The following is a 57671-nucleotide window of genomic DNA, read 5'->3' as shown; positions in this document are numbered from 1 at the left end:
TGGCCAATTCCAGAAAAGGTATTCAACGCTTTCCCTGGATTGCATGGAGTAGACGCTCCTTTGATGTTTGTAGGTTTAATGACATTCATCCTTATCCTATCTTCAGTGACTATGGTATTAGCCGTTGAAGCAGGAGAAAGAAAATCTAAAGCTGAAGTTGAAAAGTGGATGCTTTGGACTATCGTAGGAGGTGTGACTTTCCTTTCTTGTCAAGCTTGGGAATGGTCTCACTTTATTCACGGTACTGCAGAAGGTGTAATTAGAGATGGTGTTCAGATTTTCGGTGCAAACTTACACCAAAATCAATACGGTCCTCAATTATTCGCAAACTTCTTCTTCTTTATTACAGGTTTCCACGGTCTTCACGTAACAAGTGGTGTAATCCTAAATATTGTAATTTTCTACAATGTTGTAATGGGAACTTATGAAGAAAGAGGTACTTACGAAATGATCGAAAAAGGTGGTTTATACTGGCACTTTGTCGATTTAGTATGGGTATTCGTATTCACATTCTTCTACTTAGTGTAAGGAAATTTTTTTAGATTAATTCAAACTATTAAAGAAATAGAAATGGCACATTTTGATTCTTCAATGACACCAGAGCAGATCAAAGCGGCTAAAATGAAAACAGTTATTAAAGTAACTGCTATCTTAGCTATCGTGACGATCATTGAATTTATTTTTGCATTTGCATGGCCTGATGGTGCAAGTAGAACAGGGTTAAATATAATCTTTGTTGCTTTGACACTAGTAAAAGCAGGTTATATCATTTGGGAATTCATGCACTTAGGACATGAAACAAAACTTTTAAAGTTTGTGATTTTATTCCCATTGCTTTTCTTAGTTTGGTTACTTGTAGCCTTATTTGATGAAGCATCTGCAATAATAACATCAATCATTAACTGGTAATCAGTAAATTTGAATGTAATTATTGAAATATGGTTTGATTTCTAGTTTTTGTGAAATCAAACCATATTTAGTTTAAATAAACTTCGTAATGAGTAAACCTAATAATACAAAAAAGTGGGTATTCCTTTTTTTACTGATTGGAATTCCATTATTCATTTATTTCTTCCTTAAGGGATTTGGAACAAACGAGTATAAGCTAGAAACACCTCAAGAACTTCAAGTTTATAATTTGAAGTCTTTAAACTGTGAACCCAACTTAGTAGATGGTGTTCATAGAATTCCAAATTTTGAATTCTACAACCAAGACAGTGTACTTATCTCAAACAAAGATTTAAAAGGTAAAATCTATATTGCAGATTTCTTCTTTACTTCTTGTCCTGATATCTGTAAAGCTATGACTTCTGGATTATTAAGAGTACAAGAAAGATTCAAGAATAACGATCAAATTGAAATCTTATCATTCTCGATCGATCCAACTTATGACACTCCAAAGGTATTAAAGGAGTATGCTGATCGATATAAGATTAATACAAATAAATGGAATTTATTAACAGGAGATAAAAAAACAATCATGGACTTAGGTCAATGTGGTTTCTTTATTACAGCAACAGAACAAGCTTTAGGTCAAAAGACCTCTCTATCACATTCAGATAAATTAATCTTGGTTGATAAAGAAGGTAGAATCAGAGGATTTTACAGCGGAACAGACCAAGATGATGTAAAAAGGTTATTAACCGAAATTTCAATCTTATTGGAAGAAAAATAATGGAAACACTAACTAAAAAGAACGACAGATTACCATTTATCATTATTGGAATAGTATCAGTACTAATTCCAATCGTTGTCGCATTGCTACTGTTCATCCCTCAGACAGGTAAATTAGGTGATTTAGATGTATCTTTTTTACCACACTTAAATGCAGTAATTAATTTTACATGTGCAGTTGTATTGCTATTGGGAGCAATTTTCGCAAAACAAAGAAAAATTGAATTGCATAAATTAATGATGTACATTGCTTTTACATTAGGAGCAATATTCTTAGTTTCTTATGTAATATATCATTTTCAAGGTGGCCATACAGTATTTGGTGACTTGAATGGTGATGGTAACCTTTCCGATGCTGAGAAAGTAGAAGTGGGAAGTATGAGAATCGTTTACTTAGTAGTCTTATTATCTCATATTGTATTATCAGCTGTCGTCGTACCATTTGTTTTACTTGCTGTCTACTTTGGCATGACAAACAAATTAGAAAAACATAGAAAAATTGTAAAATGGACTTTCCCTATTTGGGAATACGTTGCAATTACTGGAGTTATCGTATACTTATTAATTAGTCCTTATTATGTATAAAAAAATCGTATTATTTATTCTAATTAATATTGTTGCTTTTCATGATTTATTTGCACAATGTGCAATGTGTAGAGCAACAGTAGGGAATAATATAAGTGATGGCGCAAGTGCTATCGGTGCCGGTCTTAATAATGGGATCTTATATTTAATGTCGATGCCTTATATAATAATCGCATCAATTGTTTACCTATGGTATAGGAATACAAAGAAACAGAAAAATTTAGCTGTTTAATACATTTTATTTTCCATTAAAAAACTTCAATAAGTTCGTCTTATTGAAGTTTTTTTTTGTAGTATTGAATAAACAATTTTTTAATTATATGTCCAACAAGCATTTTTTTAATAATCTATTTAGTGTAAGAAATAAATTAATCACTGGTATTGCATTCATGTGTATTTCAGTGTTGATTTTTTTATTAAATATTGAGTTTTATAGTGATGAAAAATATGATTCATTTGTACAGAATAGGTTGATTGATTTATCAAGAAATGCAGATGATGTAATTTATGAAGTGAAGCAAACTTTGAAGGTAGAAAATGAGGAAACAATCCATTTTAAATCTTTACTTTCAATTGGAAATGAACCAACATATATATTTAAAAAAGGAGAACTTGTTTATTGGTCAGATAATAATTTAAAATTACAATATATTGAAGATAAGCTATTTAATTATTTTGTTGAAGATGTAATTAAAAAAAGAGATTCTTATTTCTATGTTAGAAAATCAAATATTCTATTATATAATCAGGATTATGAGATTTTTGTAATTGTACCTTTAGTGATTAATTCAAATTATGAATCAGTAATCTTATCAGATTATGTAAATCAATCAATTTTTGGATCAAAAAAACACCCTAAGCTCGCTAAGTTTAAAGTCAATAAAGATTATAGAGATATAAAAACAAGATTGGATAAATATCTATTTTCAATTGATATCTCTACCAAAACGATTGTTGAATTTATTCCTTGGACTTACTTTTTAGTAACATCTATAATCGCAGTTTTCTTTCTTTTATCATCACTGAGTACTTTTATTACAAAACGAATTAAAGAAGGTAATTCTGTATTTGTAATGTTATCCGTATTCTTAATTGGAGTAGTCACATTGCATCAGATTGTATTAGATGTATTTAATAATCCAATGATTCGTGATGAGTATAAAATCTTAGAACCTATAAGTACCTCATTTCTTGCTTCATGGGATTCAATGGGTGTTATTCTTTTAGATTTTATATTTTGCTTGTTGATATTTAGATGGATATCTAAAAACTTTAGCCGACTATTTTCAATAAAATCAATTTTACTTTTAAATACTAAAATCAAAATAATTATAAGCATATTCATGATAATAGGATTCTTCTTTATCATGAATAGCTTTAAAAATGTATTTGTAAATATCTTAGAAGTAACACTCAATTATGAATTAGAATTAAGTTTATTCGAGATGAATACTTTAACACTCATCTCGCAGTTAGTGACACTTTTAGGATTTTTGATGATGGGTTTAATCGCTCACTTTTTCATGAGATTAATTTGTTGGTGGTTAGATTTTTATAGTAAATCAACCGCTTTATTAATTTCCATATTAGGTGTATTTACATTACAATTTTTTATACATCCTTTTGATCTAATAGTCATCAATATAGTGTCTATTTTTATTGGGGTGTCGTTAATGATTCAATCTCCTAATTATTTTTCTGGAGGAAAATTTCCGGCTATTATGTATTTAATTTCACATATTGTCATCTTTTCCATTATCGGTGCAATTGTAGTAGAAAGGGTACAAACAAAAAAGGATGAAAACTTCAAACAACGCTTTGCTTTAAAACTTATTGATAATGACGATTTTGTAAAAACTCTTCTGGAGAAGACTATTGTTCAAGTAAAAGAGGATAATAGTGTCATAGATGCGATGGCTTTTTTAAATAAACCCAATGGGATAGAGGCCTCTAAAAATATTAAAACTGAGTTGATTGAATGGCTAGGGAATAGGTTTGAGATTAGAGTGAATATGATCTATGACAATGGAGTCAATATTAGTAACGAAACACCTGCAAAGCAAATCATTACAGAATTTAGTGATGGATCTACTTCTCCAGTAAAAATAGGCCTAAATACAAAAATGGACCTTCAAAAGGGTACGTATAATTATCTTTGTAATATCCCAATTGTAGATCGTTTTGAGTATACTGATACTTTAGGATATTGCTTAATAGAATTATATCAAAAGTCGATCGGTGGAAAATATTTCAGATCTACTTTATTGGATGAAGATTATATTGTTGGAAATTCTCAGGAAGATTATTCTTATGCTATTTTCTTTAAAGATGAATTAATATTTAGTTCAGGTGATTATGACTATACAAATGACTTCTTGAAAAATTCATATAAAGAAGGTGAAATTGATTTACTTTCTAACATTGAATTTAATGGTTATGAGCACCTTTTGTTATCTAATGATAATAATCGAATTGTAGTTATTTCTTCTAAGGAGTTTACGTTTTTAAATTATTTCAAGGCTTTTTCTACTTATTTTACAATTTTGGTTTTTATAGTATTTATTATTTTTAATGTTACAAATTACCTTAAAAACCCATCTGAATACACAAGAAGTTTTTCAACAAAAGTACAAATCTATCTAAATCTCTCAATCTTCTTTCCCATATTTTTATTGGCAATTGTGATGGGTTCTGTAATGGTGACAACAACAAGAGTAGAAGTAGAAAGACAGTATCTTGAAAAAGCTCAAATTGTTGCCACCAATTTATTCCAAAATTATGATTTGAAACAAGGTCAATCAGAGACTGATAAAAAGAACCTAGATACTTTTATTGAAGAACTGTCTAACATTATGCAGGCAGATATTCGTTTTTATGATAAAGAGGGAAAATTAGAAACAGCTTCTGATAATGAAATTTTTAATGAAAATATTCTTTCGGATGAAATAAATCCCTTAGCGTATGTTGGCATTGTTGAGGATAAAAAGACTAGAATGGTTTTAAAAGAACAAATTGGTACTTTAGAATACAATACATCATACATTGGGGTAAAAGCATTTAATACAGGACAAGTGATGGGTATTGTAAGTATCCCATTTTTTAAATCATTGACAAGGTTGGATAACAGATCAATAGAAGTTATTACAACTATTATGATGATTTTTACAATCTTATTCTTGACCCTTTTACCGATTGTTCATTATGCTGCTCAAGGGTTATTATCTCCAATTAAACTTATTATACCAGAGTTAAATAGAATCACTTTAAGTAAGAAAAATGAACCCATTCAATATAATGCTCATGATGAATTTGGTCAACTTGTAGGTGAGTATAATAAGATGCTTGGTAAACTGGAAGAATCCAAGAAAGAATTAGAACAAAGTCAAAGAGAAAGTGCTTGGAGAGATGTAGCCAAACAAGTGGCACATGAGATAAAAAATCCATTGACTCCAATGAAATTATACTTGCAACAGTTAGAAAGGGTAGCGCAGACAAATAGTAACCCTAAGTTATTAAAAGCAACTAAGATGCTTATCAATCAGGTAGATACGTTGAGTGGAATTGTAACGTCATTTTCTTCTTTTGCTACAATGCCAGTGCCTAAGCGAGAAGTGTTTAATTTATCGAAAGTAATTCAACAAACAATTTTGTTACATTCAAGTAAATCTGACATTCAATTTTCAAATACAGATCATGGTTATGATGTGAATGTTGAAGGAGATGAAAAACTAACGGCAAGAATATTAAGTAATCTGATTTTAAATGGAATTCAAGCTGTTTCTACTGATAGAGAACCAAAAATAATTATTGACTTGTATGAAAATGGGGAAAAAGCCATCATTACTGTAATAGATAATGGAAAAGGTGTTCCTGAAGAAGTTCAGAATAAGATTTTTGTTCCTAATTTCACAACAAAAGAAACTGGTTCAGGAATTGGATTAGCTGTAGCAAAAAGAGGAATTGAACAAATGGGAGGTAGCATTTGGTTCGAAACTAAAGAAGGGGAAGGAACGTCTTTCTTTGTTGAATTTTTAATGGTCTAATTAAAAACTGACACTAATACCAGGACCAATCATCCAGAAAAAGGTATCTGCTTTTAGAAAATAACCAAATCCTATATAGAGTGGAAGAGACAATTTTCGACCTGGTTTTTGCAATGGGTGTACACTACCTAACGCAACAATACCTAAGTCTCTGTCTACATCTTCATTGTCACTCAAATTAAAGGCGTTTAAGGCAATAGAACCTACACCTATACGATATGGGCGTACTTTACCAATTGTCCCAGGCTTAAAAAATTTGAATTGTGCAATTGCTGAAATACTAATACCGCTGATTCCTGAAGAAATATCATCCTCATTAGACTTTTTTACAAGTAAACCAGCAGGGAATGATAATTCAACATCAAATTGAGATTTCCTTGCAGCATAAATTTCTATCTTTTTACTATAACCTTGTTCACTATACTTATCTTTTTGATGCGTAATATAGATCTCAAGTTTAGTCCAATCTGCAAATCGATGTGTTTTAATTCCTAAATATTTGTTCAACGTAATCAATGGGTCAGAACAATTATTTTTTTGATAATTATGGTATCTAGGAGAGGAACTTCCTGGACAAATGACAATATTTTCATCTTTTGCAATTTCAATTAATTGACCTGCAGGACCTATCACCCTCACATCAAGCGTAATATATTGTTTACCATATAATAGTCCATCATCAATCCAATCAGGATTAAATCGTAGAATAACATCCGTCATTGCCTTGTAATAGAAAATAGGCTTCTCTATTTCTGAAACAACTTTCGGAGAGTCTCCATAGTCTAAGGTAACAAAATCAAAATTTCTAGGTGTTTGTTTTTCTTTTACAGATAATGAATAACCTGTAAATTCATCACCATTAAAGATTTTAAGTTGTTTACGATTGATGTTAATAGGAATAGAAATCTGCATCGTTTGCATATCCTTTGTAATATTTACTGAGTCAATACTTAAATTCCTTAACCCATCAAACATGAACCTTGCATGCTGCATCTCTTTACCTTCAATCTTTATTGCTACAGTTTCACCTGGGTACACATCTAAACTATTTGACCAGTTTTTACCAGTGTGTAAGACCTGTACATTAGTAATCGTTGTCTTAGAAATGATATTGAAATTGGTAATGAAAACAGGTGTGTCTCCATCTTTAATATATAAATATCCATCTTGGAAATTATGGAAATCATATACTCTTAAGGCACACATTGTTCTGTTGTTACTAAGATTGTTTTTTGTATAAAGTTCAGCAACAAGTTTTCCTCCTTTTTCCTCTTGAGCTTCAATTCGATAGGTTTTATTCAATAAGAGTTTTCTATTTTGTTGGATTTGAATCTCAAGTCCGTCTTGTTTATGTTCCTCTTCATCATAAATGACTTCACTTTTATCTGTTGAAAGATACGTTAATCGTGGTTCTTTTACAGTGAATCTAAGATTTAAAGGAAGTGTCTCATATTGAGGTTGACCAAATAGAAAATTTGGTGCATAAGTTTCAAAGGCAATTTCAGTTGAAAAAGTTGTAATAGACTTTGGTAGAATACCCAAGAAAATTCTATTCTCTCTTTTAGAAACTCTCCAAGACATGTATTCTTGCTCATGCCATATATTATCTACTCTAATATTTTGGGGATGATTCGTTAAAATTTCATATTCCTTTTCTTCACCGATATATAATTCTCTTACTTCATTTCCTTTTTTATCAACTAACTCAATTTCAGTATTTGTGAATGGCATAAGTTGTTGTTCATAAGGAAGTTCTTTTCCATCAGCTGTCCATAAAGCAATAATTATTGAAGGCCTTAAAGTTGTCGTTGCTTTATTAAATTGGACTCTAAATTTATAGACGTTATCGTCAATAGGAAGTGGATAATCAATAACTTTTATTTCAGAAGTTGGAATAAGTTTTAGATCAACAATATTATCGTTGTTTTTTAGATAAACACGAACCTCAAAAACTTGGTCAATAGTATTAAAATGAAAAGGTAAAGTCTTCTCTGTTCTTCTTTTTTTATTTAAAAAAATGCCATGTGAACTCAAAGAAGTAATAGTAGTATCACTAATGATTTCGATATCTTTTAAATAAGAAGATACCTTTTGAGCATGCGAATTATGGCCAAAAAATAGAACAAATAGATAGAATAAAAGTAAATAAGTCTTTTGTGAGTTATTCATGCTTAATATTAATAAGCTTCAAATTTAAGAGATTGAAACATTAAATTCTAATATACAAAAAAGATTAACGGAGTATTTTAATAATTATGTAGAATGAAAAAATTAGATTAAATTTATTTAAATAATATAATAACTAACAACTATTCATCCCATATGGTAAAATCTTCAATTGATGAAATTAGAGAACGATTTGACAATGATGTTGAACGTTTTTCCAATATTGATACAGGTCAGGTATCTACTATAGATGCTCCTTTGAGTCTAGAATTAATAACTTCTGCTGCAAGATCGATTCGTCCAAAAGCTACAGAACTTCTTGATATTGGATGTGGAGCAGGAAACTTTACTATAAAGATGCTCAGTAAAATTCAGGATTTAAATTGTACTTTATCTGACTTGAGTGAACCTATGTTATCAAAAGCAGAAGAAAGAGTACGTCCTTTAACACTTGGTAATGTACAAACAATTAAGGGTGATATTAGAAATATCGAATTACCAGATAATCATTATGATATTATTTTGGCGGGAGCTGTATTACATCATTTAAGAGATGACTCAGATTGGGAAACAACTTTTAAAAAACTATTTTCTAAACTAAAAAATGGAGGTTGTTTGATGATTTCAGATCTTGTAACAGAAGAAAATAAGACTGTAAAAGAAATGATTTGGGAAAAATATGCAGATTATTTAATTGGTGTAGGTGGAAAAGAATATCAAGAAAATGTTTTTGCTTATATCGAAAAAGAAGACTCACCAAGATCTATACCTTATCAGTTAGAATTAATGAAGAAAGTTGGTTTCCAGCAAGTTGAAATCCTTCATAAAAACTTATGTTTTGGGGCTTTTTGTGGAATAAAATAGTAACATAGAATCAGAAGTCATTTTCATCAATTGATTCTTATCAGTTAAATAAAATAATCTAGTAATCAATTGATATTAGTGTTCAGATATAAATTATTTTTAGAAAAAGATAATAAACTAAACAATTGAAATGATAACAATTCATACATTAGACTTAAATTTTTTAGGGAATTCTGAAGCAATTGCTTCTTATTTAATTGAAACGAGTGAAGGACCCATTATTATCGAAACAGGTCCATATTCAACGTTTCATGTTATGGAATTACAATTGAAAAAACATGGCTACGTTCCTAGTGATATTAAACATGTTTTTATCACACATATACATTTAGATCATGCAGGAGCTGCTTGGAAATTTGCAGAATATGGAGCAATGATTTATCTTCACCCTTTCGGGGAGAGGCATATGGCTGATCCAAGTAAATTAATGGCTTCCGCAAAAATGATCTACAAGGAAGATATGGATCGTTTATGGGGAGATATGAAGTCTATTCCAACTAAACTTTTACATTCTACTGAACACGAAGAAGTAATAAAGATTGGTGATATTGAAGTGAAAGCTTGGCATACACCAGGGCATGCTAATCACCATATCGCTTGGCAAATCCAAGATAATCTATTTACAGGAGACGTGGCTGGAGTGAAAATTGAAAATGGTCCTGTAGTGGCACCATGTCCACCTCCAGATATTAATTTAGAGAAATGGCAAACTTCAATCGACCTAATTCGAAAAATATCTCCAACTAAATTATACTTAACTCACTTTGGAGTCGTTAATGATATAGAAAGTCAACTTATTGCACTTGAAAAAGATCTTTATCTAACTGCTGATTTAATAAAAAGTTACCTGGAAAAAGAATTATCCCAACCAGAAATGGAAGAACTTTTTATCAAACATGTTGATAAATCATTAAGGGCATTAAATTTGACAGAAACAATGTTGAAACAATACGATGCTGCTAACCCTCCATTCATGAGTGTAGCAGGTTTGATTCGATATTGGCAGAAGAAAAAATTGAACTAGAAACTTTTTTATTAGGATAAACATATAATGGAGATAATTTCGGGTCTTATTATTATTTTTTTAGCATGTATTGTTATTTGGAGAGCATGCGATGGTTTTGAAGATGCTTCTGGCTATTTAGGACGAAATTTGAAGGGAGGTGTAAAAGGTGCTACTATTGATGCAATAGGAAGTTCAATGCCAGAATTATTTACTACTTTTTTCTTCTTGGTACTTACTGGCGATGCAGCAGGCTTTGCTAGTGGTATTGGTACTACATCTGGTAGTGCAGTTTTTAATATTATGATTATTCCTGCTGCAGTTATTATTAGTGTAATTGTAGTAAATAGGAAAGTAGACTTTATTAATGTTAATCCTAAAGTGATTTTAAGAGATGGTATAGCTTTAATGTTGGCTATTCTTTGTTTAATCATTTTTGTCTCTGAAAAAACATTAGAATGGTATCACGGAGCCTTTCTTATGTCTTTATATTTGGTTTATGTGCTCTCATTATTCTTTATTAAAATGGATTCAGAAGGTGATGAACATGAAGATTATGAATATGAGGCAGGAGAAGGTGGAAGACTTCAAGCTCTTTTTAAGCTAGATTTATCTCACGCGATTCTAGGAAATAATGAAATGAACTCAACGAGAGCATGGATACTTTTAATTTTATCTACTTCAATAGTTGGTGCTTCATGTCATTTCTTAGTAACAGGATGTGAGCTTTTAGGTGAGGGATTAAATTGGAATACTTATGTTGTTGCATTAATATTTGCAGCTGCAGCTACTTCAGTTCCTGATACAATTATTTCTGTAAAGAGTGCAAATAATGGTGCTTATAATGATGCGATTTCGAATGCATTAGGTAGTAACATCTTCGATATCTGTTTTGCCTTAGGTATGCCTCTAACGATTTATACATTAGTTTATGACAAATCTATTGTAATGAGTGGAGGAGCCGATGAAATGAATTTTGTTGGCCAATTTAGAGTATTATTATTAGTCATGACTTTCTTAGCTACAATGATTTTTTATATTGGAGCGAAGAGAAAAAGACTTGGAGCAAAGAGTGGATATCTTTTAATGCTTTTATATGTCAGTTTCATTGTATATACATTAGGTTATACATATGATGCTGATTTTATAAAGGGTTTAAGTGAATGGTTAATTTCAGTAAATGATGTTTTAGTGAATTTGAGTCCATTCCATCAATAAGATTATAAAAAATTAATATATTTAAGGTCAGTTCCTCTTTAGGGCTGACCTTTTGTGTTTTTTAGAGAAAAGTCAACAATGAATCAAAATAGATTAGATCAATTATTTAATTTCTACAAAGAAGACCCTAATGACCCTTTTATCATTTATGGAATAGCAACGGAATATGCTTCAGTAGAGAATTGGGAAGAAGCCTTGAAATATTACACTATTTTGTTAAATGACCATGAAAAGTATACGGGTACTTACTATCATGCAGCATATGCTTTTGCAGAAAATGGTCAAGCAGAAAAAGCTGAAGAAACATATAAGAAAGGTTTAATAATCTGTCAGCAAGAAAAAGATTTTCATGCTTTTAAAGAACTGCAATCTGCATATACTAATTTTCAACTAGAAGATGACGATGAGTGGTAAAAATATTTTTTCACTAGCACAATTAAATAAAAGTATCAACAATTTAATTGTAGGTATTAATCGTTCTTTTTGGATAAAAGCTGAAATTGCCCAATTACAGATTAATGGAGGACATGCTTATTTAGAGTTAATCGAAAAAAAAGAGGATGTAATTATTGCTAAAAATAGAGCAACAATTTGGGCTTCTGAACTACAGATTTTTCAACATCGTTTAAAAAGTATTTTTTCTGATGTAATAAAAGTAGGAATCAACATTTTAGTAGAAGTCTCTATCCAATATCACCCTGTCTATGGTTTGTCTCTACAAATTGAAGATCTAGATGAAAGTTATAGTATTGGAGAATTTGAAAAAATCAGAAAAGAGAATATTGAAAAATTGAAAAATAATGGTGCTTTTGATCTTCAAAGTAAACTTCAATTGTCACTTGTCCCTCAAAAGATTGCAGTAATATCGTCAAAAAAAGCTGCAGGGTTTGAGGACTTTTTAGATCAATTAACTTCTAATGCACAAAGCTTTAAATTTAATGTAACTTTATTTTCAACTACCGTACAAGGAGAGAAAGCAAAAGCGAATTTGGTTAAAGCTATAGATCAGATTGATGAAAATGAATTTGACTGTATAGTAATAATTAGAGGTGGAGGAGCAAAATCTGATCTATTTGTATTTGATGATTATGACTTTTCATTAAAATTAGCACAAAAGAAATGCCCTGTTTTAACAGGTATTGGACATGAACGTGATGAGACCATTACAGATTTAGTTGCCTATTCTAAATTTAAAACACCAACAGCAGTAGCAAATTTCCTAATTGATCAATTGAATTATTTTAATGAAGATATTATCGATTTATTTGATAATATTAGAGATGATATTTACAGTGCTGTTAGAAATTATAAAAATGAATTAAGGTATTTTACTATAAAGACATTACCAACTTTCTCTAAAAAAGTAGAAGCAGAAAAATATAAATTGGATCGTCGCTTTTTCAAAATTGAGAACACCATAGTATCTAAGATTAAAAATGAAAAAAATAAGCTTAAACAATTAGATTTATCTGTAAAAAGAGTTTCCATGAAATCAAATCATAATCAAATCGATTATTTATGGAAATCCATTAAGAATTCTGTTAAGAACATCCAGAAAAAGGAAGAATTAAAAATTTCACTTTTTGAATCGAAAATTGTCACAAAAGACCCAGAAGAATTACTCTTAAAAGGATTTTCTATGACCTTAAAAGAAGGGAAACTAGTTGATCCAAATACATTAAATTCTGGAGATAGAATCCAAACCTATACTAAATCTGCAATTATTGAAAGTGTAGTTGATAAAGTTGAGGAAAAATTATAAAAATCCTTTTAACACGATTAACTTGCAATACAAAATTTTATCAAATGTCAGAAGAGAAAGAGAATATCACTTACGAATCAGCTTTAATGGAATTAGAAGCTATTCAAGAAAAGTTGAATGGTGAAGATTTACCAATAGATCAACTTTCTGTTTTAGCTAAAAGAGCAAAATTTTTAGTGAACTGGTGTAAAGGAAAACTCCATGATATTGATCAAGAGTTATCTGAAATCTTTATAGAAGAGCAATAATTTTAATGAAAGAAACATCAAATATACCTTATTTCATCTCTAAACGGCTTAGTCAGCATCGAAATAACTCTTTTACTAAGTTAATTTCTAAAATTGCTATTGGTAGCGTGGCTTTAGGAGTAGGTGCATTGATTTTGGCTTTTTCAATTTTTTATGGATTTAAAGAAGGTATTGAAGAAAAATTATTTCTTCATGTAGGACATTTAAATGTCGAAAAATTCACAATGAATAGGAGTAAGGAAGAACCTCCTGTGAACGTAAATAAATCTGTCCTTTATAATAAAAAAGATAGTTTACCTGGAGTGAAGAACGTATATACTTACGCACATAAATGGGGACTCTTAAAATCAAATGATGAAGTATCTGGTATCCTAATTAAGGGGCTATCAAAAGAATTCGATGTAAAGAGATGGGATTCTCAAATGGAGGAAGGAAAATTTCCTGAATTTGAAGTTAAACCTAGAGGAGCTAAAGAACTTGTAGTAAGCAAGGCTTTAGCCAATAAAATGCATCTAAAAGTAGGAGATGAGATTATTATTTATTTCATCCAACAACCTCCAAAAGCACGAAAAATGAAAGTCTCAGGTATTTATAATACTGGTTTAGAAGATTTTGATGAATTAGTAGCCTACGGAGATATTAATTTAGTACGTAGACTTAACAATTGGGGAGATTCTCTAGTTGGAGGTATGGAATTGATGCTTCAGAACTTTGATACAGTAGAACAAACAGCTGAATATTTAGATGATAATTATGTTGATGTACATCTGATAAGTAGAAGTGTAAAAGATAAATATGCTCATTTCTTTGATTGGTTTCAGATGTTATATAATAATGTTTGGATCTTTTTAATTGTAATAACTAGTGTAGCAATTTTCAATGTTATTTCAATCATGTTGATACTGATTATGGAGAGGACTTCAATGATTGGTACGTTTAAAGCACTTGGAGCTACTAATAATTTATTACAAAAAATATTTATCTATGATGGAATTAGAATGGCAGGAAAAGGGATGATTATCGGTAATGTAATTGCTATTGGATTTGGAGTAATTCAAAATTACTTTCAACTTATTCCTTTAGAAGCTTCGACCTATTATCTTGACTATGTGCCATTTAGTTTTCATTGGGATACAATATTTATTATTAATATTACTATAATTTTATTGACATCTTTAAGTCTTTTAATTCCTACTTCAATAGTATTAGGTATTTCACCAATTAAGTCTATAAAATTTAATTGATACATTATGTTTTTTTAAAGATCTATTTTTTTCAAAGAATAGAAATTTACTATAACTTTGTAGAGCAGATGATTATGAGGTAAAACTACCTCGAAATGCAACTCAATCATTTGCTACTAAAACCACTTTCGCCCGAGAGTGGTTTTTTTGCAGAAAAAAAGCTTGTATTTCTAAATTGAAATACAAGCTTTTTATTTATTAACTCTGCTTAAGATCAATAAAGTTGAGGGTAATTTGTTGGATCAACCTCAGACATAATTTCATAAGCAGCTTCAAATATATCCTCTGTATTTGGCTTAGAGAAATAATCTCCATCAGAAGCATAAGCAGGTCTATGTGCCATAGCTGAAATACAAACAGGGTTTGAATCTAAAAACTCGTAAGCTTTTTGTCCATCGATTACTTGTTGCATCATATATCCTGTGCCACCTCCTGGCATATCCTCATCAGCAAAAATAACACGATTTGTTTTCTTAATAGACTCTTTGATCATGCCAGTAGTATCGAAAGGAAGTAAACTTTGAACGTCGATAACTTCTACCTCAATGCCTAGTTTCGAAAGTTGTTCAGAAGCTTCCATTACTATTCTACACATTGAACCATAAGTGACAATGGTAAGATCTTGACCTTCTCTGATTACCTCTGGAATACCTAATGGAGTACATACCTCAGCAATATTTTCAGGCATTTTCTCTTTTAATCTATACCCATTCAAGCATTCTACGATTAAAGCAGGCTCATCAGATTTTAACATTGTATTGTAAAAGCCAGCTGCTCTTGTCATATTTCTTGGAACCAAAATATTGACACCTCTCATACTATGAATTAAAGCGGCCATAGGAGAACCAGAGTGCCATATTCCTTCAAGTCGGTGACCACGTGTACGAATAATTAAAGGAGCTTTTTGTCCACCTTTCGTTCTGTATTGTAAACAAGCTAAATCATCAGTCAAACCAGTGATTGCATAATAGATATAATCAAGGTATTGAATTTCGACAATTGGTCTTAGACCTCTTAAAGCAGCTCCTATACCTTGCCCTAAAATTGTAGTTTCACGAATACCTGTATCCGTAATTCTAATTTCACCGTATTTTTCTTGCAAACCGGCAAATGCTTGGTTAACATCACCAATTTTTCCTACATCTTCGCCTATAGCAAAAACATTAGGATTTGTTTCGAAAATTTTATCAAAACACGCTTGCATAATTTCACGGCCATCGACCATTGGAGAGTCAGCATTATATATTGGCTGAACTTCTTCCACATTAGGTGCAGCGAATTGAGATTCACTATAAAGGTGACTACTATATCTTTCATAGTTTTCACGTCTTTCTTTCTTTACCCATTCTTGCATATCTGTTTTGATAGGCAAGTTTGTATTTCTTAGTTCACGTAATGCTTTACGAACAATAGAAATAGCATCTTTTCGGATAGGATTGATTGTTTTTTTCAATTCCTTCGCAAGACGTAAAATTTCATTATTCTGAGGTAATGAACTTGTTGCTCTATTCATTAAGTCCATCGCTTCGTCATATTCTTTAGTCATACTAGACTTAAAGCTATCCCAAGCTGCTTTACGTTCCTTTTTTACTTTCTCTAAAGCTTCTTTTTCAAGAATCTCAATTTCACCTTCAGTAATAAAGTTATTTTCGATTGCCCATTCTTTCATCTTCTTAATGCAATCGTACTCTTGTTCCCACTTTAAACGGTCTTCCGATTTATATCTCTCGTGAGAACCGGAAGTAGAGTGACCTTGTGGTTGAGTAACATTTACAACATGAATCAAAGAAGGTACATGTTCTTTTCTCGCAATCTCAACAGCAGTTTTATAGGCTTGAACCAAAGCAGGGTAGTCCCATCCATCTACTGTGAATATTTCATAACCATTTGTTCCTTTTTTTCTTTGGAAACCTTTTAATGCCTCACTAACACTATTCTTGGTCATTTGGTATTCATTTGGAACTGAAATACCATAACCATCATCCCAAACAGCACAAACCATTGGTACTTGTAAAACACCTGCAGCATTGATTGACTCGAAGAAAGCACCCTCTGCACATGAAGCATTACCAATACTACCAAAAGTTACCTCGTTTCCATTTTTTGTGAATTTCTTAGCAAATTCATCATTTAATAATTCAGGATTATTTCTATATAATTTTGATGCATATGCCAAACCAACCATCCTTGGCATTTGTCCAGATGTTGTAGAAACATCTGCACTAGAATTTTTTTGATTGATTAAATCTTTCCAAGTACCATCATCATTGATACTTCTAGTAGAAAAATGAGAGTTCATACAGCGTCCAGCACTTGATGGTTCTGCTTTGACATCTGTATGTGCGTACAGTTGAGCGTAGAATTCTTGAATTGTTAGTTGGTTGATGGCAAACATAAATGTTTGATCTCTATAATAGCCAGAACGAAAATCGCCTTCTTGAAAGAATTTTGCCATTGCCAATTGAGCGACTTCTTTGCCATCACCGAAAATACCAAATTTGGCTTTTCCCATGAAAACTTCTTTTCGACCAATTAAACTTGCATGTCTACTTTCAATTGCTATCCTAAGATCATTTACTACTTCTTCTTTTGAAAAAGTATAATTTGATATTTGCTTCTTTGTCATCTTTTTTACCGGACGATATTTAGTTTCGTCTATTTTGATTCGATGCAAAAATAAGGAAAAAAGTGATGATTTAAACCTAAAATTCCTAAAGTGTAAAAAATACGTGAATTTTTTTTAAAAAAATGGTCAAATAACCTATTTCAACTCGTTCTTTTTTAATGAGTTAGTGAAATTTTCATATTTAACAAGTATAAATACTTACATCTAAATGAAGATAAAAGTCATCTTTTTCTATTTTTAATAAAACAATATTTTGAATAGAATATAAAAAAGCCATTAAAAACGAAGAATGTTTTTAATGGCTTTAAATATGATATTGACACGAATATTAGTTATCACCTAATAGTTCAATGTATCTAATATGTCTATCCATGATATTAGCAACATAATGAACAGGCTCTTTTCCACGTGCATATCCAAACTTTACAACCTCATCTTGATAGTATGTTTTATTACTTTTTAGAAGTAAATACTTTTCAACATTATCATTCCAAACTTGAGGATCATGATTGTATTTAGCGGCTAATTTTTGAGCATCTCTCACATGACCTTGACCTGTATTATAAGAAGCTAAAACGAATTTAATTCTCTCATTTGGATCTTCAATTTCTTTCCAATAATCATCTAGCCATTTTAAATATTTCGTCCCCGCTCTTATATTTTGTCGAGGATCTCTAGGATTATTCGCCCCATATGATTTTGCTGTAGCTGGCATTAATTGCATTAAACCAACAGCGCCAACCCATGATTTTGCATGTGGATCAAATTTGGACTCTTGATACACTAGAGAAGCAAGTAATAACCAATCCCAATCTAACGTCTGTGCTTGTTCTTTTATTAAATCATCATATTTTGATAAATAACCTCTATGATCTATACTATTAAAATACTTACTGTCAAAACGTTTAGATTGTGCTCTAGTATTTTTAAAATACTTATTATATATCACATAGAAATCAGTAGTATTTTTCATACTATCCAACCAATGACTTACTTTGTTTAATAATTTAGGAGATTGTTTACGTGTAGCCCAAGCAATTCTTTGGGGAAAACTAATCGGTGTTTCTATATCAATATCAGGGTAGTAGGTATTGTTTAACTTTGCGATATGTTCATCTGCCACAGTTAATGCAACAGTACGATCTGAAACTCTATGGATTAGTTCTTCAGTCCCAATATTTTTATCAACAATTTGAATATCTATGTCTTCACCGATCTCATTTTCGAGGTTTTTAAGGCGAAGATGATAGGGGGTATTTTCTCTAACGGAGACTTTCTTACCAGCCAGATCAATTACGTTTCGAATTAATTGTTGATCAGTTTTGTGTTTTGGAATGCTCCTCCAATTATCTGGTTTTCTTTGTACTAATACTTGTCTGATCTGAGCTAAAGGAGTTGTAAAACTAACTTTCTCTTGTCTATCCTTAGTAATTGCTAAGCCATATGCAATAATATCACCTTCACCTTTTAGTAAAGCTACTGCAAGACTATCAATATTTGTATATACTTTTACATGCAATTCTAGGCCTAAATCCTCTGCTAATTTCTGCAATAATTCATATTCGTAACCCATTGTTTGGCCTTTGTATAAGAAATAAGAAGTAGAACTGTAAGCTGTAAGTGCAACTAATTTACCATTACGTTTGATATCTTCTAGGTCTTTGTTACTATATGTCTCTTCAATAACTTCAGTCTCAATGATTTCTTGTTCAGTAGTAGTTCCTTGCTCGCTGCTTTTTTGAGCAGAACATGAAAACAAGCACACAATGAGTAATATTAAGTAGTGTAGATTATGTTTGATATGATTCATAAATCATTTGCTAGTTTATAAAAATTCAACTGTAAATATAGAAGAATAAAGGAAATAAATAGGAAGGTTTTACAATTTCTTAATCAATCTGGAAACCTATCACTAATACATCATCTGTCTGTTCTTCACTTTTTTTCCACGTGGCAAATGTATTTTCTATTCTATTATGTTGAATATCCATATTCATTAAATGATTTTCAAATAATGTATTTTTAAGTTTTTTTGGCATAAATTTCTTTAATTTTTCTCCTCCAAATTGATCTTGAAATCCATCACTATACATATAAAATCGCATTTCAGGAGTATATGGAAATTCATGTTTTGTAAATGGAATTGGCACCTGATCAGGATGAAACATACCAATAGGTTGACGATCTCCTTTAATACAATTCAACTCTTTTTGATCTACATAAATCAATGGATTTTTAGCTCCAGAAAATGAACAAATCTTCTCTTTCGTATCAAATACTGTCAAAGCCAAATCCATCCCATCTTTATTGCTAGTAGTATCTTGTTTTAATTTTTTTCTGATATTTTGATCTAGTTGATTTAAAATTTCTGCAGAATCAAAAATCTGTCTATTTATTACAATATTGGTTAAAGCTTCACTTCCTAATAAAGACATAAATGCACCAGGTACACCATGCCCAGTACAATCAACTGCTGCAATGACTGTATACCTTTCATTTTGATAAAACCAGTAAAAATCACCACTGACAATATCTCTGGGTTTAAAAAATATAAAACCATCTTTTACTATTTCAGTAAATCGATGAATTGAAGGTAAAAAACAACGTTGGATTTGTTTAGCATAATTGATACTTTCTAATATTGAATGATTCATCGATTCGATCTGTACATTCTTTTTCTTTTCTAATTCAACATAGGCATCTTCCAGTTTTTTATTACTGTCTTTCAACATGTCATTCATAACCGAGATCTCTTCAGAATTTTGTCTTACTTCTTCTTCAGCAGATATCAATTGACCATTTGTTTCGACCAGCTCATGCATTGTTCTTAATTGCTGATCGACAAAAAACTTTGATAAGAAAAAGAGCATGGATGAAATCATTGAAAAGTTCACCATCAATAACAAGTTGAATACTTGAAAACTTTTAAGGTTGTCTGGAGTTATGTGTTCAATATCATGATCAACAAGAATGACAATTCCCATCAGAAAAACAAAAATACATAACCAATAATAAAGTGATTTACCTCGATAAAATGCAAGTGTTGATGTGAGGGCAAATAAAGACCAAATCATAACAACTCCTGTTGATCTAGTACCCCCTAAAATGATTTGAAAAATGAAAGGAAGAAGAATAGAAAAGAATGTTTGAAGTGCTTTACAAGATCTTTTAAAGTTTTTTGTAGCCCATAAATATATATTGATGGTACTAAAGAAAACATAGCCAATAGGAATAATGCTAGCGTAAGTAAGATCAAAATATATCGATAAACCACCCCAAGTAGCTCCTCCAAATGTCATTAAAATTGAAAATAGGAGAAAGTTTCTATCAGATTCCTTTTGAGTGACTTCTTTGAATGTTAAAAGTGTTTTTTTTCTGATAGATTGTATATAAGGGTAATTTATTAAAGATATATTTAGTTTAAAGGGCATCTGTGCATTTTAATCTCTATATACCAAAAGGTTCCAATTTTAGTAAACAACTCTTGATAGATAGATATGTTCTATAAATGATGTTGTACATTTACATTTACTAGTGTAGACATCATATTATCATAACAGATTTTTTTACTACACTATTCTATAATTTCGTGTTTTTTTTCCTTAAAAGGTATCATTTATTAATATGTCACAAGAAAAATCTTTGAATACTCCATTAGTTGTGATTTCAGGTCCAACAGCAAGTGGGAAAACAAGTTTAGCAACAAATTTAGCGGCAAAGATTAATGGTGAAATAATCAGTGCAGATTCCAGACAAGTCTATAAACGAATGGATATTGGTACGGGTAAAGATTTAAATGAATATGTAATTGATGGAAAGAAAATACCCTATCATATGATTGATATTTGTGAACCTGGAGAAACGTTTAATGTATATCAGTTTCAGAAGGAATATACAAAAGCAATTGATGAAATTACCCAAAAGAAGCATGTTCCAATTTTGAGTGGAGGTACTGGATTGTATATTGAAGCTGTAACATTAGATGGTTATGAACATATATGGATTCCAAGAAATGAAGAATTAAGAGCTTCTCTTGAAGGAAAAACGGTAGAAGAGTTATCTTCCATTTATCATACTCTACTAACTGACCAAAAAAATCAAAGAGATATTGATCATAGAGAAAGATCTCTAATTAGAGCAATTGAAATACAAAATTTTATTCAAAGTAATAAATCATCAGAAGATCAACCGGTCGATATACCAAAAATGAAAACGTACAATTTTGTGATGTCTATCGATAAGGAAACGAGATGGAATAAGATTGAAAAAAGATTGGATGAAAGGTTCAAGGAAGGAATGATCGATGAGGTTCAAGAGCTATTGAAAGAAGTAGATACAGAGAAATTAAAAAGCTATGGCCTTGAATATAGACATATCACGGAGTATCTATTAAATGAAATTTCCTTCGATGACATGAAAGAAATTTTAAATGTATCTATTCGTAAGTTTTCGAAAAGACAAATGACTTGGTTTAGAAGAATGGAAAAGAAAACCCCTGTAGAATGGATCCCAGTAGAATGGGAGATGGAAAAAAAGATTGAGTTTGTGAGATCAAAGATTAATCTATAATAGATGCCTGCAACTACAGCTCATCCTATAGGAATAATACCATTTTTGAGATTTAAAAGATATTTCTCACCTTTAGCTTTAATAATTGGAAGTATTATTCCTGACTTTGAACATTTTTTGTTGTTACAGGAAAGTGACAAATTTGGACATACCATTTTCGGTATTTTTATATTTGATTTGCCATTAGGACTTTTTTTATATTTTTTATCTGTCTATATATTTTTCCCAGTTCTTCTTAAAATAACATCTATCAATACAAATTTCTCAATGAATGAATATTGGTATACTTTCCGTTCTATACTTTTATCATTATTGATTGGCATTATCATCCATATTGTTTTCGACAGTTTTACAAGTGAAAAAAGTGTATTAATGGATTATTTAAATTTTTTACATATCCCAATTAATGTGTTTGGATTGTATACAAAAAGCTTAAATAAAGTGATATGGCAAGTTATTTCATTATTTGGAACCATAGTTTGCAGTGTTCGATTAATACAATTTTTAAGCTTGATTTCTTTCAAGGTAAACTTTAAAAACTTAATTACATTTTTACTTGAGGTTTGGGCCTATTTTGTATTCATCTTCTTTTTTAGAATTTTCTATATGGAAATGCCAACTGTGATATGGATTTGGGGAATATCCATCGTTGGTTGTTTATTTTATGCATTCCTAATTACATCAGTTCGGTGGTATTTTTTTAATAATTAAACTAATTTTTGCTTACACTTTAAAGCCGTATTTTTTACAGATTTTCTATTATCATTTGAAAGACGATCTAAGTGAGGTATTAGCCAATCCTTTAAATGACCTTCTTTTTTGGCCCATTTCGTTAAAGTATTCATCGTCTGATTTAATACAATCCAATCTTTATGATATTCGAGATTATTTTTCATTATGATTAGTGCATCTTTATGTTGTAATGTGGTTAAATCTTTTTCAAGTAAATCAAATAATTGAGATAATGTCCATTGTGTAGAGGCTTGTTTTATTTTTGAAATTTCAAATAAAAAACGATCAATGTATGGAAAAAGAAGTTGTTTCTTTTCTTTAGCAATTCGTTTCATTGCATTGGACACTCTTAATCTTACAACTTCATCATTACTAAAATAACAGTTGAATAACTCATCAAATTTTGAAGGAGAGTCTAAAACTTCTTCTACTATTTCAACTGTATTCCCAAGTGAGTTAGGATGACCACCTTTTAACCTTGTTTCAAATTTATTCATAAAAAAACTTATCAATACAAATTTTACTTGCATTGATAAGTTACTTAATTATCAATTTTTATCTCTTGATAAGATCAAAAAATGTTACGAAGGAATTGAAAAATTATTTCACCATTAATCTTTTATGGACTTTCTGTTGGCCATAAACGATAGATACGATATATAACCCAGCATCATAATTATTAATTTGAAGACCGTCTTTAATAATGTTTTTATCAGACGAACTAAATACTAATTGACCATTAGTACTATGAATCTCTAATTGGAAAGATTGGTTGATATTGGTATCTAAAACTTCTAAATTAAAGCGATCATAATTCCCAAGGACATTTGGATATAACTTAATATTTTGTGCTAAGCTTTGATTTTGATTCGCTAGTAAAGGTCCAAAGATTTCATAACTTCCATCAAAATCTACCTGAACAAGTCTGAAATATGTATTTTGTTTCAATGTACCACAATTGAAATTGTATTTAATTGTAGTGTTTGAATTACCTGCAGCGTCTACTTTACCAATAGCATTCCAAGTAAGATTGTCAACTGAGGATTCAATGGTAAAATGAGAGGCATTTTGTTCAGATGTAGTATTCCATTCTAGGATAAAATTATCATTATCAAAGTTACCAGTAAAAGAAACTAACTCAACGGGTAAATCTGTACCTGTAAAACTTGACATATCTATGTTACCTTTATTATATGTTCCACTTACATCAAAGGTTCCATTACCAGTAAAACTTATTCCACCACCTTCACTTGCCTGATAGGTATAATTAAAAGTACCTGGTAAACTAGTAGTATTTAAATCACCGGTAACATCTAATGTACCATTTAACACAATATCAAATCGATTACTCCAATAAACATCACCAACTATATTGAGTGTAGCACCACTAGAAATTTCTAATCTGATATTGGAAAAAAAGATGGAATTACCAGTAATTGTATGAGTGCCTGAGGTGACTGATATGGTTCTTTGTATATTGGCATCATCATCAGAAACAAAAGCAAGTTTTTTACCTGTTCCATCTAAATCAGATGTTATTGATTCGTTTCCTGTAAATTTATTAACATTAGTTACTACACCAGTATATTCTATATCACTCACTGTAACTTGAGCATAAGTAGCATGAGAAATAAGAATTACTGCCAGTAAATTGACATAATACTTAATCATAATATTTTATTTTGTACCGTAACATTAATTAGTCAATCGGATAGACGTTGGTACAAATAGATTAATTCATATTACATCATGCATTCTTCAATAAATGCTATGAAAATCAATAATTATCACATATTATTTCTAATAATAACACCTTCCAAATAAAAAAGAGCTAGATAAATCTATGATCTATCTAGCTCTTTTTATAATGAATATTTTAAATTCTAATGTAAGCTACAACCACATTTAGGAACTGTAAATCCTTGTGAAGCTTCATGCCATGGGAAAGAAGCATTATAGCTTTCTTCTTCCCAATAGAATTTATGACGCTTTTCACCATTGACAGGATTCATTGTTGCAGCATCGTATAATTCACCGTTGATCATGACTTTATCGATAAACTCAGAGTTATGAATATCCTCTAATGGGTTTTTATCCAAGATGATTAAGTCCGCTAATTTCCCTTCTTCTAATGAACCAACATCACCATCTAATCCTAAGTAATGAGCACCATTATAGGTTGCTGAACGAATAGCTTCTAAAGGAGACATTCCACCTTGTGCTAACATCCAAAGTTCCCAGTGTGCACCAATACCTTGAATTTGACCATGTGCACCAAGATTCACTTTTACACCTTTATCAGATAACATTTTTGCTGATTCTGAAGTGGCAATGTGACCAATCTTATATTCACTTTCAGGAACCATTGTTCTATGTCTTGAACGGCTATCGATAATTGCTCTAGGAGTGAAGTTTAATAATCTTTCTTTTTCCCAAACATTTGTATGTTGGTACCAATAATATTCGCCGTTAATACCACCATAGTTAACAATCAAAGTAGGAGTGTAGCCCACTTCAGTTTTCGCCCAAAGATTTTGAACATCATTGAAAACAGGAGTGATTGGAATATTATGTTCTACACCTGTATGACCATCTAAAATCATTGTCATGTTATGGTAGAAAGTAGAACCACCTTCAGGAACCACCATGATTTCCTCTTCTTCAGCAGCTTTGATGACTTGTTGTCTTTGCTCACGTCTTGGTTGATTGTAAGACTTTACAGAGATAGCACCCCAAGCTTTTGTTCTTCTAATGGCAGAACGAGCATCTTCTAATGAATTGATATTGGCTTTGAAATCACCATCTGCTCCATATAATATAACACCTGTAGAGTAAATTCTTGGTCCAATCATAGCACCTGTTCTCACCATTTCCGATTGGTTGAAAACCATTTCAGAATTAGCAGAAGGGTCATGAGTAGTGGTTACACCATACGCAAGGTTGGCAAAATAAGGCCAGTTTTGTTGAGCACTCATTCCTAAACGGAAAGCACCTAAATGGGCGTGAGCATCCACAATACCCGGCATAATTGTTTTTCCTTGACAATCGATTACTTTAGCATCAGATGGTACTTTAACTTCAGTTCCAATGGCAACAATTCTATTTTCTTTAATAAGAATAGTCGCATTTTCTAAAACTTCATCTTTAGCATTTACAGTAATTACTCTTGCATTTGTTAAAGCATAAGTTGAAGTAGGCTTAGCACTTTCAAGTTCTAAATCAATTGAAATTCCTTCAGATTTAGGATTAACTGCTTCTTCTTTTCCTCCTTCTACAAATGAGAAGGTTTCTTGAAGTGAAGTAGAGAAATATTCATTTCCTAAAGACCAATGTAATTGCTGACTATCACCTGACCAATGGATGTTATACCCAGCATCTTTAGCTACCTGTGCTACAGGTATTGCTTTTGTTCCTGAAGATAAATCAATAGGTTTCCCTGCCATTGGCATAGGAATGATGTATACTTTAAATAGTTCTGTAAAAGCAATCCATTTATTATCTGGAGAAGGAACAAATTGATTGGTATATTTTGTAGTGAAATGTGTACGCTTATCTTGACCATTAAGATCTACACTTTTGAAAGCTTTCTTTAAGCTACCAAAGAAGAATCCACCCGTTTGATAGAAAATACGATCACCTTTAGCATTGAATTTAGGGAAGTCACCTTCTTCAATCACACGTTTTAAGGTTTTGACATCATTGATATTTACGGTATAAATACCTGTTTCCTTTGTATAAGCATATCCTTGTTGATTGTTGCCACTTTCTTTTATAAAAACAATTGTTTCATTGTCTTTAGAGAATTGAGGCTTACGGTACATTCCTTTTGGAAGCGAAAGAGTTGTCGGTGTAAATTTCTTTGCTGATAGATCAACAATATGGATCTGCCCTTTTAAGCTATCCGACCAAGTAACATACACCATTTTACTTCCATCAGGAGAGATGTTCGGTTCATATTCAAAAGCATCAGTTTGAGATGTTATACGAACAGGCTTTCCTTTTGGTAATTTCTTCTCATATAAATACCCTGCAGCATGGAAATAGATTTTCTTTCCATCTGTAGAAGTAATGACATTTCTTAATGCTTTCGCTGTAAAAGTATCAGGAGCTACTTCATGTTTGAAACGCAATGAAGCCGTGAACTCTTGATGAATGTTTGCCTTAAAAGGAATGATTTCTCCTTTACCAGTAGCTACATCTACTTTCCAAATTTGACCACCTTTACCCCAAAGAACAATGTATTTATCATCAGGAGTCCAAGCGTATTTAGTAGAAGGGCCAAAGATTGCCCACGCTTCTTGTTGATCTTTTTCTAATTGATCAAACAAGGGACGTTGGCTGTTCATTTCAAAATCATGTAGGTATAAAACCGACTTATCACGTACTCTACGAATAAAAGAAAGTTTCTTTCCATCATGTGAAGGAACAGGACCAATTGCACCACCAGGACCACTGACTACAGTCTTAATTTCACCATTGATTCTATTATAAGATTTAATGACATAAATTTGACTGTTCGGATCTTTGTTGTATTGGAAGAAACCACCTGGGTATACGTCTTCAACATAATACATAAATTTACCATCCGAAGAAACAACAGGTTGATTGATATCTTGTTGCTCATTCTTACGAGGAACTAATTCTATACCTTCACCACCAGAAATGTGATACATCCATAATGCACCAGCACCTAATGAACGTGTGAAAGTATAGTGCTTACGTGCAATAATATACTGTCCATCTTCACTCCAAGTAGGGTTATTTGTCAAACGGAATTTCTCTTTTGTGACTTGTTTAGGATTATCAGCGTTGCTGTCCATTACCCAAATATTGTCACCACCACCCGCATCAGAAGTGAAAGCAATTTTTTTACCATCAGGAGAATACTTTGGTTGTGTTTCCCAAGCTAATCCACCACGAAGTAATTTTGCATCTCCACCTGTAATCGGCATCGTATAGATATCACCCAAAAGATCGAAAACAATAGTTTTACCATCAGGGCTGATATCAAGGTTCATCCAAGTGCCTTCTTCCGTTTCGAAGTCTACACTTTTGGTTTCTCTTTGAGGATTTGTGACATCCCATTTGTCCTCCTTTTTATCTTGAGCAAAAGTCGTCAAGGACAGGAGTAAAATTAAAAAATTAGTTGTTAGAAGTTTTCTCATTTATATAGAATTAATTGAATGGTTTTTTGTGGGAGAAATGAAGAACGTGGTTAGTAATTTCGTTCTTCATTTTTAACTTTTCATTCTTCATTAACTAAGCTCCGAAAGCTCAGTATTAAATCCTCCACTTAGTATAGGGAATCTACACCAAGTTTTAGGATCAAGGTTTTTATCATCTAGATGGAATGATGGAGCATAACGTTCACGCTTCCATTGGTTGCGGCTCCATAATCTAAAGAATTTTGTGATCCACTGATGTACAGTTTCTCTGCTTGCTTCAGGGTGATTGGCTTGAACGAAAAGAAGACATTCTTGAGGTGATTTTTTATCACGAATAGCTAATTTTTCAATTTCTTCCAATACATCATAAGGCATTAAATCTGCTTCATCCGTTTGTTTTGAATCTGCAGGACGAAGTTCAGCTGTCGGTTGTTGTTCATTGACGAATGATAGGGCAGGGATATTCCATTTTCCATCTAACCCGTCATGTTCCATCCAACGTAACCAACTTCTTAAGTAATTTTTATCAATACCAGCGATAGGGCTTAAACCTCCACTTGTATCACCATCCATTGTCGCATAACCAACGGCAGCTTCAGAACGGTTGGACGTAGAAAGGAGTAAGGCACCATTGATATTGGCAAGCATCCAAACCGAAGGAGCACGTACTCTGGCTTGTATATTTTGTAATGTAATATCGTCTTGTTCCCAAGTCAGCTTTCTTTCAATGGCCGTTTCTATAGCATTTAGATAACCTTTGAACATAGGATTAACATCTACATTATAGAAAGTTGCACCCACAGCTTCTGCTAATGATTTGGCGGCATTGAAAGTGACATCACCACTATTTTCAGTAGGTTGGTAAGCTGTTGTCAAAATCTCATGACAGATTTCTTTTATCGACTTACATTCTTTTAGAACAGTGAAATACCCTAACTTTTCTTTAAACCCTTTCAATCCTAAATCTTCTACACCCATTTCAATCATCAAATGAATAAGAGTAACAATGGCAGAAGAATCAGCACCTCCAGAAAGGGAAACGACGAATCCTTTAGAAAAGCTTTTACGCATATAATCAAACAGACCTAAGGCAACTGCTCTTCCAAATTCTTCTTCTTTTATATATTTTGAATGTTCCCAACTTGCTTCACTAGGAGCATGTTTTTCAGGTGTCGTTTGAGGAATTGTGAAATCAGATTCAATAACCTTAATATCAGAAGTTCCTGTATTTGAAGTATGACTTTGAATTTGAGCTAATCGAGCAATGTCTAAATCAAAAGTAGCCGTAGTGACTTTACAGTTTTTGAAAGAAAAACGCTTACTAATCGCTAATAGATTCCCTGATAAAGCAATCATTACACCACCATCATAAATGGCTCTTCCTGACTCATTACCTAAAAGGTTGGCATAGATATAACCTACACCATAAGCTCTTGATCCTTCTAAAACAAAACGCTTACGAACATCTAATTTATCAAAAGCAAAATGACTCGCAGAAGGATTCAAAATAATATCTACTCCATTTTGATATAAAGAACGACCTGGGCGATTGGCGACCCATGCATCTTCACATATTTCAAACCCGATACGAACGCCATTGACATCAAAAAGCAGATCACCAATTGGGAAAGAAGAAGCACCTAAAGTCGCTTCATATTCTTTACCTAATTTGATTTCTGAAACTTCACCACCTTCCCAAGGAGTAAACCATCTTGGTTCATAATGAATGCCATTTCCTGCTAAATGTTTCTTAGCAACAAACCCCAAAATCTTTTGATCTGCGATTAAAGCAACCGTATTATATAGTTTATTTTTATGACGTAAAGGTAGGCCAACAGAAACCACTAAGTCTTTCGTATGTGGTAAAAGGTCACCTAATAGTTTTAATGATTGTTGTTCTGTATTGGGAGAGTAAAAGGCATCTTCACAACCATATCCAGAAAGACATAATTCAGGAAGACATAAAATACCTACATTATCTTCTTTTGCAGTATTTATAGCCTGTAATATATTCTGAAAGTTGTTGTTCCAATCCAATGGAGTCTGATTCAATTCAGCACCACCAACTTTATATAAATTCATCATAAATTTTTCGTAATTCTTATTTCTGCAAATGTACGATTTATTTGGATGAATTATTAATATCAACTACTTTGAAAGTGATTAAAACTCGATCAAGCAAACAATGGGATTAATACTAACTGCAATAGTTATTACTATGCCACTGTTCGTTGTGTTAAGCCGTAGGCGTCACTACGAACCATATAATTGTATAAGTTTGAAACTTATAACAATTATAATATGGAGAGTTATAAGTCGAAGACTAAAACAATATGCAAGTTCTCAGTGACGCCTATCGGCTTAACACTAAGAACAGAACGGGTTTATAGATACAATCCACCTGCTGTTAATGTAAAAGAGCGTAAAACCGAATTAAAATATAAATTTCCAGAAAAAAAATAAAAATTATTAGAGATTGTTACGGTTTATTTTGTAGATATTTTTAACCAAGGCTAAGAATTCAAAAGCTTTATAGTTATAAACCGTGATAAAGTCTATTGTATAGGATAAATTTAGAAATATTATGAAAAATATAATTATATTTCAACTAATCTCAATGTTGTTTGTTATTAGTTGTGTTCATGAATCAAAAGACAGTAATAGAAATGCAATAAATATCAATAGATATATAAATCCGATGTATAATAAAATTTCAAACATAGTTGACACATTGGGTGTTGAAAATATTAATACGTATTTTGATTTATCTAAATATATAAATGACCCTAATTATTTTAATAAATATCCTAAACTATCAGAAGAAGAAATTAATACCCTTAACCTTTTAAAACTTAAAGATGAGAATCACTATTACTGTTATTTCTCAACATTAGAAACAAATTCTGATTCATTAATTGCATTTACGGTAATAAAAAATACATTTAAACATAAAAATTCAATTCATCAAATTTTGTTTATACTTAATAAGCATAATGATATAGTAACTAATTTAGAACTTAGTGCTTTTGGAGCCGACTTTTTATGGTCTCTCCAAAAATCGTCTATATTGAATTTGGATTCAACTTTAGAAATATCACAAACTGAGATCCTAGAATCTGAAAAAATGAAAAATGGAAAAGATTTTATAGAACAGGAAATAACAAAAGACTATTATAAATATAAAATGAGTAAAGATTTTTCATTCACTCTGTTAGAAGAAAAAGCTGATACTATTTTTAAATCTAATTAAATGGGGTTCATCACCCCACTGTTCGAAGGTACTGTCTTAAAAGTCAAGTAACTTCATATAATTTTTCTAAGATTATCTAAAACGTTTCGCTACCGCGGGTTCCTCAAATTTTCATTGCAAAATTGCAACAGTAAAGTGCTGGCAATTTTACCATGATAAATTTCGAGGGATATAATATATATTTTTATTATCTTCAAAGATATAGGGAAGTTTATTAATAAACTATCTCGTGTAGCCATTCATGCATAATGTTTGGCTACTTCTTTTTTAATACTTTTTTCATTCCAATTATATTTTTCATCGTAAAATTCTTCTTTCTTCCACAAGGCAAACATTATTCTTAAAATCCTAGCTTGTAAGGCAACATATCCTTTCATTTTAATAGCCGTTTTATCAAGTATTCTACCATACAAACATGGAAAGCTTCCAACTTCATATCTTATTACATTTAAGGCAGGAAAGTGTAAAGCCCTTCGAATATGAGCATTACCTTTTTTTGTGATTTTTGTTTTTCCGATTCTTTGCCCTGACTGGTTTTCTTTTATATCATAACCTGCATAACTAATAAGTTGCTTAGCATTTCTTACTTGTGCAAAACCATCTGTTTCTGCTACTACAACTGCTGCTGTTTTTTCTCCAACTCCTTTTATAGAGGTTAAGTATTCTATTTTTTGCCTTAAAACAGGATCTACATCAATACATTTAGATATCATCTTTTCTGCATTTAGAATCTGTTTGTCGATTTCTTTCATTGTTTTTTTAATACTCCTTGTTACTTCTTTAGAAGAGTAAATAGAAGTATTTGCTTGCTCAAGTTGTCCTCTTAAAGCATTTTTAATTGACTGTAGATCTTCAAGGTGTCTTGTTATTGATCGTAATTCATATAATTGTTTTGAAATAGGAGCCCATATAGTTAAAGGCTGAGTAGCTCCCATTATCGCTAGTCCTTTGGCATCGATTTTATCATTTTTGGATTTATTTCCGATACTTTGAAAATAAGCTTTTGCTCTGTTCGCTAATACAATATGAACAAATAGATCTCTTTCATATAAAAACCAAGAAAGTTGTTCATGATAAACACCTGTTGCTTCCATTATAAAACTAACTGGTAGTTCTTCTTTTGTGTGTTTATCAACCCATTTGAGAAATAGATTGAATCCAGACTTTTTATTCTCAAAAGTTCTACTTCCCTTGACTTTAATACCCTGTTCATTGGTAACTATAACAAATGAAACTTTAAAATCTGATTTTGAAATATCAATGCCAACACTGTACTTTTTATTCATAGTTTTATTGTTTTGGATTGAAGAAAATTTGGATTCTCTTTTAACACTTTTACTCATAAGATACAGTATAGATCTACTATGAGACTTCCTTGGGTACTGTTCTAGCTCGAAAAGAGAAACAAGAAAGTCAGTTCCTACGAAACGATATTATTAGTATTTTATCTCTAATATATCTAGTATTATAGTAATACTTTTCTTGTCCCAAATATTATAATATTCAATTTATGAAAATTGTATTATTTCTTATGTGTGTAAAGATATGAGTATCAAGCCGATAGGCGTTACTACGAATTATACAATTATAATGTAAAGAGTTATAAGTTGAAGACTAAAACAATATGTAAGTTCTCAGTGACGCCTACGGCTTAACACTAAGAACAGGAAAGAAGAGCTAGAATCATTGAAATCATTAAGAAAATCTCATTTTTAAAAACACAAAACCCTGCCAGCATCGCCAACAGGGTTTCTTGATTTTAAATGAAACGAATTGTTATTATCTTTCAAGTTGAACTTCAATAGAGCTACCTTCTTTCAGTTCGGCACTTCCTCTAAATAGGATAGTGTCGCCTTCTTGAAGATCTCCAAAGATTTCAACTTTTTTACCAGAAGTAATTCCTTGACGGACATCTATCCATTCTACTTTATTGTTGTTTACTCTGATAATAAATTTCTTTTCCATTGATGTGACAATGGCTGTAGGAGGTACGATAAATGATGGTGTAGGTCTTTCAACTTCTATCGTACTCATGGTATACATTCCGGGTTTTAAAGCACCTTCTTTATTGTCATATTTATATTCCCAAAGTTCCGTTCTTGTATCCTTGTCAATACTCCCTGACTTTCTAGAAAATGGAGCCTTGAAAGTGGTGTTTGAGATGGCATCAGTGGTAAAGGATAATTCATTTTCTAGTGGAATAGTATTTACATATGATTCAGGGACGAAAATTCTTACTCTTAATTCATCTGTTGTTTCAATGGTTAGAAGCTCTTTTTTACCTGTTCCTCCAGCATAATCACCTACATTAATAAAGCGTTCGGTGATTTTTCCATCAAAAGGAGCACGAAGTGTAAGGTAACTTTGTAATTGACGGTACGCCTTAACAGTGGCTTCAGCAGATGTCAAAGAAGACTTATCTGCCATCATTCTATTTTTTGTGTTAATTAGTTCTGACTCGGCAATTACTCCAGGTGTTTGAGATGCTTTTTCCATACGGTTATAAGTATCTAAACTTCCTTCATATTTTGCATTGGCTTCATTGTATTTTGCTTTAGCTTCAGCATATCGAGCAGCAACTTCTGGAGCGTCTAACACGACTAATACATCACCTTTTTTGACATCATCTCCAATGTCTACATATAATTTTCGTATATAACCTTCCACTTTTGCATTTAATGTAGCTTTCTCATAAGGAAGTAATTCTGCAGGAAGATCTAATGTCTTTTTAACGGCCTCTTTTTTTAATGTAAATGCTTTTTTTATGTCCTTGACTACAACTTTATCTTGTTTTTTTTCTTCAGAACAACCACCTAGTAGTAGCGAAAGTGCAATTGTGATATATATTAATTTTTTCATTTTTCTTTTCTGTCTTATGTTTCAAGTGTTAAGCGACAGCGTCACTTGGAACTGTATATTGAAGAAGTCTCCTGACTTCCAATCTAAATTGTTATATCTATTTTCGAAGTCCTGAGACTTCTCCAATTTTGAATCACAAGTGACGCCTATCGGCTTAACACTTGCGATATTTAATCAGTTTGAAGCTGAAAAATATTTACTCTCTTTATCTTCGGGGTTTAATGATTCACTGTTGAATACATTTTTTCCAACAAAAGCATCATAGATGAGTGGTAAAACGATAAGAATACTTACCATAGAGGCAGCCAATCCACCAATTACTGCAACACCCAAAGGGGCAACTTGATCTCCACCTTCACCCATACCTAGTGCCATAGGGAACATACCTGCCATCATGGCTAAACCTGTCATAAGAATTGGCCTTAGTCGGTTGTTGGCTGCTTGACGATAGGCATCTTTAGCACCTTGTTTACGGTAGTCTTCCGCATTTGTAATAAATAATACGGCATTGGAAACGGCTACACCGACTGACATAATCATACCCATGTAAGATTGAATATTTAGACTGTGACCAGTAAGAATCAATAGTAATACTGATCCTCCCACAACCATAGGAAGAATGGATAGGGTAGCCATTGCTATTTTGAAAGATTGGAAACTTCCTGAAAGCATTAAGAAGATGACTACGACAGCAATTCCTAATCCTAGTTCGAGTTCACCTAAGGTTAAATCAAGAAGGTCGGATTGTCCTCTTTTCATAATTTTGATTCCCGAAGGAAGGTCACCTAAGGCTGCGATTGATTTATCTAAATCACTTATCGCTGTTCCTAAATCTTGGTCATGAATATTGGCGGTGATGGTGATAAACCTTTGTTGATTTAATCGATCATATTCAGCAGGTGTTTGTACATTTCTCCATGTAGCGACATCTCTAAGGAAAATCTTTTTCCCATTTTTATTCGCTATTGGCACCATTTCAATATCTTCAGGACTGTTCATGTCGTATTGAGGATATTCTACTTGTACTTGATAGGCAACACCTGAGTTAGGGTCTCTCCAGTAATTAGGTTGAGTAAAACGACTGGAAGAGGTAGCTGTAACCATCGATTTTGAAATTTCTTCCACCGTTAAACCAAGTTTACCTGCTTTAACTCTATCTATATCTATTTTAATTCCAGGGTAATCCAAAGGTGTTGTGATCTGAACGTCTCTATAATAGTCCACCTGATCCATTTGTGCTTTTAGATCTTGAGCAACCTTCATTGAAGCATTTAGATTCTTACCCATAATGGCCACTTCAATAGGGTTGGTGGATCCTAAGTTCATAACTTGATCTACTAAATCACCAGGTTCAAAAGATAATTTATCTTCAGGATATTTAGCCAAGAATTTCTTTCTCAATTCTTCTTTAAACTCTTCAATAGGATAATCAGCATCTTTTGAAAGGTTGATTTTCACAACGGATTCATGAGGTCCTGAAGTCCAAAGGTGAATTAGGTTTACAGGGAAACTAGAAGGTTGAGTACCAATGAAAGCAGAGGTAATGTCTATGTTTCCTTTCCCTACAATATCTTCAGACATTTGTAGTAATTCTTTCGTAGCATCTTCTGTTCTTTCAATTCTAGTACCTGTCTGTAATCTTATTCTAACTTGAGCTTGTCCTGCATCTACTTTAGGGAAAATATCTAAACCTATTGTATAGAATCCAATAGAGGCAATAGATAGGGCTATAACGAAATAAGCAATGATATTGACTGTTGCATATTTCTTTAATGTTTGAATTAGGTTTAAGTATTTAGCTTTGAATGCATCAAACTTTTTACTTTCATGAGCACTTGGATCAAATTGTTTCATTATCCATATGGCCATTACAGGTACAAATGTCATAGACAACAAGAAAGATGCTATCATTGAAAATCCTACAGCAAGGGACATTGGCATAAACATTCCCTTTGGAATACCTGACATGAATAAGGCAGGGGCGAATACAGCCAAAATACTGAATAAGATCAATAATTTTGGAGTGACAATTTCTCTACATCCTTCAAGAACAGCTTGAGCTTTTGATTTACCCATTTCTAGATGTCGATGTATATTTTCAATGGTTACTGTGGCCTCATCTACCAACATTCCCACTGATAACGCCAATCCACCTAAAGTCATAATATTGATAGTTTGACCTATCATATTCAAACAAATCACACTGGATAGGATGGCGATTGGAATCGTTAATACCACAATCAAAGCACCTCTACGGTCACCAAGGAATAGCATTACCATTAGTCCGGTTAAAATTGCTCCCAATCCACCTTCAAAGATCACACTTTTCAAAGAGTTAATGACATATCCTGATTGGTCAAATTCATAAGATACTTTGATATCTGAAGGAACCGCCGCTTGCATTTCAGGGAGTGCTTTCTTTACATTTTGAACAACTTCCCATGTAGAAGCGTCTGCACGTTTGGTTACTGGAATATATACTGATCTTTGACCATTGACTAAAGCATACCCTGTGGTAATATCAGCTCCAATAAATACATTGGCAATGTCTTTTAGATATACATTCGCATTGTCTCCAAATGAAAGAGGAATATTACCAAACTGATCTATGTCTTCTAATACGGTGTTTTGAGGAGTAATCATCATTTCATCACCCACACCAATATTTCCGGCAGGAGAGATGGTATTTGATTGTGCAAGTGCTGTGACAATTTCTTCAGGCGTATAATTGTATCTTTTGACTTTTTCTGGATCAACTTTTACAATCACTGTTTTAGAGGAACCACCAAATGGAGGAGGTGCAGATACACCCGGTAAAGTAGAGAACATCGGTCTTACTTTAAAAAGGGCTAAATCGGCAATTTCACCCAAAGTTCTTGTGTCAGAAGAGAAAACCAACTGACCTACGGGTACTGAACCAGCATCAAAACGAGTGATAAAAGGAGGGACGGTTCCGGGTGGCATAAATGCTCTCGATCGGTTTACATAACCTACCACTTCAGCCGCTGCCTGACTCATATCCGTTCCTTCATGAAATTCAATTTTAATTAAAGCATTTCCTTGAACGGATTTTGATTCTACCTTTTTTACACCTGTGACATACAAGAAATGGTATTCATAATAGTTTGTCACAAACGACTCCATTTGATCCGGAGAAAGTCCACCATAAGGTTGGGCTACATAAATTGTAGGCGAACCAAATGTGGGGAAAATGTCTATTTTCATATTACGGATGGCAAGGAAAGAGAATATCGCAATCCCTATCACACCCACAATAACCGTAATGGGTTTATTTAAAGATCCTTCTATTAGTTTCATCTTAGTTATTAATTTGTGTTAGGAAAAGATTGATATCACCTCTTACAATTGCCCACTGTAAAAGAGATTTCCATGCCTGTGCATAAGCATTCTTTAGCTTAGCTTCTGAATTCAATACATCATATTGTGCTTGAATCAAATCATTGTAATTGATCAATCCTTGTTCGTATCTCGTCATCAACGTTTGATAGGCCGATTCATTGGCTTCATATTCAATGGGTACTTCTTTGGCAATAGCAATGGCTGTAGATAAGTCTTTCTTTGCGACTGTTTCCTGTTTGTCAATATTTTGTTGTACCGTTTGCATGTATTGTTCTGATGAGCGAACAATAGCTTTCTGTTGAAGGTTTTTTGTTTTTTGAGAAGATAAATCCATGATTGGGAAAACCAATTGTAGACCTACACCATAATTATAGCGTTGCATGCCAAATCCATTCATATGATCTACAGAACCGTCATATGCCACTCCTGAACCTCTAGCATAGGTAGTTCCCCAAAATTCTAACTTAGGTGTCCAACCTCTTTGTACTTCCGTCAGTTTAGCATTGTTGGCCGCTAAATTTTGCTGAGCCATTTTTAAAACTGGGTTCATGGATACGCTGGTATCAGAAGAAGCATAAATAGACTGAGGTAGTGCTTCAAAAAAGAAATCATTTGTTGCAATTGAATTCACCTCATCACTTGCTAAAAATTCTGTCAATTCAGCTTCCTGTGCAGTTAATAAATTTTCTAATTGATATAATTCTGATTTTGATTTTGATAGTTCACCCTTAAACTTCAAACTATCTACGGCAGGGCGTAATCCAGATTCCACTAATTTGACAACACTTGTAAGGTTAAATTCACTTCTTTCAATATTGGTTTCATAAGCCTTTATTAATTCTTTGGTAGAAGCAATTTCTAAGTATAGATAAACGACTTTGAATTGAACTCTTAATACTTCATTTTCAACTTCAGCTAACTGCTTTTCATACACTTTTTGATTGTATTCAATGGCATTTTTACGTTGTCCAAAAGTAATAGGAGACCATTTTACCATTAACCCTACACCCGAACCTACTGTAGGTCCATAATTATCATCAGAGGGAGGTCCTGAAATAGGAAGGGAGTTTCCAGGGTAATTCATACCTGTGATGTTATTGTAAGTGGCATAATTCATATCATACCCCACATCTACAGAAGGTAATAAAGTCTTTTTTTCTAATGTAACATTCGCTTTTGTGGCTTCCGCTTCCGCTTGTTTTTGAGCGATTGAAGGATAATTTTCCTGAGCTATTTCTAATAATGTTTCTAAGTTATTTTGCCCATAAGAAACATTAACTATAGTATACAAAAGGGTGTAGGCGATCGATAGCCCAATCCATTTGAATCGACTTTTCTTTATTTCAAATTTCATTTTATTGATTGATTTCAAATTAATACACTGTAAGGATATAATACCTTAAGTGTATTACTTTATATAAAATTGTACATGTGTTTGTTACAATCTTTATTTGGTTAATAAATTATTGTTGTAGTCTTGATTACTTTCTACAGGTACAAAAGTAGGGGATAATGCAATGGAGGGGATAGGACATTTGAAAGTAGAATGGTCTAAAATAAATTCAATATTAAACAATTCTTAATAATAAACTTTGTAGTTTTTTTTATGATTTTGGGCAAAAAAAATAAGCTCTTATTATTTTAAGAACTTATCTGAAACTCTCATGATATGACTTAATTCATGAGTTTGTTTTCCTTCTCTGTTACTAAAAATACCATCAGTGGTAATAAGGTCTTCACGAACAAAATGTGAGGCATGGATAATTTTACCTTTATCTGAAATGATACCAACATGTGTAATTCTACCTTTATCATTATGGAAAAACGCAAGGTCTCCAGGCCTAGAGTGAGCAAAAGAGACTTTTTGTCCAATTTCTGCTTGTTGATAGGCATCTCTAGGAAGATTAATACCATGTGCAGCCATAACAGTTTGGGCTAAACCTGAGCAATCAATACCAAAAATAGAGCGACCTCCCCATAAATAAGGAACTCCCATATATTTTTCAGCAGTATTTTTAGGATGTCCTTCATTTTTAGAAGGTAAAATACTGTGTAGTTGAGCATACTTAATTTGAGTGGCATCACATTTTTCATAATGAAAAGGGAGGGTTGACCCAACAGAAAGATGCAATGTTTTTTGATTATCAAAAATAGGATAGATTGGTCGTGTGATTACAGGATGTTCAACTCTTTGATATCGATCGGCATACTCTGGCGCAATCTCATGATGTTGTCCCATTGTAATCCAACCTTCATATCCATCTTTCAACATTTTAATGAGTATCCACTCTTTATCCTCACTTACTTCAATTATTTTATATAACTCACCATATAATAATTGAGAAGTCATTTCTGAAGAATGTGCTGCTTTTCCTCTAACAGCAAGAGTGCTATATATACAAAGTCCAAACGTTGGCTTCATTGAATTTCTATTTTTTGTTGCGAGTAGCAAAACTAATACTCGCTGTAATACTAAAATTACTAGATGTGGTCGCTTCTGTATTGATATCGTAATATGTTTCTATAAAGAAATAATTTAAGACTATTTCTAAAGATACTTTGGGTGTCCAAAAGTTTCCAAACCCTATACTTACACCATAAATATTGCCATACCCATCAAATTTAGCAATATTATCTTGAATTGTATAAGTCATACGTGTTTTACTTCTAGCGTAAGACAGTTCACCAAAAATACCACTTTTTAGATATTTTCTGATCTTTGGACCACCTCCAAAAAGGGTTTCTACATTTTTATTATTATAATTAAATGAAATAGTTCTAAAACCACCGTGGATAAAACCACCAACCATGAACCCATCTCTTAAGAAATAACCGGTATAAAAATTTCCAAAAGCATCAATTAATACATTACTATTCGTGAATCCTAAATTTTGATTACGATAAGCAAAGCCCAATCCATATCCAAACCCAGTTAATACTTGTTTTTTTGAAGTTTGAAATAAAAAATTGTCATCTTCATCAGAATGGACAAGCGTTCCACTTCGGTCTTTACTTTGACCAAAAGAAATTAAACTTATCATAATGAAGAAAAGTAGTAAGATAGAGTGCTTTGTAGATTTAGTCATTAGTTTATGATAAGCGATTCTGTATTAACGCCCTTTCTTCCGTATTTGTCATCAGCACAAGTACAGCGTCATTTGTTAGAACTGTATCAATATCAGGCTTAAATTGCCATTTATCTTCTTCTCTAATTGCAAGAATTAAAGTGGAAGGTAAATTATGAATTTCTAAATTTGAAAGCTTTTTTCCAACAAATTGCTCTGTTATTTTAAATTCATCTAATTTGAAGAAATCATTTTTCTCTCTTCGGATAGCGTCAATAAAGGTAGTAATTGTAGGTTTTAGCATTTCCATTGCCATTCTTCTACCTCCAATTGAATGTGGAGAAACAACTTCATCAGCACCGACACTAAGCAATTTTTCTTTAAAAGCTGGGAATTTGTTAGCGGAAACAATTCTTGCTTTTTTATTTAATTGTCTGGAAGATAATGTTGTTACAAGATTAAGGTTATCATCATCCGTACAGACAAAAACTCCACTTGCATTTTCAACGCCAGCAGACTGCAAGATTTCATCAACAGTACAATCACCAACTATTCCATAAGCGTTTTTAAATGCTTTTCTATATTTGATGTACTTATCGTTATCACTTTCAATGAAGACAAAACTCTTTTCTCTTTTGTCTAATTCTTCAGCGATTTTTAAACCGACTCTTCCAAGTCCGCATATAATGAGATGTTGGTCTAGTTTATTGATCATTCGTAGGTTTCTTCTTTTAATAAATTCCTCTTGTATGTGTCCTTCTAAAAAGAAAGCGGAAAGTGAGGTGGCAATGTAGGTAAAAGTACCAATTCCACTAAAGGCAATAAAAATGGCAAAGAAACGCCCAAATGGATTGTTATCCAGGGGTATGACTTCTCCATAACCAATAGTAGTGATAGTAATAGCTGTCATGTAAAAAGCATCTACAATTCCAACAGGAGTCGTAGAGGTCACCATAAATCCTATGGTTCCCATAAACATGATGAATAGAATTACACCAAAAGCTGGTAATATTTTGGCAATTAATGCTCTCATTTAGATGATATTGACTTCAGGTTCTATAGTAATCCCAAATGTTTCCTTTACATCTTTTTGAATTTGTAAGGCTAAATTCCAAGCTTCTTCACCAGTTGCACCTCCATTATTGACTAATACTAATGCTTGTTTTGGATAGGTTCCAACATTACCTAAAGATTTTCCTTTCCATCCAGCTGTTTGAATTAACCATCCAGCAGGTATTTTAATATGGTTTTCATCTACAATATAATGAGGAGCATTCGGATAGTTATCCAATGTTTTTTGAGCTATTTCTTTTAGCAATACAGGATTTTTAAAGAAACTTCCACAGTTGCCTATTTCATCAGGATTCGGAAGTTTTGATTCTCTAATTTTAATTATCACTTTAGCTAAAAGTAGAGGTGTCAATTCAGTGATGTTTTGAGCTTTGATTTCATCTTCAATAGCTCCATAACTTGTATTAAATTTAAATTGCTTAGATAATTTTATCGAGATAGATAAAACGGCAATTTTTCCTTTCAAGTCATTTTTAAAAATACTATTTCTATAGCCAAATCGACATTCTTGAGTATTGAAAACTTTAATCTCTTTAGATTCAAAGTCGTAAAACTCAACTTCTTGAATGACATCTTTTACTTCAACTCCATAAGCACCAATATTCTGAATTGGGCTTGCACCAACAGTTCCAGGAATTAAAGCCAAATTTTCAATACCTTGCCAGCCCTTCTCAGCCGTTCTCATGACGGTTTCATGCCAATTTTCACCTCCACCAATTTTTAAAATTACATCCTCGTCATTTTCAGAAATAACATCAAAACCTTTTATTTCATTTTTAATGATTGTGCCATGGTAATCTTGGGTAAACAGAAGATTACTACCACCACCTAAAATCATAAATGGTTTAGTGGAATCTTTTTGTTCTAAAATTACTTTTAACTCATCGACAGATGAAAAGATCGAAAAATAATCAGCACTTACTTTAGCACCGAATGTATGATAAGGGAGAAGTGAAATATTTTTTTGCATTGGCTTAAAAAAAATTAAGGCGTTAGGTTAAATAATTTATCAATAAATCAACCAAACGCCTTAATGTGATGAGTAATCTTATAATTAGTTAGTAATTTTTTCTACTAATTCATCGATAGGCATTTTGTTGAATTGTCCTGAAGACATAAGTAGCAAGTTCTTATTCTTCCAGTCAATTTCTAATAATCTATTATAAAGAGCTTTTTCATCTGTAAATACTTCCACATTTTTTTGATTGAAAGCATTAAAAATATCCTCTTTTGTAATCTTTGATAGACCTTTGTTTTCGACAACTTTAGGGTTAAAGTAAACCAAAGGAATAGCAGCTTCTTTAAGTGTTTTACTGTATTCTGATAAGAAAGAATCCGTTAAACTACTAAAAGTATGTAACTCTAGACAAGCTACAACTTTTTCTTTAGAATATTGCTTTGCTAAAGCATGAACTGTAGCCTGTACTTTTGATGGAGCATGAGCAAAATCTCTGAATATTTTTGTGTCTTCAGTCGCTTTTACTAATTGCATTCTTAATGCAGCACCCTCAAAAGAAGCAATTGCTTCAATAAATTCGTCTTTACTGATACTAAAACGCTTACAAACTTCCATCGCAGCAGACATATTTTGTAAGTTATGATCACCAAAAACCTTAGTTTCTGTGTTTTCATGACCTGCTGTAATGATTGTTTTACCGTCTTTGACTTTAGACTTTAATTTATCGTAAGGAATAACATCAACATCACCTGAAATCTCAGTTTTCTTTACTAATTTCTTAAGCACTTTATCTTCAGAAGAATAAATAATAACCCCTGCTTTAGGAGATTGCTTAAGGAATAATTCAAATTGCTTTTCGTAATCCTCATATTTAGGGTATACATTTACATGATCCCAAGCAATACCAGTGATTACTCCAATATGATGATGATAATTCAAGAACTTTGGTCTTGGATCTAGAGGAGAAGATAAGTATTCGTCACCTTCTAAAACGACTACAGGAGCCTTATCTGTAAGTTTTACAGGTCTCTCAATTCCTTTTAATGAAGCACCTACTAGATAGTCACAGTCAATGTTCCAATAATTAAGAACATGAATAATCATTGATGAAACAGTTGTTTTACCATGACTTCCTGCTACTACAATTCTTTGTTTGTTTTTTGTTTGAGAGTAAACGTACTCTGGGAAGGAGTAAATCTTTAGTCCTAATTGTTTTGCTTTTACAAGCTCAGGATTGTCTTTTTTCGCATGCATCCCTAAGATAACTGCATTGATATCTTTAGTAATTTTTTCAGGATGCCATCCCATTTCAGCAGGAAGTAAATCAAACTCTTTCAAGTTAGATGAAGCAGGCTCATAGATGTTATCATCTGATCCTGTTACATTATATCCTTTTTGCTGTAATGTGATTGCTAAGTTGTGCATAATGCTACCACCTATTGCAATAAAATGAACTCTCATGTATATCTATTGTAGAATAAAATATTCGTGTTTTTCAAATCGAAAAAGTAATAAAAAGTAGTCCTTCTCTTACTTTTGGAGTACAAATCTATTAAATTTTGACTAATTGCCTACTAAATATACCCAATCAATTATAGGTTTTTATTTAAATATAAGTTTATAAGCAAAATTTAAGATTCACGTTATATTAATATTTATCAAAGAATTGTAACTCAATTGAAAAAAGTCCATTAAAGATCAAGGATTTAATCGAAATACTTACACTTATTTTAATTTGAAATAGACGAAAACTTACTATTTAGGAGAAATCTCATTAATTTTGTATTTATGGAGAAGTCTAGTAGTAAAAGCAGCTTAATTCAATCTGCTTTTAATCAAAATAAGCCTGATAATGTTGGTTTAGAGTTAATGAATGCCAAAAAAAGGCCTTGTGATCACGAATTAGAAAGAGTGACACTAGGAGCATTGATTCTAGAAAAAGAGGCACTCAATGAAGTCATTGAGGTACTAAAGACAGATACGTTTGATAAAGAAGCTCATCAATATATATATAATGCAATTGTTGGTATTTTCAACAGAAGTGAACCTGTTGATCATATGACTATTGTAACAGAATTAAGAAAGTCTGGAGAATTAGAGAAAGTAGGAGGTGTAAGTTATATCGCACGCTTAACGCAGAGTGTCACTTCATCAGCCAATGTTTTACATTATGCTCGTATTCTTCAAGAATATTCTATTAAAAGAAAACTAATTAGTGTATCCAATGAAATACAAGTAAAAGCGTACGAGGATACCACTGATGTTTTTGATCTTTTAGACAAAATGGAAACATCACTCTTTGAAGTATCCGAAGAAAATGTACGTAAAAACTACATGGGTATGAATGAAGTAGTAAAAGAAGTTTTTCATGAGCTAGAAGAGTTAAGGGATAATGATAATGATTTTACAGGTGTACCTTCAGGGTTTACAAATCTTGATAGAGTAACTTCTGGATGGCAACCTTCCGATTTAATTATTATAGCCGCTCGTCCTGCAATGGGTAAAACAGCCTTTATTTTATCTGCTTGTAGAAATGCCTCTGTTGGATTTGGGAAGCCTACTGCAATTTTCTCTCTAGAGATGTCAGCAGCTCAGTTAGTAAAACGTTTGGTTTCTGCTGAAGCTGAATTAGAAAGTGAAAAATTAAAGAAGGGTAATCTTACAGACGAAGAGTGGAGAAGGTTAGTAGATAAGACTTCGAGTTTATCTTCTGCACCAATTTATATTGATGATACGCCAGCACTTACAGTTCTAGAACTAAGAGCAAAATGTAGACGTCTAAAAGCTCAACATGATATTCAAATGATCGTGATTGATTATCTTCAACTTATGAGTGGTGGAGATAGTAAATCAAAAGGTAACCGTGAACAAGAAATTGCCTTTATTTCAAGATCATTAAAACAAATAGCCAAAGAATTAAATGTCCCTGTTATTGCACTTTCACAATTGAGTCGTGCAGTAGAAACAAGGGGTGGTGATAAAAGACCACAACTATCCGACCTTCGTGAATCTGGATCTATTGAGCAAGATGCTGATATGGTAATGTTCTTGTATCGTCCAGAATATTATGGATTGGATGAAGATGAAGAAGGAAATTCAACAAAAGGAATGGGTGAGGTCATCATTTCTAAAAACCGTAGTGGTGGTCTAGAAAATGTTAGACTTAAATTCATTGGTCAATACACAAAATTTGCTGATTGGGAAGAGGGTTCTTTCATGTCAAATGATGATTTAATGGGAGGAATGGGCCATGGTGGTGGCTTTGCAGGTGCACCTGCTATTCCTTCAAGTTTACCTCCTGATAATGGTGTTGGTGGAATGCCTGGGGAAGTGTCATTTGATCAAATGAATGCAATGCCTCCTGATATGGACTTTGATACTGGTGGAGATCAAAATGATGAACAAGAGTTTCAGACTTTACCATCAAAAATAAACAGAGATAATCCTCCACCACCATCAAATGATCCTCCTTTCTAAAAAAAATGGCAGTCAATATATTCAATTGACCGCCATTTTTTTATTAGAAATTATCACCTTCATCTTTACCTGAATTTTTCAAAATAGGAAGTTTATCCATGATCCAATCAAATGGACCTACTTTCCATTTAAATCTCCGCACAATATTAAATCTAATTTGTCCCATCCAATAGAGTTCGGTAATATCTTTTGAAGTAGCAATGTTGTAAGATTCTAAAACATAGGAAAAACCTACGTAATTACGATTGGTATTATATCCTAAAGCAATTCTTGTGTTTAATTTAAAACCAGTGCTCCATACACTTTCTTCCATTTCACCTAAATCTGTTTCGTACTTCGATCGACCATAAGTTAATCCATATCCCAACGCTAATGCACCAGTCACGAAAAACCTTTTACCCATGATTACTGATTGTGCATAACCACCCATTGCACCTAAACTACCATAATAACCACTTACAATATTATTAGATAAATTATTTTGATCTCGAATATGATCTGGAATTAATGAAGAATCAGCTTTTATACTTAACATATTAAGATAAGGGCCATAAATCCATGAGCCTGCTGTTTTTTTCTGAACTTCAGTTTGTGCAAATGCAGCTCTAAAGGAGAATTTATCATAATTCTGAATAAATAAGGTAGAAATCCCCATTGTATTAATAGTCATATCTCCTCTTAATTCGGGGTTGCCTCCGGGAGGTACATAACTTTCATCTTCATATCTACTAATGTAAAAACCATTATAAAATTGTAGACATAGATCAATGGCAACTTTACGCCCATAGACATAGGAGCGCATGTCTAATTTCTGAGTTTCACCAAATTGATCATTATCATTATTGATAGCAGGAAAGTTGATACCAATATTTACACCCAATCCCCTGTAGTTAAAACCAAAACCAACGTTTAAGTTTCCGTTTGGTGAATAGACAAGTCTTCTGTTCAACTCATCATGACCATTGATGACTAAGCTATTAAATTTATAAACAGAATATAAACGTAAGTGAAGGTCGTTATTATATGATTTATAATACGTAGTGTCATGATCAATTGACATTGCAATAGAATCGGAAGCACTTTTTTCTTCTTGTGCAAGAATAGACAAACAACTTGTTAGACTAAGTAGTAAACAAGTGATTAAAGAAATGAATCTTTTCAAAGATGATAATAGAGATAGAGATAAAAAAGTTATATATAATTACGCAAAAATTTTACTCAAAATCAAGCCCTAATTTTTGTTGTAATGTTTTCAGTGCTGGATACTTACTTTGTAAGAATTGTAATTTATCCTGAGGAGAATAGAGCCTTTTAGGTTCATTTGTTTCTTCTATTTGAACTAGCTTAGTGGTAATTTCAATTGTTTCATTTTTTAATTCAGTACGGAGTTGTCTTAATAACTCTGGTCGTACAATTTCAAGATGATCATTTTGAATAGAATTAGTTATTTCTACAATAATATTCAACTGACTGTCTAATGAAATTTCATTTTCATCCAAAAGAATACTTGCAAATTTACTTTTGCCATTACTTCTGTAATGATCAGCAAAAGAGGTCCATATTTTTTTGGCTTGATCTAATGTAAATGATTGTCCTACCTGCGTTTTTTTCTTTGTGGCAGGGCGTTTATTTCCACCAAAAGAAGGAGGTGGAGGCGGTACTGCACCTTGTTTGTGCTGAATAGTAGCAACAGGTTTTTCTTCTGCGGCTTTAATAGCTTTCGCTTTTTGAGAAAGACCTGATTTTAATTGCTCTAAATTACCAGAGACTTTTGTAGTTGACTGAATGTGAATTTTATTTGATTCTTGATTCAATTCACTCACTAATGATTTTCTTTCTGTCGTCTCTTTTTTAGGAGTAAGCGCTTTTTGTTTCGCTTTAAGTTCAGCTAGTCTTTTTTTTTTATTTCAATTTGTGCAAGACGGATGGCTTTATTAATATGAGCCATTTTCATCAAGGCTAATTCAACATGAAGACGTTGATTTTTACTCTCCTTAAATTTTGTGTCACACTCACTCCCTATGTTTAATGCTGTCATAATAAATGACATTGGTACTTCTGAAGCTTGTTGGCTGTAACGCTGTTTAACAGTGTCAGAGACATCCAATAATTCAAGAGTAACAGCATCTTTACACACTAAAATATTTCTAAAGTGTTCTGAAAGACCGTTTATAAAATTATGACCATCGAAACCTTTTCTTAAAATTTCGTCAAACAACATTAAGGCTTGAGCAGCATCTCCTTTGTTTAAGAAGTCTGTTAATTTGAAATAATAGTCATAATCAAGAATGTGTAAGTTATCTACAGTGGTCTGATAATCTAAAACTTTGTCGTTAGAGAAAGTAACAATCATATCAAACATAGATAAAGCATCTCTCATACCACCATCTGCTTTTTGAGCAATAAGGTGTAAAGCTTCATTATCAGCTTTTATGCCTTCTTTTTCAGCGATTTTAGCTAATTGACCAACAATTTCACTTACTGTAATTCTATTGAAATCGAAAATCTGACATCTTGAAAGAATTGTAGGTAAGATCTTATTTTTTTCCGTTGTCGCTAAAATGAAAATTGCATAGGATGGAGGCTCTTCTAATGTTTTAAGAAAAGCATTAAATGCAGCTGTAGATAACATATGCACCTCATCAATGATATACACTTTTTTCTTCCCCGGTTGAGGAGCGTATCTCACTTGTTCGATAAGGTTACGAATATCTTCAACAGAATTATTAGAAGCTGCATCTAGTTCAACAATATTTAATGAAGCATTATTATTGAAACTTGTACAAGAAGCACATTCATTACAAGGATCTCCACTTTCTGTTAAATTATCACAGTTGATGGTTTTCGCTAAAATTCTTGCGTTCGTAGTTTTACCAACACCTCTTGGACCACAAAATAAAAATGCCTGAGCAAGATGATTTGTCTTGACAGCATTTTTCAATGTGTTTGTGATATGTTCTTGACCAACAACAGTTTGGAAGGTATTGGGACGGTACTTACGAGCCGAAACAACGAAATTATCCATAAATCCTTTTACAGTTTCTAAAAATTCTATCTACAAAGTTATAAAAAAGTGTGTCGTTTGAAATGTTTCTTACAAAAATCTTTTTAAATGAAGTATAACAATTTGATGAATTTTCGACAAAAGAAACTACAAATCAGAAATTTAATAGTACTATTCTTATAACTTTTATAAAGAAATATTATTTAATGAATTTTCTTCTTAAATTTGTATCATAACGAAAGGGAAACTTTTCTTATCACAAGAATCTGATATCGAATGGATATAAATTTAGTAAACGACTAAACGCAAATTTCCAACTAATTATAAAACATTAGAATTAGACTATACTAATCAAACATTTTTTAAGATTAATATTCTAATTATAGAAGACAAACTTTCAATTAACATCAGCCACTGTTTTAACAGTGGCTATTTTTTTATAAAAAAAGTCCTTTCAAATCATTCTTTGAAAGGACTTTTTCGTTTAAAGAACCTAAACTTATTTTTTCAAAGGAATAAGGATAGGGTCTGAATAACAACCTGAAGGATAGTTCATATTTAAGAATGAACAAATTGTAGGCGCTATCTCTGTAATCGTATGAGGGGCATGTGTTTCTCCATGAGGAATTTTCCAACCATAAAATAAAATTGGTACATGTGTATCATATTTATAAGGAGAGAAGTGAGTTGTACCTGCTTGCCCATAATCCATATTGTGTGATTTTAAAACACCATATACATCAGGTGAAAATCTAGGATTAAATCCATTATAAATTAAACCTTTATAGCCAATTGTATATTCGTTTCGCTCTAAATCTTTCCCTAATATAGCAGCAGCATATTGTGGCATTTCCATAAATGCTTCAGCAGTGGCTTTTTGAACTTCTTCTAAGTCTAATTTTTTCTCTTTGATCAATGTTCTATTTAGATATAACTGACCAGCATAGTTAGAAGAAACATATTTGCCTTCGCCAAAACGAGCAGTCAAATACGCTTCAATATGTTTTGTATCTTCTTTACTATCAATGTTTACTGCTTCAAAGTTCATTCTATCTCTCATAAAAGCAGCATTTTGTGCACCTGCATGATCAGCAGTAAGGAAAATAACATATTGTCCTTTACCTACTTTCTCATCTAAATGTTTGATTAAATTAGCAATCTCCTGATCTAATTTGATGTACATATCTTCCACTTCGATAGATTGAGGTCCATAGGCGTGTCCACCATAATCTGTAGAAGAATAACTTACTGCTAATAAATCAGTGATTTCATCTTGACCAATATTTTCATTGTCGATGATATGCATAGCCATTTCGGTAACAATTGTGTTTCCATATGGTGTGCCTTTAATAATGTCGTATTTTTTTCCTGATTTTGCTCTCACTCGGTCTGCAGCTACACCTTTCTTAATGCTATATGGAAATGTAGGTGTTTCTTTTCCTGGGAATAAAGATTCAAATGGTGTATTATCTTCTGTAGAAGCAACATATTTATCTAAAGGTAAAGATAAAGTCCAATCCGATTTCATATATTGATCAATTGGTCTCTTTTTGCTTTCATTTAAAGCTGTAACCCATTCTGGAAGTTTATCTGTATAGAAAGATGAAGTAATCCAATTACCATTTTTTTCGTCTAACCAATATGCACCATCGGCTTTGTGACCTGCAGGAAGAATTGCACTTCTGTCTTTAATAGATACCGCAAAGACTCTTGATCTAAAATTACTCGCCCATTTGAATTCATCAGAAAGGTTTGTAACTGCTAATCGATAAGGAGATTTTTTACCATTTTTACTATCTGAACCAATTGTTTCATAACGGCTATCATTTACACAATAAACCGTTTTATCCATTTCTCTATCCCAAAAATAATTGTTGACTATAGAGTGGTAAGCTGGGGAAGTTCCAGAGTAAACAGAAGCATGACCTGGTCCTGTTACAGTGGGGGCATAATTATATTGACCATTTCTTACTGCATAACCTTCATTGATAAGCTTTTTAAAGCCTTCATCACCAAAGTTATTCCAGTATCTTGATAAATAATCGTATTTCATTTGGTCAACAATAATACCTACTATAGCCTTGGGTTTGTCTTTTGTGAATTGTGCATATGCATTAGCAATACCTCCAACGACCAATAAGGCAGAAATGAGTAATTTTCTTGTCTTCATCAATTATTGATTTTATTTATTAATGTAGAATCGGATGATCTCCTAAAATTTAAAACTAGGAAACAATTTATTTATATTAATGTCAACAATTGTGAATTAATATTAATTTATTCTTCTCGTAATAGTTTCAATTAAATCTTGAATTTCTACCTCTTTAATAGATTTCCCGATTTGTAATAATTTGTTCAAGAACTTTTGATGAGGAACACTATTTGGGTTAAAAGGTCTATGTTTTAAACCCTTGATGATTTTATCTAATTTTTTTCTTGTATCTAAAGTCTTTTCGTCAATTAGAGCTTCATCGAAATAAGACCAGATATAATTTAATGCCTGAGGAGTAGGATGTACCATGTCCTCATTATAAAATCGGTAATCTCTTAATTCATCAATCATTATTTCAAAAGACGGGAAATAATGACAATTTGAATATTCTGAACAAACAAGGTGAGTGAAATATCTTAGGATAGATTTACTTAAGTTGTTGTCAACGAGTCCGTTTCTGAAATGTCGAATAGGAGATACAGTAAAATAAATAGTACAATCTTCTGGTAATAATGTATAGAATGATCGAAATGAATCGAGCATAATTTCCATTGTTAAAAGTTCTTGAGAAAATTCTTTTGAGGGTAGTTTATGACAATTGCCAACGTAATCGTTTATTAAGTTATGACGGAAAACAAATGATGTACCTAAAGTAATAACCAAAACATCAACATTTTTGAGCTTATCTTTTACATCTTTTTGAATAGAGATTATATCGTTTTTTAATTTATCTAAGTGAGCTGAAGATATATCAGAATGAAAATTAAAATGTTTATAAATTTTCTCATTTTCTACAATATAACTTTCATCAACTTTTTCAGGATGTATTATAGCGTTCTCCAGATTTTTAAAAATACTTAGAGGATTATATAGGATTCCGAAAGGGTTTAAAGTAATATCAAATCTATTTTCTTTAAGTTTTTCTCCAATATTCTGAGCAAAGCAAGAACCAATGCTAAAAATTTTTGTATTAAAATTTATTTTTTCCTCATAAAAAAGAGGGTTTATAGGTGTTCTGAAGGTCTCATTATGTAACATTTTGACAATATACGGTTTTGTAAACAAAATAATTTTGTCTGATAAAAGACAAACCTTAGTTTTGTAGTCGAATTTATTTGAAAGAATCATAAATCGCTTCAAAGATTATAATGAAGAAATTTACATACACAGAAAAAAAAGATACACGCTCAGGATTTGGTGCGGGTTTACACGAGTTAGGTAAAATGAATGAGAACGTAGTTGCATTATGTGCAGACTTAACAGGTTCTCTTAAAATGGATGCTTTTAAAAACGACTTCCCTGAGAGATTCTTTCAAATGGGTATCGCTGAGGCAAACATGATGAACGTAGCAGCAGGTATGACAGTTGGTGGGAAAATTCCTTTTACGGGTACTTTTGCAAACTTCTCTACAAGCCGTGTTTACGATCAAATTCGTCAATCTATCGCATATTCTGGTAAAAATGTTAAGATAGCAGCATCTCACTCCGGTCTAACTTTAGGCGAAGATGGAGCTACACACCAAGTATTGGAGGATATTGGTATGATGAAAATGTTACCAAATATGACTGTAATCAATACTTGTGATTACAACCAAACTAAAGCTGCTACTATCGCTGCAGCAAAGCATGATGGTCCAGTTTACTTACGTTTTGGTCGCCCTTCAATTCCTGTATTCATGCCAGAAGGTGAGTTTGAAATTGGTAAAGCTGTAATGTTAAACGAAGGAACTGACGTTACTATCGTAGCAACAGGTCACTTAGTTTGGGAAGCGATCCAAGCAGGCGAAAAATTAGCTGAAGAAGGTATTTCTGCTGAAATCATCAATATTCATACAATTAAACCACTTGACGAAGAAGCTATTCTTACTTCTGTTAAAAAAACAGGTTGTGTTGTTACTGCTGAAGAGCATCAAGTAGCGGGTGGATTAGGAGAAAGCGTTTCAGCTTGCCTAACTCAGAACTTATTAGCTCCACAAGAATTTGTTGCAGTTAATGATACATTTGGTGAGTCTGGTACACCTGCTCAATTAATGGAAAAATACGGTTTAACTTCGAATGATGTAGTTGCTGCCGCTAAGAAAGCAATTGAAAGAAAGGGTTAATCACTGATTATATCTAAGAAAAAAGTTCAATATTACTAAGGTAATGTTGAACTTTTTTTTTTGCTTATCTAATTTTAATTACATTTATACAACTATAGATATTTATAAAAAGAAGAATATCTGACTAATTAATCAAATACTTCTAAGGCAACTCTATTATTTTTTAATGAAAACGATCCTTACAACTCTTTTTTTATTATTCGTTACCTTAAATACTTACTCTTATCCATCTTCAATACATACAGCCGATAGAATTCCTAAACTTGATAGTCTATTAACTGTTTTTGAAAGTGAGTCTAGTTCTGATTCAGTACGAATTAATACTGCTTTAGATTTGGCATGGTTGAATAGAAATATATCACCTGACAATGCATATTTATATGCAAAAATAGCTGAGGACCTTAGTAAAGCGAATAATTATCATCATTTTGAAATTCGAGCTATAAGTTTCGGCGGAATTGCCTTAAGAAATAGAGGAGAGTACCAAAATGCGATGAAAGCCTTTATGGATGCTTTAGATAAGGCAATTACACATAATCTTAAAGAAGATGAAGGGTATTCTCATATCAATATTGCAAGTGTAAATACGTATCAAAGAAATTTTAATGAAGCAATCATACATCTTGAATTAGGGGAAGTAATTGCCAAACAATTACAAGATGATAGAATGTTAGGGTATGTTTTAACAAATTATGGAAGAGTTTATTTCGGAACAGGCCTATTTAAGAAAGCAGTAGATAGTTTTAATGAAGCATTAACTTTAAGAACAAGGAATGATGATTTGTATGGACAAATTGTAACCTATTCTGATATGGGTATGGTCTATGCTGAGACAGAAAATTATAAGGAAGCTTTAAAATACCTGAAGTTATCAATTGAGCTTAATGAAAAAAATCATGAAGATGCAGATACAATGGTAGGGACATTGATCGATATGGCAAGAATATATCGTAAAATGAACAATTACAATAGAGCAACTGATTATGCATCCAAGGCTGCTAATATATCTGTTAAAATCAGAGCAAAACATATGGCTTTAAATGCATTTCTAGAATTGAAAATTTTGGAAAGAGCAAAAGGTAGATATAAAAAAGCACTAGAATATGATGACCTAATTGAAAACTATAAAGATTCAATTTTTAACGAAGAAATAAGGTTAAAACTTGCAGAGATTAATGTGAGATACCTCGTAGCTCAAAGAGAAAAAGAGAATGAACTACTTAAAAAAGATAAAGAAATAAATGAAATCATTATTGAAAGACATACAATCATAACAATTGGAGCTATCATTCTGATTTTTGTACTAAGTCTTTTTGTCTATTTCCTTTTCAGAGAAAATAAAAATAAAAAATTAATTAACCATACGCTTCATGTACAAAAGTCTGAGCTTGAAATTCAATCAAAAGAAATTCACCGTATAAACGATTTATTGCAAGCAAAGTCGCAAGACATAATGGATAGTATTAATTATGCCAAAGGCATACAAAAAGCAATATTACCAAGCTGGAATAATGTAAAACAATTTTTACCAAACTCTTTTGTGTTATTTGAACCTAGAGATATTGTATCCGGAGATTTTTATTGGTTTAAGAATATAGATGAAAATAGAGGAATTCTTATTGCTGCCGACTGTACTGGACATGGGGTTCCAGGTGGATTTATGAGTATGGTAGGAGAAACAGCATTGGAATATATTGTAGATTCTCAAAAAGTATATTTCCCATCTTCGATTTTAGAAGAATTACATTCGAGACTCTCAAGTATTTTAAGACAAAAGAATTCAGGAAATATGGACGGTATGGATGTATCAGTTTGTTTAATTGATAAAGAAAAACAAACAGTACAATATGCTGGAGCCGGTATGTCTATGACTATAGTTAGTAATTTCAAACATCAAATAATAAAAGGTGCCTCTAGAGGTGTAGGAGGTATTTCTTCTTTTTCATCTGTAGAGACACATACTTTTGCATTTGATAATAAAAATATGTTCTTTATTTATTCTGATGGTTACGCTGATCAGTTTGGTGGACCAAAAGGTAAAAAATTAAAGAGCCCTAATTTTAGAAAAATTTTAGAAGCTACAACAAGACTTCCATTAAAAGATCAGAAGCAATTTTTGAAAACCCAATTTGATAGTTGGAAGCAAGATGAAGAACAAGTGGATGATGTTATGATTATTGGTTTTACTTGTTAAATAAGAAATGGTTATTGTTTACGAAACAATAACCATTTTTTTTAATTATCTAAATTGTCAGGAGCATCAGGTGTAATTTCTTCAATGTCCTTGATCTTATTTAAATTTCTTGTTTTCCCAAAAAGCTCTATTGACTTTTTATTGTAAGCTAAAGCTGCTTCTTGTGGTGTTTTATAAGTTCCTAGAGAAATAGGCTTTCTGTCTTTATAAATTACAGCACGATAACTGTATTTATCTTTAACTACACCAATGTATCCTGTTTTGTTATGCTTGGATGGTGTATTTCTTTTAATAATTGAACGATTTGAATACGTAAGGTTTTTGATCCTGCAATCTAATTTGTTACCATTAATGATACGAATCAAAGTGTATTCACCTTTAGTACTTTCATCTAAATATTTTTCAGCAATGAGTTTATGAAGATAGATTGTCTCTGTTTTGTATTTTCCATCACTTTGTTTCCATGATTTCTGAAATACAGCTCTACCAGAAGAATGTTCTCGTAAATTATAGATAAAATCTAAACTTTTGTAGTAGGGGTTGTCTCGTAAAAATTCATAAACGTGATCATCTATGATCACTTGATTTGGAGAGTTCTTTAATTGTAGTTTGACAAGCATGACGGAAGATTGAGAGAATTGATATTAAAAAAATGTTCTATATTGATACAGTAGCTGAGCTCTTTTTTGTCTTTTCTTTTAGTTTGGCTTTGGCCTCTTCGTGTCTTGCTTTTGCTTCATGCCAATACTTATTGGTTATCTCTATAACTTCATCTTTCTTTTTGAGTGTAATTTCTTGATATAAACCAAGTTTACGTCTTCCAAGCCTATTTTTAACAGTATTTGAAGCTCGAGTACAACCTAACTCTTTTAACTTTTCAGCAATTTTAGAAAAAATAAGTCCCATTTTTTGTTCCTCATTTTCTCGCATTAACTGATTGCGGTAATTCATCAGATTCCCTAAAATTAAACTGTAGTCTTTAGTTCCGACTTCGCGTTGTTCACCGGGATAGTTCTTTCTTTTTCTCATTAGTTTGTTAAGTATTCTTTATAGCAACACGTAAGGTTTTAAACCAATATTCTGTTAATTAAACTAAATACAATGAATTATACAATTTTATCTAACTTTATTTCATTAAAATTTTAATATTACATAATTCAATAGATTTTTTTTTGACTTCTGTAAAGATATCCATATAATTGCCTAGTAAATCACTAGATTATACATTTCTGATAAAACATAAGATTAATGCTAGTAGATAAAGTATTAGAAAAAAAGATTAAACAAACTGACTATGCTATTAAAGATAAAAGCAATAGACAGCCTAAATGGATTAGTATAGCAAAATCTATTTCATGGAGAATTGTCGGAACTATTGATACAATGGTTATTTCATATATTGTTACTGGTGAAGTGACAATGGCATTGTCTATTGGATCATTTGAAGTTTTTTCAAAAATGGCTCTTTATTATTTCCATGAAAGGGCATGGGAAAAATTCACAAAATAAGTTTTAAATCTAACAGTTAACTATATTTACATTGAAACTAAACAATGTACTATGTTCACTGTCAAAAATATATTGAAAAGAAGGTTTTACATTTTGTTAAGCCTTCTTTTTTATATTTCAACATACTCTTATTCTCAAAATTCAAATCTTGAATTAACCTTTTCACAAGGACATTTTGGAGAAATTGATGCACTTGAAATTAGTAAAGATGCATCAATTGTAATATCTGCTGGTCAAGATCTAAAAATTAAAATTTGGGATATTGCTAAAAAAAGACTTTTAAGAACTTTAGATGCTCATAATATTGGTATCAATGATTTAAGTATTTCAAATTCAAATCAATATTTTGTTTCAGCAGGTCAAGATCATTCTATAAGAGTGTGGGACTTAACCAATGGACAACTTCTTTCAGAACTTAATCGCTTACCAGAAGCTGTAGTTAAGGTAGAATTTATCAAAGACAATATTGTCTACATTGATGCTCAAGGATTAATTAAAGAATGGAACTGGAAGGATGACATGTCATTAATAAATTGGAATGAAATAAATACTACAAATGTATCTGCTATCTATATTCCTCCTAAGTCACAAACTTGGTTTGTTATTGGTAAATATGATGGAGTAATAGAAGTATGGGAAGGAGGACAAATCAAACAGTCTTTTTCTAATAATACACACAAAGATTGGGTTTCTGATATTGTTTATATTAAA

At 32.0% G+C, this 57671-nt stretch carries 45 protein-coding genes (2 of these 45 cut by a window edge); 21 read left to right on the top strand and 24 right to left on the bottom strand.

All coding sequences use genetic code 11. The features are described 5' to 3' along the window. The 6 genes from ACXAHM_RS06355 to ACXAHM_RS06330 all read left to right on the top strand — a co-directional run. Nucleotides 1-528: the 3' portion of a cytochrome c oxidase subunit 3 gene (locus ACXAHM_RS06355; protein ID WP_474959576.1), read on the top strand. It extends 228 nt beyond the left edge of the window; only the last 528 of its 756 coding nucleotides appear in the window; its start codon lies off the left edge, out of view; its stop codon occupies nucleotides 526-528. Nucleotides 529-570: 42 nt separating this feature from the next. Then, complete coding sequence (locus ACXAHM_RS06350) at nucleotides 571-909, top strand: cytochrome C oxidase subunit IV family protein (protein WP_474959575.1); 339 nt, start codon at nucleotides 571-573, stop codon at nucleotides 907-909. A gap of 88 nt (nucleotides 910-997) precedes the next feature. Next, nucleotides 998-1675, top strand: a complete 678-nt coding sequence (locus ACXAHM_RS06345) for an SCO family protein (RefSeq protein ID WP_474959574.1) — start codon at nucleotides 998-1000, stop codon at nucleotides 1673-1675. Next, complete coding sequence (locus tag ACXAHM_RS06340; RefSeq protein ID WP_474959573.1) at nucleotides 1675-2259, top strand: DUF420 domain-containing protein; 585 nt, start codon at nucleotides 1675-1677, stop codon at nucleotides 2257-2259. Before ACXAHM_RS06345 ends, ACXAHM_RS06340 begins: the two co-directional genes overlap by 1 nt. Nucleotides 2260-2323: 64 nt before the next feature. Beyond that, nucleotides 2324-2491, top strand: coding sequence for a hypothetical protein (locus tag ACXAHM_RS06335; protein WP_474959572.1), 168 nt, complete (start codon nucleotides 2324-2326; stop codon nucleotides 2489-2491). Between the two features lie 88 nt (nucleotides 2492-2579). Beyond that, nucleotides 2580-6302 (top strand): sensor histidine kinase, encoded by a 3723-nt coding sequence (locus tag ACXAHM_RS06330; RefSeq protein WP_474959571.1) that lies wholly within the window; start codon nucleotides 2580-2582, stop codon nucleotides 6300-6302. Here the strand turns inward: ACXAHM_RS06330 and ACXAHM_RS06325 are convergent, their stop codons facing one another. Further along, complete coding sequence (locus ACXAHM_RS06325; protein WP_474959570.1) at nucleotides 6303-8471, bottom strand: hypothetical protein; 2169 nt, start codon at nucleotides 8469-8471, stop codon at nucleotides 6303-6305. Nucleotides 8472-8624: 153 nt separating this feature from the next. Here ACXAHM_RS06325 and ACXAHM_RS06320 point away from each other — a divergent pair, with 153 nt between their 5' ends. The 7 genes from ACXAHM_RS06320 to ACXAHM_RS06290 all read left to right on the top strand — a co-directional run bounded on the left by ACXAHM_RS06320 (nucleotide 8625) and on the right by ACXAHM_RS06290 (nucleotide 14807). After that, a complete protein-coding gene (locus ACXAHM_RS06320) occupies nucleotides 8625-9332 on the top strand; it encodes a class I SAM-dependent methyltransferase (RefSeq protein ID WP_474959569.1) in 708 nt (235 codons plus the stop codon). A 130-nt stretch (nucleotides 9333-9462) separates the two neighbouring features. Further along, nucleotides 9463-10356, top strand: coding sequence for an MBL fold metallo-hydrolase (locus ACXAHM_RS06315; RefSeq protein ID WP_474959568.1), 894 nt, complete (start codon nucleotides 9463-9465; stop codon nucleotides 10354-10356). Between the two features lie 27 nt (nucleotides 10357-10383). Then, a complete protein-coding gene (locus ACXAHM_RS06310; protein WP_474959567.1) occupies nucleotides 10384-11553 on the top strand; it encodes a sodium:calcium antiporter in 1170 nt (389 codons plus the stop codon). A 78-nt stretch (nucleotides 11554-11631) separates the two neighbouring features. Continuing rightward, nucleotides 11632-11967 (top strand): tetratricopeptide repeat protein, encoded by a 336-nt coding sequence (locus tag ACXAHM_RS06305; RefSeq protein WP_474959566.1) that lies wholly within the window; start codon nucleotides 11632-11634, stop codon nucleotides 11965-11967. Next, on the top strand, nucleotides 11957-13315 hold the full coding sequence (gene xseA / locus ACXAHM_RS06300; RefSeq protein WP_474959565.1) for an exodeoxyribonuclease VII large subunit: 1359 nt from the start codon (nucleotides 11957-11959) through the stop codon (nucleotides 13313-13315). Before ACXAHM_RS06305 ends, xseA begins: the two co-directional genes overlap by 11 nt. A 44-nt stretch (nucleotides 13316-13359) precedes the next feature. Further along, a complete protein-coding gene (gene xseB / locus ACXAHM_RS06295) occupies nucleotides 13360-13563 on the top strand; it encodes an exodeoxyribonuclease VII small subunit (protein ID WP_474959564.1) in 204 nt (67 codons plus the stop codon). A 5-nt stretch (nucleotides 13564-13568) separates the two neighbouring features. Then, nucleotides 13569-14807 carry an ABC transporter permease gene (locus ACXAHM_RS06290; protein WP_474959563.1) on the top strand — a complete coding sequence of 413 codons (1239 nt, stop codon included), beginning with the start codon at nucleotides 13569-13571 and terminating at the stop codon, nucleotides 14805-14807. A gap of 214 nt (nucleotides 14808-15021) precedes the next feature. Here the strand turns inward: ACXAHM_RS06290 and ACXAHM_RS06285 are convergent, their stop codons facing one another. From ACXAHM_RS06285 to ACXAHM_RS06275, 3 genes are all read right to left on the bottom strand, one after another. Continuing rightward, a complete protein-coding gene (locus ACXAHM_RS06285; RefSeq protein WP_474959562.1) occupies nucleotides 15022-17433 on the bottom strand; it encodes an alpha-ketoacid dehydrogenase subunit alpha/beta in 2412 nt (803 codons plus the stop codon). A gap of 328 nt (nucleotides 17434-17761) precedes the next feature. Then, entirely contained in the window at nucleotides 17762-19243 is a 1482-nt protein-coding gene (locus tag ACXAHM_RS06280; protein WP_474959561.1) for an MltF family protein, read from the bottom strand. Between the two features lie 79 nt (nucleotides 19244-19322). Continuing rightward, a complete protein-coding gene (locus tag ACXAHM_RS06275; RefSeq protein ID WP_474959560.1) occupies nucleotides 19323-20864 on the bottom strand; it encodes a PP2C family protein-serine/threonine phosphatase in 1542 nt (513 codons plus the stop codon). A 193-nt stretch (nucleotides 20865-21057) separates the two neighbouring features. Here ACXAHM_RS06275 and miaA point away from each other — a divergent pair, with 193 nt between their 5' ends. Together miaA and ACXAHM_RS06265 are read left to right on the top strand one after the other, a co-directional pair. Next, the gene (gene miaA / locus ACXAHM_RS06270; RefSeq protein ID WP_474959559.1) at nucleotides 21058-22002 is read left to right on the top strand and encodes a tRNA (adenosine(37)-N6)-dimethylallyltransferase MiaA; all 945 of its coding nucleotides are present in this window, start codon (nucleotides 21058-21060) and stop codon (nucleotides 22000-22002) included. A 3-nt stretch (nucleotides 22003-22005) separates the two neighbouring features. Continuing rightward, nucleotides 22006-22713 (top strand): DUF4184 family protein, encoded by a 708-nt coding sequence (locus ACXAHM_RS06265; RefSeq protein ID WP_474959558.1) that lies wholly within the window; start codon nucleotides 22006-22008, stop codon nucleotides 22711-22713. Here ACXAHM_RS06265 and ACXAHM_RS06260 read toward each other — a convergent pair. From ACXAHM_RS06260 to nadE, 4 genes are all read right to left on the bottom strand, one after another. After that, nucleotides 22710-23231: a hypothetical protein gene (locus ACXAHM_RS06260; protein WP_474959557.1), complete on the bottom strand. Its 522-nt coding sequence runs from the start codon at nucleotides 23229-23231 to the stop codon at nucleotides 22710-22712. The two genes, ACXAHM_RS06265 and ACXAHM_RS06260, sit on opposite strands and share 4 nt — an antisense overlap. Before the next feature lie 103 nt (nucleotides 23232-23334). Beyond that, a complete protein-coding gene (locus ACXAHM_RS06255; RefSeq protein WP_474959556.1) occupies nucleotides 23335-24405 on the bottom strand; it encodes a T9SS type A sorting domain-containing protein in 1071 nt (356 codons plus the stop codon). Between the two features lie 212 nt (nucleotides 24406-24617). Next, complete coding sequence (locus ACXAHM_RS06250; RefSeq protein WP_474959555.1) at nucleotides 24618-27899, bottom strand: amidohydrolase family protein; 3282 nt, start codon at nucleotides 27897-27899, stop codon at nucleotides 24618-24620. Nucleotides 27900-27989: 90 nt separating this feature from the next. Next, a complete protein-coding gene (nadE, locus tag ACXAHM_RS06245; protein WP_474959651.1) occupies nucleotides 27990-29981 on the bottom strand; it encodes an NAD(+) synthase in 1992 nt (663 codons plus the stop codon). 502 nt (nucleotides 29982-30483) lie between these two features. Between nadE and ACXAHM_RS06240 the strand changes: the two genes are divergently transcribed. Continuing rightward, complete coding sequence (locus tag ACXAHM_RS06240; RefSeq protein ID WP_474959554.1) at nucleotides 30484-31149, top strand: hypothetical protein; 666 nt, start codon at nucleotides 30484-30486, stop codon at nucleotides 31147-31149. 239 nt (nucleotides 31150-31388) lie between these two features. Here ACXAHM_RS06240 and ACXAHM_RS06235 read toward each other — a convergent pair whose 3' ends face one another. From ACXAHM_RS06235 to ACXAHM_RS06195, 9 genes are all read right to left on the bottom strand, one after another. Then, nucleotides 31389-32435, bottom strand: coding sequence for an IS110 family RNA-guided transposase (locus ACXAHM_RS06235; protein WP_474959553.1), 1047 nt, complete (start codon nucleotides 32433-32435; stop codon nucleotides 31389-31391). Nucleotides 32436-32928: 493 nt separating this feature from the next. Further along, nucleotides 32929-34008: an efflux RND transporter periplasmic adaptor subunit gene (locus tag ACXAHM_RS06230; protein WP_474959552.1), complete on the bottom strand. Its 1080-nt coding sequence runs from the start codon at nucleotides 34006-34008 to the stop codon at nucleotides 32929-32931. Nucleotides 34009-34182: 174 nt separating this feature from the next. Next, entirely contained in the window at nucleotides 34183-37326 is a 3144-nt protein-coding gene (locus ACXAHM_RS06225) for an efflux RND transporter permease subunit (RefSeq protein WP_474959551.1), read from the bottom strand. A gap of 1 nt (nucleotide 37327) precedes the next feature. Continuing rightward, nucleotides 37328-38722 (bottom strand): TolC family protein, encoded by a 1395-nt coding sequence (locus tag ACXAHM_RS06220; protein WP_474959550.1) that lies wholly within the window; start codon nucleotides 38720-38722, stop codon nucleotides 37328-37330. Between the two features lie 282 nt (nucleotides 38723-39004). Beyond that, nucleotides 39005-39790, bottom strand: coding sequence for a C40 family peptidase (locus tag ACXAHM_RS06215; protein ID WP_474959549.1), 786 nt, complete (start codon nucleotides 39788-39790; stop codon nucleotides 39005-39007). 7 nt (nucleotides 39791-39797) lie between these two features. After that, complete coding sequence (locus tag ACXAHM_RS06210) at nucleotides 39798-40409, bottom strand: hypothetical protein (RefSeq protein WP_474959548.1); 612 nt, start codon at nucleotides 40407-40409, stop codon at nucleotides 39798-39800. Between the two features lie 49 nt (nucleotides 40410-40458). After that, nucleotides 40459-41466: a potassium channel family protein gene (locus ACXAHM_RS06205; RefSeq protein WP_474959547.1), complete on the bottom strand. Its 1008-nt coding sequence runs from the start codon at nucleotides 41464-41466 to the stop codon at nucleotides 40459-40461. Beyond that, entirely contained in the window at nucleotides 41467-42474 is a 1008-nt protein-coding gene (gene murB / locus ACXAHM_RS06200) for a UDP-N-acetylmuramate dehydrogenase (RefSeq protein WP_474959546.1), read from the bottom strand. It lies immediately after the preceding gene. Between the two features lie 84 nt (nucleotides 42475-42558). Further along, the gene (locus ACXAHM_RS06195; protein ID WP_474959545.1) at nucleotides 42559-43923 is read right to left on the bottom strand and encodes a UDP-N-acetylmuramate--L-alanine ligase; all 1365 of its coding nucleotides are present in this window, start codon (nucleotides 43921-43923) and stop codon (nucleotides 42559-42561) included. A 327-nt stretch (nucleotides 43924-44250) separates the two neighbouring features. On the opposite strand from ACXAHM_RS06195, the gene dnaB reads away from it, so the two are divergent. After that, complete coding sequence (gene dnaB, locus ACXAHM_RS06190; protein WP_474959544.1) at nucleotides 44251-45939, top strand: replicative DNA helicase; 1689 nt, start codon at nucleotides 44251-44253, stop codon at nucleotides 45937-45939. 43 nt (nucleotides 45940-45982) lie between these two features. Here the strand turns inward: dnaB and ACXAHM_RS06185 are convergent, their stop codons facing one another. The 5 genes from ACXAHM_RS06185 to ACXAHM_RS06165 all read right to left on the bottom strand — a co-directional run bounded on the left by ACXAHM_RS06185 (nucleotide 45983) and on the right by ACXAHM_RS06165 (nucleotide 52193). Further along, complete coding sequence (locus ACXAHM_RS06185) at nucleotides 45983-47047, bottom strand: DUF4421 domain-containing protein (RefSeq protein ID WP_474959543.1); 1065 nt, start codon at nucleotides 47045-47047, stop codon at nucleotides 45983-45985. A gap of 106 nt (nucleotides 47048-47153) precedes the next feature. Further along, a complete protein-coding gene (locus ACXAHM_RS06180) occupies nucleotides 47154-47762 on the bottom strand; it encodes a hypothetical protein (protein ID WP_474959542.1) in 609 nt (202 codons plus the stop codon). Between the two features lie 65 nt (nucleotides 47763-47827). Further along, a complete protein-coding gene (locus ACXAHM_RS06175) occupies nucleotides 47828-48964 on the bottom strand; it encodes a DNA polymerase III subunit gamma/tau (RefSeq protein ID WP_474959541.1) in 1137 nt (378 codons plus the stop codon). 478 nt (nucleotides 48965-49442) lie between these two features. After that, nucleotides 49443-51113, bottom strand: coding sequence for an alkaline phosphatase PafA (gene pafA, locus ACXAHM_RS06170; RefSeq protein ID WP_474959540.1), 1671 nt, complete (start codon nucleotides 51111-51113; stop codon nucleotides 49443-49445). 102 nt (nucleotides 51114-51215) lie between these two features. Beyond that, nucleotides 51216-52193 carry a GSCFA domain-containing protein gene (locus tag ACXAHM_RS06165; protein ID WP_474959539.1) on the bottom strand — a complete coding sequence of 326 codons (978 nt, stop codon included), beginning with the start codon at nucleotides 52191-52193 and terminating at the stop codon, nucleotides 51216-51218. Between the two features lie 110 nt (nucleotides 52194-52303). Between ACXAHM_RS06165 and ACXAHM_RS06160 the strand changes: the two genes are divergently transcribed. After that, nucleotides 52304-53257 (top strand): transketolase family protein, encoded by a 954-nt coding sequence (locus tag ACXAHM_RS06160; RefSeq protein WP_474959538.1) that lies wholly within the window; start codon nucleotides 52304-52306, stop codon nucleotides 53255-53257. A 166-nt stretch (nucleotides 53258-53423) separates the two neighbouring features. Next, a complete protein-coding gene (locus ACXAHM_RS06155; RefSeq protein WP_474959537.1) occupies nucleotides 53424-55451 on the top strand; it encodes a tetratricopeptide repeat protein in 2028 nt (675 codons plus the stop codon). 41 nt (nucleotides 55452-55492) lie between these two features. Here the strand turns inward: ACXAHM_RS06155 and ACXAHM_RS06150 are convergent, their stop codons facing one another. Together ACXAHM_RS06150 and ACXAHM_RS06145 are read right to left on the bottom strand one after the other, a co-directional pair. Next, complete coding sequence (locus tag ACXAHM_RS06150; protein WP_474959536.1) at nucleotides 55493-56071, bottom strand: AP2/ERF family transcription factor; 579 nt, start codon at nucleotides 56069-56071, stop codon at nucleotides 55493-55495. Nucleotides 56072-56108: 37 nt separating this feature from the next. Continuing rightward, the gene (locus tag ACXAHM_RS06145; RefSeq protein ID WP_474959535.1) at nucleotides 56109-56480 is read right to left on the bottom strand and encodes a hypothetical protein; all 372 of its coding nucleotides are present in this window, start codon (nucleotides 56478-56480) and stop codon (nucleotides 56109-56111) included. Nucleotides 56481-56699: 219 nt separating this feature from the next. Here ACXAHM_RS06145 and ACXAHM_RS06140 point away from each other — a divergent pair, with 219 nt between their 5' ends. Together ACXAHM_RS06140 and ACXAHM_RS06135 are read left to right on the top strand one after the other, a co-directional pair. Next, nucleotides 56700-56960, top strand: coding sequence for a DUF2061 domain-containing protein (locus ACXAHM_RS06140; RefSeq protein WP_474959534.1), 261 nt, complete (start codon nucleotides 56700-56702; stop codon nucleotides 56958-56960). A gap of 93 nt (nucleotides 56961-57053) precedes the next feature. Further along, nucleotides 57054-57671, top strand: the start of a protein-coding gene (locus ACXAHM_RS06135; RefSeq protein ID WP_474959533.1) for a caspase family protein. It continues 2937 nt past the right edge of the window; the window shows 618 of its 3555 coding nt (coding positions 1-618); it begins with the start codon at nucleotides 57054-57056; its stop codon lies beyond the right edge, outside the window.

The sequence above is a fragment of the Flammeovirga sp. AWQ4_249 genome (assembly GCF_056161045.1).
Note: the sequence above shows the minus strand (reverse complement) of the source record. Positions and strands in the feature narration are given on the sequence as shown.

Excerpts from the sequence above, each read along its gene's own strand:
- ACXAHM_RS06350 (WP_474959575.1), top strand. The coding sequence starts at position 571 with ATGGCACATTTTGATTCTTCAATGACACCAGAGCAGATCAAAGCGGCT.
- ACXAHM_RS06345 (WP_474959574.1), top strand. The coding sequence starts at position 998 with ATGAGTAAACCTAATAATACAAAAAAGTGGGTATTCCTTTTTTTACTG.
- ACXAHM_RS06340 (WP_474959573.1), top strand. The coding sequence starts at position 1,675 with ATGGAAACACTAACTAAAAAGAACGACAGATTACCATTTATCATTATT.
- ACXAHM_RS06335 (WP_474959572.1), top strand. The coding sequence starts at position 2,324 with ATGTGTAGAGCAACAGTAGGGAATAATATAAGTGATGGCGCAAGTGCT.
- ACXAHM_RS06330 (WP_474959571.1), top strand. The coding sequence starts at position 2,580 with ATGTCCAACAAGCATTTTTTTAATAATCTATTTAGTGTAAGAAATAAA.
- ACXAHM_RS06325 (WP_474959570.1), bottom strand. The coding sequence starts at position 8,471 with ATGAATAACTCACAAAAGACTTATTTACTTTTATTCTATCTATTTGTT.
- ACXAHM_RS06320 (WP_474959569.1), top strand. The coding sequence starts at position 8,625 with ATGGTAAAATCTTCAATTGATGAAATTAGAGAACGATTTGACAATGAT.
- ACXAHM_RS06315 (WP_474959568.1), top strand. The coding sequence starts at position 9,463 with ATGATAACAATTCATACATTAGACTTAAATTTTTTAGGGAATTCTGAA.
- ACXAHM_RS06310 (WP_474959567.1), top strand. The coding sequence starts at position 10,384 with ATGGAGATAATTTCGGGTCTTATTATTATTTTTTTAGCATGTATTGTT.
- ACXAHM_RS06305 (WP_474959566.1), top strand. The coding sequence starts at position 11,632 with ATGAATCAAAATAGATTAGATCAATTATTTAATTTCTACAAAGAAGAC.
- xseA (WP_474959565.1), top strand. The coding sequence starts at position 11,957 with ATGAGTGGTAAAAATATTTTTTCACTAGCACAATTAAATAAAAGTATC.
- xseB (WP_474959564.1), top strand. The coding sequence starts at position 13,360 with ATGTCAGAAGAGAAAGAGAATATCACTTACGAATCAGCTTTAATGGAA.
- ACXAHM_RS06290 (WP_474959563.1), top strand. The coding sequence starts at position 13,569 with ATGAAAGAAACATCAAATATACCTTATTTCATCTCTAAACGGCTTAGT.
- ACXAHM_RS06285 (WP_474959562.1), bottom strand. The coding sequence starts at position 17,433 with ATGACAAAGAAGCAAATATCAAATTATACTTTTTCAAAAGAAGAAGTA.
- ACXAHM_RS06280 (WP_474959561.1), bottom strand. The coding sequence starts at position 19,243 with ATGAATCATATCAAACATAATCTACACTACTTAATATTACTCATTGTG.
- ACXAHM_RS06275 (WP_474959560.1), bottom strand. The coding sequence starts at position 20,864 with ATGCCCTTTAAACTAAATATATCTTTAATAAATTACCCTTATATACAA.
- miaA (WP_474959559.1), top strand. The coding sequence starts at position 21,058 with ATGTCACAAGAAAAATCTTTGAATACTCCATTAGTTGTGATTTCAGGT.
- ACXAHM_RS06265 (WP_474959558.1), top strand. The coding sequence starts at position 22,006 with ATGCCTGCAACTACAGCTCATCCTATAGGAATAATACCATTTTTGAGA.
- ACXAHM_RS06260 (WP_474959557.1), bottom strand. The coding sequence starts at position 23,231 with ATGAATAAATTTGAAACAAGGTTAAAAGGTGGTCATCCTAACTCACTT.
- ACXAHM_RS06255 (WP_474959556.1), bottom strand. The coding sequence starts at position 24,405 with ATGATTAAGTATTATGTCAATTTACTGGCAGTAATTCTTATTTCTCAT.
- ACXAHM_RS06250 (WP_474959555.1), bottom strand. The coding sequence starts at position 27,899 with ATGAGAAAACTTCTAACAACTAATTTTTTAATTTTACTCCTGTCCTTG.
- nadE (WP_474959651.1), bottom strand. The coding sequence starts at position 29,981 with ATGAATTTATATAAAGTTGGTGGTGCTGAATTGAATCAGACTCCATTG.
- ACXAHM_RS06240 (WP_474959554.1), top strand. The coding sequence starts at position 30,484 with ATGAAAAATATAATTATATTTCAACTAATCTCAATGTTGTTTGTTATT.
- ACXAHM_RS06235 (WP_474959553.1), bottom strand. The coding sequence starts at position 32,435 with ATGAATAAAAAGTACAGTGTTGGCATTGATATTTCAAAATCAGATTTT.
- ACXAHM_RS06230 (WP_474959552.1), bottom strand. The coding sequence starts at position 34,008 with ATGAAAAAATTAATATATATCACAATTGCACTTTCGCTACTACTAGGT.
- ACXAHM_RS06225 (WP_474959551.1), bottom strand. The coding sequence starts at position 37,326 with ATGAAACTAATAGAAGGATCTTTAAATAAACCCATTACGGTTATTGTG.
- ACXAHM_RS06220 (WP_474959550.1), bottom strand. The coding sequence starts at position 38,722 with ATGAAATTTGAAATAAAGAAAAGTCGATTCAAATGGATTGGGCTATCG.
- ACXAHM_RS06215 (WP_474959549.1), bottom strand. The coding sequence starts at position 39,790 with ATGAAGCCAACGTTTGGACTTTGTATATATAGCACTCTTGCTGTTAGA.
- ACXAHM_RS06210 (WP_474959548.1), bottom strand. The coding sequence starts at position 40,409 with ATGATAAGTTTAATTTCTTTTGGTCAAAGTAAAGACCGAAGTGGAACG.
- ACXAHM_RS06205 (WP_474959547.1), bottom strand. The coding sequence starts at position 41,466 with ATGAGAGCATTAATTGCCAAAATATTACCAGCTTTTGGTGTAATTCTA.
- murB (WP_474959546.1), bottom strand. The coding sequence starts at position 42,474 with ATGCAAAAAAATATTTCACTTCTCCCTTATCATACATTCGGTGCTAAA.
- ACXAHM_RS06195 (WP_474959545.1), bottom strand. The coding sequence starts at position 43,923 with ATGAGAGTTCATTTTATTGCAATAGGTGGTAGCATTATGCACAACTTA.
- dnaB (WP_474959544.1), top strand. The coding sequence starts at position 44,251 with ATGGAGAAGTCTAGTAGTAAAAGCAGCTTAATTCAATCTGCTTTTAAT.
- ACXAHM_RS06175 (WP_474959541.1), bottom strand. The coding sequence starts at position 48,964 with ATGGATAATTTCGTTGTTTCGGCTCGTAAGTACCGTCCCAATACCTTC.
- pafA (WP_474959540.1), bottom strand. The coding sequence starts at position 51,113 with ATGAAGACAAGAAAATTACTCATTTCTGCCTTATTGGTCGTTGGAGGT.
- ACXAHM_RS06165 (WP_474959539.1), bottom strand. The coding sequence starts at position 52,193 with ATGTTACATAATGAGACCTTCAGAACACCTATAAACCCTCTTTTTTAT.
- ACXAHM_RS06160 (WP_474959538.1), top strand. The coding sequence starts at position 52,304 with ATGAAGAAATTTACATACACAGAAAAAAAAGATACACGCTCAGGATTT.
- ACXAHM_RS06155 (WP_474959537.1), top strand. The coding sequence starts at position 53,424 with ATGAAAACGATCCTTACAACTCTTTTTTTATTATTCGTTACCTTAAAT.
- ACXAHM_RS06150 (WP_474959536.1), bottom strand. The coding sequence starts at position 56,071 with ATGCTTGTCAAACTACAATTAAAGAACTCTCCAAATCAAGTGATCATA.
- ACXAHM_RS06145 (WP_474959535.1), bottom strand. The coding sequence starts at position 56,480 with ATGAGAAAAAGAAAGAACTATCCCGGTGAACAACGCGAAGTCGGAACT.
- ACXAHM_RS06140 (WP_474959534.1), top strand. The coding sequence starts at position 56,700 with ATGCTAGTAGATAAAGTATTAGAAAAAAAGATTAAACAAACTGACTAT.